This is a genomic window from Terriglobales bacterium (genome assembly GCA_035651655.1).
Classification (GTDB): domain Bacteria; phylum Acidobacteriota; class Terriglobia; order Terriglobales; family Acidobacteriaceae; genus DASRFG01.
Genome location: DASRFG010000019.1, coordinates 57,672 through 115,342, shown reverse-complemented (window position 1 = coordinate 115,342; position 57,671 = coordinate 57,672). Strand labels below are relative to the sequence as shown.

43 protein-coding genes and 2 tRNA genes (2 of these 45 cut by a window edge) are annotated in these 57,671 nt (G+C 56.1%); 19 read left to right on the top strand and 26 right to left on the bottom strand.

The window, feature by feature from the left end:
* Both VFA76_07925 and VFA76_07920 read left to right on the top strand, forming a co-directional pair.
* Positions 1-1,584 carry the 3' portion of an N-acetylmuramoyl-L-alanine amidase gene (locus tag VFA76_07925; GenBank protein HZR31765.1) on the top strand. Its footprint begins 465 nt before the window's first position, so 1,584 of the gene's 2,049 nt are visible here — the last part of the coding sequence; the start codon falls outside the window, past its left edge; it ends in the stop codon at positions 1,582-1,584.
* A 76-nt stretch (positions 1,585-1,660) separates the two neighbouring features.
* Complete coding sequence (locus VFA76_07920) at positions 1,661-2,758, top strand: DUF6599 family protein (protein HZR31764.1); 1,098 nt, start codon at positions 1,661-1,663, stop codon at positions 2,756-2,758.
* A gap of 318 nt (positions 2,759-3,076) precedes the next feature.
* Here VFA76_07920 and pqqE read toward each other — a convergent pair whose 3' ends face one another.
* From pqqE to pqqB, 4 genes are read right to left on the bottom strand one after another with little or no spacing between them, the layout of a single operon-like run.
* On the bottom strand, positions 3,077-4,216 hold the full coding sequence (pqqE, locus tag VFA76_07915; protein ID HZR31763.1) for a pyrroloquinoline quinone biosynthesis protein PqqE: 1,140 nt from the start codon (positions 4,214-4,216) through the stop codon (positions 3,077-3,079).
* The gene (gene pqqD / locus VFA76_07910) at positions 4,209-4,490 is read right to left on the bottom strand and encodes a pyrroloquinoline quinone biosynthesis peptide chaperone PqqD (GenBank protein HZR31762.1); all 282 of its coding nucleotides are present in this window, start codon (positions 4,488-4,490) and stop codon (positions 4,209-4,211) included. The genes pqqE and pqqD overlap by 8 nt, the downstream gene beginning before the upstream one ends.
* Entirely contained in the window at positions 4,487-5,209 is a 723-nt protein-coding gene (pqqC, locus tag VFA76_07905; GenBank protein ID HZR31761.1) for a pyrroloquinoline-quinone synthase PqqC, read from the bottom strand. Before pqqC ends, pqqD begins: the two co-directional genes overlap by 4 nt.
* 23 nt (positions 5,210-5,232) lie before the next feature.
* Positions 5,233-6,177 (bottom strand): pyrroloquinoline quinone biosynthesis protein PqqB, encoded by a 945-nt coding sequence (gene pqqB / locus VFA76_07900; protein ID HZR31760.1) that lies wholly within the window; start codon positions 6,175-6,177, stop codon positions 5,233-5,235.
* A 288-nt stretch (positions 6,178-6,465) separates the two neighbouring features.
* On the opposite strand from pqqB, the gene VFA76_07895 reads away from it, so the two are divergent.
* On the top strand, positions 6,466-7,245 hold the full coding sequence (locus VFA76_07895) for a ferredoxin--NADP reductase (protein HZR31759.1): 780 nt from the start codon (positions 6,466-6,468) through the stop codon (positions 7,243-7,245).
* Between the two features lie 31 nt (positions 7,246-7,276).
* Here VFA76_07895 and VFA76_07890 read toward each other — a convergent pair whose 3' ends face one another.
* Positions 7,277-7,666: a DoxX family protein gene (locus VFA76_07890; protein HZR31758.1), complete on the bottom strand. Its 390-nt coding sequence runs from the start codon at positions 7,664-7,666 to the stop codon at positions 7,277-7,279.
* Between the two features lie 239 nt (positions 7,667-7,905).
* Between VFA76_07890 and VFA76_07885 the strand changes: the two genes are divergently transcribed.
* Entirely contained in the window at positions 7,906-9,585 is a 1,680-nt protein-coding gene (locus VFA76_07885; protein ID HZR31757.1) for a GGDEF domain-containing protein, read from the top strand.
* Between the two features lie 13 nt (positions 9,586-9,598).
* On the opposite strand, the gene VFA76_07880 is transcribed toward VFA76_07885, so the two are convergent.
* From VFA76_07880 to VFA76_07860, 5 genes are all read right to left on the bottom strand, one after another.
* Entirely contained in the window at positions 9,599-10,108 is a 510-nt protein-coding gene (locus VFA76_07880; GenBank protein HZR31756.1) for a DoxX family protein, read from the bottom strand.
* Complete coding sequence (locus tag VFA76_07875; GenBank protein HZR31755.1) at positions 10,108-11,082, bottom strand: PilZ domain-containing protein; 975 nt, start codon at positions 11,080-11,082, stop codon at positions 10,108-10,110. Before VFA76_07875 ends, VFA76_07880 begins: the two co-directional genes overlap by 1 nt.
* A 101-nt stretch (positions 11,083-11,183) precedes the next feature.
* Positions 11,184-13,277 (bottom strand): EAL domain-containing protein, encoded by a 2,094-nt coding sequence (locus VFA76_07870; protein ID HZR31754.1) that lies wholly within the window; start codon positions 13,275-13,277, stop codon positions 11,184-11,186.
* A 239-nt stretch (positions 13,278-13,516) separates the two neighbouring features.
* Positions 13,517-15,727 (bottom strand): discoidin domain-containing protein, encoded by a 2,211-nt coding sequence (locus VFA76_07865; GenBank protein ID HZR31753.1) that lies wholly within the window; start codon positions 15,725-15,727, stop codon positions 13,517-13,519.
* A 31-nt stretch (positions 15,728-15,758) separates the two neighbouring features.
* On the bottom strand, positions 15,759-19,322 hold the full coding sequence (locus tag VFA76_07860; GenBank protein ID HZR31752.1) for a TonB-dependent receptor: 3,564 nt from the start codon (positions 19,320-19,322) through the stop codon (positions 15,759-15,761).
* A gap of 130 nt (positions 19,323-19,452) precedes the next feature.
* Between VFA76_07860 and VFA76_07855 the strand changes: the two genes are divergently transcribed.
* The 10 genes from VFA76_07855 to VFA76_07810 all read left to right on the top strand — a co-directional run bounded on the left by VFA76_07855 (position 19,453) and on the right by VFA76_07810 (position 32,248).
* Positions 19,453-21,078, top strand: coding sequence for a tetratricopeptide repeat protein (locus VFA76_07855; protein ID HZR31751.1), 1,626 nt, complete (start codon positions 19,453-19,455; stop codon positions 21,076-21,078).
* Positions 21,079-21,114: 36 nt separating this feature from the next.
* Positions 21,115-22,872 carry a CRTAC1 family protein gene (locus VFA76_07850; GenBank protein HZR31750.1) on the top strand — a complete coding sequence of 586 codons (1,758 nt, stop codon included), beginning with the start codon at positions 21,115-21,117 and terminating at the stop codon, positions 22,870-22,872.
* Positions 22,873-23,170: 298 nt separating this feature from the next.
* Positions 23,171-24,052, top strand: a complete 882-nt coding sequence (locus VFA76_07845) for a hypothetical protein (protein ID HZR31749.1) — start codon at positions 23,171-23,173, stop codon at positions 24,050-24,052.
* 428 nt (positions 24,053-24,480) lie between these two features.
* Complete coding sequence (locus VFA76_07840) at positions 24,481-24,645, top strand: hypothetical protein (GenBank protein ID HZR31748.1); 165 nt, start codon at positions 24,481-24,483, stop codon at positions 24,643-24,645.
* 15 nt (positions 24,646-24,660) lie between these two features.
* Positions 24,661-25,995, top strand: a complete 1,335-nt coding sequence (locus tag VFA76_07835; GenBank protein HZR31747.1) for an SPFH domain-containing protein — start codon at positions 24,661-24,663, stop codon at positions 25,993-25,995.
* Between the two features lie 91 nt (positions 25,996-26,086).
* The gene (locus VFA76_07830; protein HZR31746.1) at positions 26,087-27,334 is read left to right on the top strand and encodes a hypothetical protein; all 1,248 of its coding nucleotides are present in this window, start codon (positions 26,087-26,089) and stop codon (positions 27,332-27,334) included.
* Positions 27,297-28,670 carry an ABC transporter substrate-binding protein gene (locus VFA76_07825; GenBank protein HZR31745.1) on the top strand — a complete coding sequence of 458 codons (1,374 nt, stop codon included), beginning with the start codon at positions 27,297-27,299 and terminating at the stop codon, positions 28,668-28,670. The genes VFA76_07830 and VFA76_07825 overlap by 38 nt, the downstream gene beginning before the upstream one ends.
* On the top strand, positions 28,667-30,487 hold the full coding sequence (locus tag VFA76_07820; GenBank protein HZR31744.1) for an ATP-binding protein: 1,821 nt from the start codon (positions 28,667-28,669) through the stop codon (positions 30,485-30,487). The genes VFA76_07825 and VFA76_07820 overlap by 4 nt, the downstream gene beginning before the upstream one ends.
* Before the next feature lie 4 nt (positions 30,488-30,491).
* The gene (locus tag VFA76_07815; protein ID HZR31743.1) at positions 30,492-31,880 is read left to right on the top strand and encodes a sigma-54 dependent transcriptional regulator; all 1,389 of its coding nucleotides are present in this window, start codon (positions 30,492-30,494) and stop codon (positions 31,878-31,880) included.
* Positions 31,881-32,062: 182 nt separating this feature from the next.
* Positions 32,063-32,248 carry a hypothetical protein gene (locus tag VFA76_07810; protein HZR31742.1) on the top strand — a complete coding sequence of 62 codons (186 nt, stop codon included), beginning with the start codon at positions 32,063-32,065 and terminating at the stop codon, positions 32,246-32,248.
* Positions 32,249-32,401: 153 nt separating this feature from the next.
* Here the strand turns inward: VFA76_07810 and VFA76_07805 are convergent, their stop codons facing one another.
* From VFA76_07805 to VFA76_07785, 5 genes are all read right to left on the bottom strand, one after another.
* Positions 32,402-32,593, bottom strand: a complete 192-nt coding sequence (locus VFA76_07805) for a hypothetical protein (GenBank protein ID HZR31741.1) — start codon at positions 32,591-32,593, stop codon at positions 32,402-32,404.
* 119 nt (positions 32,594-32,712) lie between these two features.
* A complete protein-coding gene (locus VFA76_07800; protein HZR31740.1) occupies positions 32,713-33,369 on the bottom strand; it encodes a PhoU domain-containing protein in 657 nt (218 codons plus the stop codon).
* Between the two features lie 166 nt (positions 33,370-33,535).
* Positions 33,536-34,621, bottom strand: coding sequence for a hypothetical protein (locus tag VFA76_07795; protein ID HZR31739.1), 1,086 nt, complete (start codon positions 34,619-34,621; stop codon positions 33,536-33,538).
* A gap of 684 nt (positions 34,622-35,305) precedes the next feature.
* Entirely contained in the window at positions 35,306-36,568 is a 1,263-nt protein-coding gene (locus tag VFA76_07790) for a tetratricopeptide repeat protein (protein HZR31738.1), read from the bottom strand.
* Between the two features lie 212 nt (positions 36,569-36,780).
* A tRNA-Pro gene (locus VFA76_07785) sits at positions 36,781-36,857 on the bottom strand.
* A 165-nt stretch (positions 36,858-37,022) separates the two neighbouring features.
* Between VFA76_07785 and VFA76_07780 the strand changes: the two genes are divergently transcribed.
* Together VFA76_07780 and VFA76_07775 are read left to right on the top strand one after the other, a co-directional pair.
* Positions 37,023-37,580: a 2'-5' RNA ligase family protein gene (locus VFA76_07780; protein ID HZR31737.1), complete on the top strand. Its 558-nt coding sequence runs from the start codon at positions 37,023-37,025 to the stop codon at positions 37,578-37,580.
* A gap of 202 nt (positions 37,581-37,782) precedes the next feature.
* On the top strand, positions 37,783-39,051 hold the full coding sequence (locus VFA76_07775) for a nucleotide sugar dehydrogenase (GenBank protein ID HZR31736.1): 1,269 nt from the start codon (positions 37,783-37,785) through the stop codon (positions 39,049-39,051).
* Between the two features lie 84 nt (positions 39,052-39,135).
* Here the strand turns inward: VFA76_07775 and VFA76_07770 are convergent, their stop codons facing one another.
* Both VFA76_07770 and VFA76_07765 read right to left on the bottom strand, forming a co-directional pair.
* Positions 39,136-40,833 carry a GMC family oxidoreductase gene (locus VFA76_07770; protein ID HZR31735.1) on the bottom strand — a complete coding sequence of 566 codons (1,698 nt, stop codon included), beginning with the start codon at positions 40,831-40,833 and terminating at the stop codon, positions 39,136-39,138.
* Between the two features lie 12 nt (positions 40,834-40,845).
* Positions 40,846-41,553, bottom strand: coding sequence for a gluconate 2-dehydrogenase subunit 3 family protein (locus VFA76_07765; protein HZR31734.1), 708 nt, complete (start codon positions 41,551-41,553; stop codon positions 40,846-40,848).
* Positions 41,554-41,706: 153 nt separating this feature from the next.
* Between VFA76_07765 and VFA76_07760 the strand changes: the two genes are divergently transcribed.
* Positions 41,707-42,390: a DUF1080 domain-containing protein gene (locus VFA76_07760; GenBank protein ID HZR31733.1), complete on the top strand. Its 684-nt coding sequence runs from the start codon at positions 41,707-41,709 to the stop codon at positions 42,388-42,390.
* Between the two features lie 24 nt (positions 42,391-42,414).
* On the opposite strand, the gene VFA76_07755 is transcribed toward VFA76_07760, so the two are convergent.
* Positions 42,415-44,655 carry a glycoside hydrolase family 2 TIM barrel-domain containing protein gene (locus VFA76_07755; GenBank protein HZR31732.1) on the bottom strand — a complete coding sequence of 747 codons (2,241 nt, stop codon included), beginning with the start codon at positions 44,653-44,655 and terminating at the stop codon, positions 42,415-42,417.
* Between the two features lie 165 nt (positions 44,656-44,820).
* On the bottom strand, positions 44,821-47,031 hold the full coding sequence (locus tag VFA76_07750) for a hypothetical protein (protein ID HZR31731.1): 2,211 nt from the start codon (positions 47,029-47,031) through the stop codon (positions 44,821-44,823).
* A 531-nt stretch (positions 47,032-47,562) separates the two neighbouring features.
* Here VFA76_07750 and VFA76_07745 point away from each other — a divergent pair.
* Complete coding sequence (locus VFA76_07745; GenBank protein HZR31730.1) at positions 47,563-48,699, top strand: hypothetical protein; 1,137 nt, start codon at positions 47,563-47,565, stop codon at positions 48,697-48,699.
* Positions 48,700-49,025: 326 nt separating this feature from the next.
* Here the strand turns inward: VFA76_07745 and VFA76_07740 are convergent.
* A tRNA-Glu gene (locus VFA76_07740) sits at positions 49,026-49,103 on the bottom strand.
* A gap of 195 nt (positions 49,104-49,298) precedes the next feature.
* Here VFA76_07740 and VFA76_07735 point away from each other — a divergent pair.
* On the top strand, positions 49,299-49,892 hold the full coding sequence (locus VFA76_07735) for a hypothetical protein (GenBank protein ID HZR31729.1): 594 nt from the start codon (positions 49,299-49,301) through the stop codon (positions 49,890-49,892).
* Positions 49,893-50,166: 274 nt separating this feature from the next.
* On the opposite strand, the gene ppdK is transcribed toward VFA76_07735, so the two are convergent.
* From ppdK to VFA76_07705, 6 genes are all read right to left on the bottom strand, one after another.
* Positions 50,167-52,908 (bottom strand): pyruvate, phosphate dikinase, encoded by a 2,742-nt coding sequence (gene ppdK / locus VFA76_07730; protein HZR31728.1) that lies wholly within the window; start codon positions 52,906-52,908, stop codon positions 50,167-50,169.
* A 17-nt stretch (positions 52,909-52,925) separates the two neighbouring features.
* Positions 52,926-55,070 carry a glycine--tRNA ligase subunit beta gene (gene glyS / locus VFA76_07725; GenBank protein HZR31727.1) on the bottom strand — a complete coding sequence of 715 codons (2,145 nt, stop codon included), beginning with the start codon at positions 55,068-55,070 and terminating at the stop codon, positions 52,926-52,928.
* The gene (locus VFA76_07720) at positions 55,063-56,106 is read right to left on the bottom strand and encodes a glycine--tRNA ligase subunit alpha (GenBank protein ID HZR31726.1); all 1,044 of its coding nucleotides are present in this window, start codon (positions 56,104-56,106) and stop codon (positions 55,063-55,065) included. The genes glyS and VFA76_07720 overlap by 8 nt, the downstream gene beginning before the upstream one ends.
* Positions 56,107-56,127: 21 nt before the next feature.
* Entirely contained in the window at positions 56,128-56,865 is a 738-nt protein-coding gene (recO, locus tag VFA76_07715; GenBank protein HZR31725.1) for a DNA repair protein RecO, read from the bottom strand.
* A gap of 214 nt (positions 56,866-57,079) precedes the next feature.
* Positions 57,080-57,349, bottom strand: a complete 270-nt coding sequence (locus tag VFA76_07710; protein HZR31724.1) for a ferredoxin family protein — start codon at positions 57,347-57,349, stop codon at positions 57,080-57,082.
* 187 nt (positions 57,350-57,536) lie between these two features.
* Positions 57,537-57,671, bottom strand: partial view of an aconitase family protein gene (locus VFA76_07705; protein HZR31723.1) — the final stretch only. Its footprint extends 1,899 nt past the window's final position; only the last 135 of its 2,034 coding nucleotides appear in the window; its start codon lies off the right edge, out of view — the gene reads right to left on this strand; it ends in the stop codon at positions 57,537-57,539.

The window sequence follows — 57,671 nt, the reverse complement described above, 5'->3', positions numbered from 1 at the left end:
CAGCGGTATCCCCGCCATCGCCTGGCAGAGCAGGCCCGTAAAGCTGTATCGCAGATCACCGTAGCAGAACGCGAAACTCAGAGTCCGAAAGTAGACGTTCCCGAAAAAGAGACCACGAAAACTGACGTGGCCGAGACCCCTGGTGCACACCAGGACCTGCCTCGCATTACTGGCATCCGCCAATGGTCAACTCCGGATTACATCCGCGTCGCCGTGGACCTGGAAAAGGACCTTAGTTACACGACTGAGCGGCTGCATCACCCCAATCGAATTGTCTTCAATCTCAAGAACAGCCAACTTGCTGCCGTGCTCGTGGGCAAGAGCTTTGATGTGGGGGACGGCTTGCTCAAAAAGATTCGGGTCGCCGAGTACCAGCCCGGGGTATCGCGCATTGTCCTTGAAGTGGATGATGTCGCGAAGTACTCTGCGTTCCTTATCCCGAATCCTGATCGCCTGATTATTGATATTCATGGACAGCCGTCTTCCGTCGAACACCAGAAATCCGCTCGCAAGCCGCAGACCTCCGGAACCTTGGTGGCGAGCAACCCCAACTCCTACGATCCGCACGATGCCGAAGACGACGATGTATCCGTTACGCTAACCACGCCTGTCCTCCAGCCGGTAGCCAAGGAATCAAGCGAGCCGATTGGGAAGGCCCCTCCGGCGCTGAGCCGGCCCGCAAAGATCATCTCTGATGAGGACCAAGAGCCCGCTACAGGGACGGGGAGGGGCTACACTGGCGGTCCGCGTAGCGCGAAACGCTCCACCAGCCAGATCGATGCTCGCGAGGCCCGTCCCACCGCCAACGGCGACCGTTCGCTCATACGCGCCCTCGGTTTGAAGATCGGAAGGATCGTGATTGACCCCGGGCACGGCGGGCATGACACCGGCACCATCGGACCCAGCGGTCTGCGCGAAAAGGACCTGGTGCTCGATGTCGCCCAACGCCTTGGCAAGCTACTGGAGACGCGGCTGGGCGCCGACGTGGTATATACCCGCGAGGACGATACTTTTGTTCCTCTGGAAACCCGCACCGCGGTGGCGAACCGCGAGCAGGCTGACCTGTTCGTTTCCGTGCACGCGAATTCCAGTCGCGATCCCGACGCTCGCGGAGTCGAAACTTATTACCTGAATTTCACCTCTTCGGCAGATGCCCTCGAGGTGGCCGCGCGCGAAAATGCCGTCTCCGAGAAGTCGGTTCACGAGCTGCAGGATCTGGTAAAAAAGATTGCGCTCAAGGAAAAGATCGAAGAATCGCGCGAATTCGCCTTCGACGTACAACACGCCCTCTACTCTGGATTAGTGAGCAAAAGTCCGAATCTGCGCAATCGCGGCGTAAAGAAGGCCCCATTTGTGGTGCTCATCGGTGCCAACATGCCTTCCATCCTGGCAGAGGTTTCCTTTGTCAGTAACCCGAGCGACGAGCACAAGCTCCAGGCCGGTAGCTATCGCCAGAAGATTGCCGAGTCGCTCTACCGTGGAATTGCCCAATATGCCGGAGGGCTGAGTGGCATCAAGGTGGCCAGCACCAGGGAGAAGCCCAACCCTGCGGTCGCCCCCACGGTCACCAAAGACACGCCTTAACCTTCCCAGTAGAAACTTTCTTAGGCCACAGGTAGTCTAAAAGGTAGTGGGTTCGTCACTGGCCCCTTTCGCACTCATGTCTTCCAGGTTGCCAAAATGGTTCTTCGGAGTGGCGCTCTGCGCCGCCTTGCTGGTCTCTGTGCGCCTGGCCCAAGCCGCGCCGAATCGCGCCCCCGCAAGGTCATTTCTGCCCAATGAGTTTTCTGGCTGGCAGCTTACGGGTGCGCCGCGCCTTAGTACTGATCCGGCCGAAGCAGACCCCGCGTTCTCGTCGCTACTCGGCGAATACGGTTTCACCGACTTCGAATCTGCCAAGTACATTCGCGATGATCACTCCATCCGCGTGAAGGCCGCCCGTTTCAATGACGCTACCGGCGCCTATGGCGCCTTTACTTTTTATCGTCAGCCGGAAATGCTGAACGAAACCATCGGCGACAAAGCAGCCTCGGCTAATTTGCGTGTGCTGTTCTGCCGCGGAAACATTTTGGTCGATGCCGTTCTGGATCACATGACTGCCATGTCGGCTGCCGAACTGCGGGAACTGGCGGGCTCCCTTCCCATACCAGTTGGAGGCGCTCGCAATTTGCCCGTGCTGGTGAACTATCTGCCACGGCAATCTCTTCTGCAGAACTCCGCCAAATACATCGTGGGACCGATCGGCTTTAACGCCATCTCCGCGCCCATCAGCGCGAACCTGGTGGACTTCAGCAAAGGGGCCGAGGTGGTTCTGGGAAAATACTCCACCTCTGATGGCGTTGCGACGCTGATGATCATCTCTTATCCGACGCCGCAGATTGCGGCCGAGCGCTTGCGCGCCATAGAAGCTTCCTCGCCAGGGACTTCCCATGAGAGCCAGCCGCGCATCAAGCGCAGCGGTCCCATCGTGGTGCTGACCACCGGACAAATTTCCGCCGGCGATGCCAGGTCCTTGCTGGCTTCGGTGAATTACGACGCGAACGTCACCTGGAATGAAAATACCTTCCTGAGCAAACGCGACAACGTTGGAAACCTGATTATCGGAATATTTATTCTGATCGCCATGCTGGTCGGATTCTCTCTAGTGGCTGGGATCTTCTTCGGAGGCTTCCGGCTGCTCATGAAGCGTCTGTTCCCAGATCGAATCTTTGACCGGTCCAAAGACGTAGAAATTATCAGCCTGAGGCTGGGAAAGTGAGCCGAGTAGCTGACCAACTGTATGATTCAGTGGGCTTTAGCTCGTCTTTATCAGGCCGGAACTCGCCTCTGTGGGAATTTGGCGGTCGCTAGTGAGTATTAGGGAGCAAGCCGTAAGTTACTGAAAACAGAGCGATTATTCTCGAAAAAAATCTTGACACCCTGCTTTAGCGGCCCATAAGATTTCGCCAGAAAGTTTTGACGGTCTTAAAGCCTCCGTTAGAACTATTCTCCCTTGAACAAAAGGCCGTCCGGGCTGCCCGGGTGGCCTTTTGGTTTTGTATCTCCTTTTACTGGCTTCTGCGAAACAGCGCCCGTGCTAACGGGGATTCGAGCGATAAGTCCACTCACCCCTCCCGACCGAACTTGCAATATCGCTTCTATCCTTCGAGTGCGCCTCTGCAACGGCAGCAACTACGATCTCGTGTGCGGGTGCAAGCGAGCACGTGGGATCAGTTGCACTTGCATCTCCCGTCAGAAGAAACGCCTGGCAACGGCATCCCCCGAAGTCCAGTTCGCGGCGATCACAACTGCGACACGGTTCCGGCATCCAACCCTGTCCGCGGAATTGACGAAAAGCTGCTGATTCTTCCCATATCTCGCGCAACGATTTGTCTTGCACGTTTTCGAAATGTATCCCGGGAATCACGGCCGCGGCGTGGCATGGCAGCGCATCCCCCGAGGGGTTGATCAATATCATTTTCCGTCCCCATCCGCCCATGCAGGGCTTGGGATAGCGGGCGTAGTAATCGGGAGTCACGAATTCAATCCGCATTCGCCCTTGCAGACGCTGCTGCGCAGCTCTCACTGTGAGCTGAGAAGCTTCCAACTGCGCTTCGGTCGGCAATAATTCGGCACGGTTCTTCAGCGCCCAGCCGTAATACTGCACATTGGCGATCTCCAGGCGGTCCGGACGCAGCTCTTCCGCGAAGCCAATGATCTCCTCCAGGCGGTCCAGATTCTTCCGGTGCACAACAACATTGATCGTGAATCCCACACTCGCCTCGCGAATACGTCCTGCGATTTCAACTTTGTGTTTGTGGGTCTTTGCTCCGGCGATGTTGTCCGCGAGGTTCTCGTCTGAATCCTGAAAGCTCAACTGGATGTGGTCCAGCCCGGCTGCTATCAGGGCATCCAAGCGCTCTGCCGTAAGTCCAATCCCCGAGGTTATGAGATTGGTGTAAAGCCGCACAGCACGCGCGGCGCCGACAAGCTCGATCAGACCCGGCCGCGCCAGGGGTTCTCCGCCTGTCAGATCAAGCTGCAGAACACCGAGTTCAGCAGCTTGCTGAAATACATTCACCCACACTGAGGTGGGCAATTCAGCGCCCCGAGCTTTCATCTCCAGGGGGTTCGAGCAATAGACGCAACTCAGCGGGCACCTGTGGGTAAGCTCCGCGATCAAGGCGAGTGGGCCCGTCATCTGACGCGCTCCGCCATCGCCGCCCAAATCACTCATAATCTACAGCTCGACGTTGGTGTAACCGATCGAGAAACGCAGCCGCATCGTCCTCGATTTTTGTGCTTTCCGGGGAGCGAAACTCGGCTTGCAGCTCACTCACAATCTGGTTGAATGTATGCTCCCCGTCACAGCGCTGCACGATCCGCAGCCCCGGCCCATTCAATCGCAATGCAGCCTCGGGCATGAGCAGCGTGGCGCCCTGGCCGGGCGCATCGCTGATCCGGCACCCGCGGGCCAATTTTGGCCGGGACGTTGGCAGCGGTCGCGTCACGCCCCATCCTTGATCACGAACGCTCCGGGCGGCGGCCATCCCGGCTGAACATAGGCAAAGTAAAGTGCATCAAGCTGCGCCCAAAGAATGTCGCATTTGGCGCGAAGCGCGCCGCACGCCAGCTCCTGTTCGGCAAAGGTATGCGCGTGACTGACCACCCATTGCAACGCGAACTCCGCATCCGCAGGGGCCTGGGTTAGGCGTGCCTCAAAATAGCTGAGCCCGTGCGCTAGCCAGGGATAGTGTTTCCGCAGGGCATCCACGCGCAGAGTGATCAGTGATCCCGAAAATAGTTCGGTCAAAGAAGAGGCCACCGCTTCCAGGAAGGACTGCTCCGTAACCCAGCGCAGGTATTCGTTCACTGCGTATCTCACCCCGGGGAGCACGCCTTCTCCCGCCGCCACCCGCGCACGATCCAGCCCGGTAGCTTCGGCCAGCCGCAGCCATTTTTCTATGCCTCCGGGGCGACCGTCGTCGCCGTCATGGTCTACGATGCGCTTGCGCCAGACGCGGCGGAACCCAGCATCGTTGCTGCGCGCCAGGATAATCGCGTCTTTGATCGGAATGTGACTTTGGTAGCAGTACCGGTTCAGCGCCCATGCCTGCAGTTGGCCGCGCGTCAGCTTTCCCTCGTGCATCAAGAGGTGAAAGGGATGTTTGTGGTGGTAGCGTTCTTCACCGATTTGCCGCAAGCGGGCCACCAGCTGGGCTTGGGACATGGGTGGCGCAGTGGCCGTAGCGCTCAAATCTGGAACTCCATTCCGTCTTCCGCAATTTCCCAGCCCGCCTCGCTCACCTGGCGATGCTCGGCACTATCCTCATCGAGAATGGGATTGGTATTGTTCACGTGAATAAATATCTTCCTGGGATGCCTAAGCGAAGCCAGCAAACGCAGGCTGCCCTCCGGCCCTGAAATCGGCAAATGACCCATTTCGCGGGCATTGGATCCCGCGCCACGAGTGCGCACCAATTCATCGTCGCTCCAAAACGTGCCATCCACGAAAATAACGTCGCAGCTCTCGAGCTTGGACAGCAATTCCGCACCGACTCCCGGAAGTGACGGAGCAAACAATATCCGCTTGGGTGGAGTTTCCGAATCCGCCGTCATTTCGTTAATCATGAGGCCGATGACCGCCTCTTCCGCAAGCAGAACGGCCTGGCGCTCCGGAGTGACATATGCGGGATATTTGCCGGTCAATCCGATCGGATGACATCGGAAACCATGCCCGGCAGCGCCTCCGGGAAGTTCAAACGGCGTGGCCGGGTGAACGTCATGCCATTTGATCTGCTCGGGGACCCGTTGCAGGAGCTTGAAGACGCTGTTGTCCTCGGTCAGGATGCGACGAATTCCTGCAGTCGCGTACAAATGCAGCGGCTGAAATTCGCGGAGTAGAAGGAGTCCAAGGACGTGGTCCAGATCGCCTCCGGTGAGCACAACCCCGGCAATGGGAGTGTGCGGCGACTCTGTTCTGGGATGCAAATCAGACGTGGACTCGATTTGGCTGCGCAGGTCAGCCGAGGCTCCCAGCAAATACCATGTACCTGTGTGATTGCTGACTGCGACCTGGGTCTGGGTACGTGCTTTGCCGTGAAAACCACCCTGCCTTAAACGGTGACAATTCGAGCAGGCGCAATTCCACTGTGGAAAGCCACCCCCGGCCGCAGAGCCGAGGACTTTGACCCGCATCCGCGGATTACAGTTCCGCGTTTACGTAAGAGTTGATTTCGCAGCTCAGGCTAACTTCTTCAAAAGCGGGCGCTTCCCATTCCATGACGACTCCCATACCGTGCATTTTAGCCCTGACGACGGGCAGCACGGGAATTATATCCTCGGATGCATTCCCGCGGCAATCGGCTGCTTGTTGGGATGTTTCCGGCTCATCTGAGGGGTGGGATCACGCTCGAATGGAGCACCGGAAGGGGGTAGCATAGACCACTTGCACTCTACCGGCGCCGGTAGTAAAAGGTCTGCAGCATGAGCCCCGCCGACGACAAATTCTACCTTCCGAGAATTACCGCGCGGGTTGATATTGCTCCTGATTTATGGAGCATCCGGATAGATCCGGCGGGTGAATTTCACTTCACTGCTGGTCAATATGCCACGCTAGGGGTAGAGAGCTCGAGTAAGCGGCTGGAGCGGGCTTACTCAATCCTCTCGTCGCCCTATGAAAATGAGCTGGAGTTCTTCTTTGAGCTGGTGCCGGAGGGCGTGCTCACGCCAAACCTTTACAAACTCCAGGTCGGCGATTCCCTGCTCATGCGAAAGGTCCCCAAAGGCAGATTTGTTCTCGACACCCAGAGCGGCCGTTCCAATCACCTGCTGGTGTGCACCGTCACCGGTGTGGCTCCGTTTGTCAGCTACATCCGGACCCTTTTTGCGGACTGGAAAGCCGGAAAATTTTCCGGTGAGCACAAATTGTTTCTGCTCAACGGCGCCAGCCGCTCTTGGGAGTTCGGCTATCGCGACGAACTGGAAAAAATCGCGGCTGAAGTTCCCTGGTTGACCTATGTACCGACGGTGAGCCGGCCGTGGGAGGACCCCGACTGGAAAGGTGAGAGAGGGCGCGTTGACGACCTCATCCGGAAGTATGCGGACTCCTGGGCTTTGTCACCTCAAAATACCGCCGCATACCTGTGCGGTCATCCTGAGATGATCTCGCATGGTAAGGGTATTCTGCAGCGCGTCGGCTTTGGGAAAGAAAGCGTAAAAGAAGAGGTTTACTGGATTCCGGCGAAGCAGGCACAGGCCTCGTAGTCGCTCCCCACACAAGCCCGCCTTGACCGTCCTATTTCACCAGAACAAATCGTCCCCCGTCGGTGAATAAAATCACGAGATTCATAACCACAAACATTAGATCGTAGTGCCACCCGGATCCCTTGTGACCCCAGAATCCGATGTGCCAAACAAACATCTTTTTATAGATCGCGCCCAGCATGACCATAATTAAACTTAGCGCGGCGAGTTGGGTTAGAAAGCCGAACGCCACTCCCAGTCCTCCCAATAACTCCACCGCTCCCAGTACCAGGGTCAAGCCTCTGCTCAGGCCGATGCTCTTACTGCGCCGTTCAGAATCTCTCAAGTGGTTCCATCCACTGCTGACGAAGACCACCGCCACCATCAATCTCAACAACAGCAGTCCGACATCTGTGAACTGAAGTAACTGAGGAAAAAGCATAAGAAACGTCTCCCCTGGTTGCGTCCGCGGGACGACACTGCGCAGCGGATTTCCGCCCTCGGCCCCAATTGTGCCATTACTTCAGTATTCACGCGCTCCCCTGGTTTTCGCCGGGTGCTCGCGCGATGAACGCCCAACAGTAACCTTGGTAACATGGGCCGCGCGGCATCTGCCCCTAAAATCAATCTGTGGGCGTCCGTCACTCTGCACGAGCGAAGTACTGCCTGTTGGGGGCATGGGTGTTGGTGTGCCTCTCGGCCGTCCTCTCATTACTCATCCCACACAGCTACCGCCTGACCGCGTTAGGCGATTTTTCGCAAGTCATTCTTCTGCTCGCTGCCGTGCTGGCGATGGCTGCAAATGTAAAGTCCGGTGACCGGCAAGCTCGACTTTTTTGGGGATTGATGACGCTGGGCTGCGGTATGTGGCTCTCGGTACAAGCCCTCTGGACTTACTTTGAAGTTTTCCTGCATCGCGAAGTTCCCAATCCCTTCATTGGGGATGTGGTGCTCTTCCTGCATCTTGTACCCATGATGGGCGCATTGGCCATGCAACCGCACGTAGACCGCGAGGAACACAGCACTCGGCTGGGCGCGCTGGACTTCACCCTGCTGCTGATCTGGTGGCTTTATCTTTACTTATTTGCGGTCATTCCGTGGCAGTACGTTTCACCTAACGCCACCTTATACGGCCATAGCTTTGATGTTCTCTATCTTATGGAGCATCTAGTTTTCCTGGCCATGGCCGGTTTCGTTTGGCTGAGGAGCGTTGGCGACTCCAAAATCATCTTTGGACATCTTCTCGGAGCCGGTGCGCTTTATGCCTTCAGTTCCATTGCCGCCAGTGTGGCCATTGATTTTGGACATTACTACACGGGCAGTTTCTACGATGTGCCGCTGGTAGCTTGTATGGCATGGTTTTTCGGCCTGGGACTGGTTGGAAACCATCTCCCATTCAGGACCGCCCCTATCAAAGAAGGAGAAGGAAAGCGTGATGTCTGGGGAGCCCGCCTGGCGACAGGGGCCGTCCTTTCTCTGCCGGTTCTGGCGGGATGGTCTGAATACATGAGCCACGCCCCCGGCAGAGTGCAGAGCTTCCGCATGATGCTGACCTTGTGCGGCATGATGCTGATGGGAGGACTACTCGCCCTGAAGCAGTACCGGCTCGACAAAGAATTGGCGCACGCCAACCAGGAATTGCGTGAAGCCTCGTTGACCGATCTGCTCACCGGAGCCAAGAACCGGCGGTTCCTGACTACGACCATTGAGGGCGATGTTCGGCACGTTATTCGAGCGTATTCTCCGAACTCAGGATGCGCCAGCGTCCGCAATCGTGACCTGATTTTCTATCTTATTGATGCCGACCATTTCAAAGAAGTCAATGATCGCTACGGTCATGATCTCGGAGACGGCGTGCTGGTGCAAATTGCGCGCCGAATCAGCTCAGCCATCCGGCATTCTGACGTCCTCATCCGCTGGGGCGGCGAAGAGTTCCTTGTGGTATCCCGATATACCAATCGCGACGAGGCTGCTGCCCTTGCGGCGCGCGTCCTTAATGCTGTCGGGTCAGAAAAGTATGAGCTGCAAGGTGGACAGAAGATCGGCCGCACCTGCTCCATAGGCTGGGCTGTCTTCCCGTGGATTGTCCGCGATCCCGAGGCTGTCTCCTATGGCGACGTGCTGCGGGTCGCGGACCGGGCGTTGTATGAGGCCAAAAAAGCGGGCAGGAATCAATCAATCGGAATGTTGCCGTTGACCGAAACTCTTCCTGTGCTGCCACCCTTCGAAGAGAAGGGCCAGAGCATCATGGAAGTGTTGCCGGTTCGCACAGTAGTGACCTTGGGGCCATCGGCATCGAACCAGGAGGCCGCGGCTGCAGCAGCCCCCGCAAAGGCCATGGCCGCGACACAGGACGCCTAGAACGGGCTCTGTCCTAGCCACCGGCCGCTCGCGCCTGACCCACTGCACGGCGCTTCCTCAAGTATCCACGTAGCGAAAACGCTTCCTCAGCATTTCCCAGAGCGAATGCCGCAAAACAAAGTGCCAACACCAGGTGTTCCAAAGAAGCCCCGAAATATTGCCAGGGTGCCGCCTTCGGCCCAGGATAATTCGAGGCAAAGAGCAGCGTGAGCATATAAATGAAGGCGCAAATGCTGGCAGTCCGCACTAGGATTCCCAATACCAGTGACAACCCGATTGCCAACTCACCATACGCAACCAGGAAAGCGATCGCTCTTGCGTGTGGCAGGACAAAATCTCTCAATACCGGGACCATCCAGGGATACGCGCCATCCTGCAGGAAATGGGTTATCCAGAATTGAAATCCGCCGCCGGTCGTAAACTGCGCTCCAAAGACTTTGTATTCCCCAAAAATGAGAAACAGCACACCGACTGCAATACGCAGTCCTGCGAGCGCCTTTGCGTTTGAAGTCAGCTGTTTCATCAAGTCTTCTTTGATTGTTCCAGCAAGCGCTTAAAGCTGTCGCGGGTAAGAATATCGTTCTCGCTGAAGAACACGCGCAAGAGCGAGAGCAACTTCGCCGAGTCCGGCGCCCCTTGAGGAGAGCTTGAGCTTGGCTGGCCAGGGGTTGACGTCGGGAGGTTGCGCGTCAGCACCTCCTGTACCTTGGCTTCTCTCTCGACTGCAGGGCGCAAACTCACGTTTTCGGGTGGTTCGGCAACCGCGACAGTCGCTGGTGGCTTACTCTGTGCCGCCGCTGGCCCCAGCTTCACAGGCTGGGTACGTCCCAGCCGCGACGGACTGAGCTTCTGCAGAACTTGCTTTAACTCTTCGCGAGCGTCACCGTGAAAAGCGATAAACTCCAGTCCCATACCAAGAGACGCAACCGACATGCGTACTTCGCCGTTAAATGCCATCTCCTTATCGCCGACCCGGAGCGATATTTCCAGCACAGTACCTACGGCCACTGGAGTCGAAACCTCCACATAACAGCCGCCCAGACTGATCTCCCCCAACTTACCCCAAATGTACCGCTCCGCACCGGGGGTACGAAATCCCACATCTCCAGCTGAGCGATAGCGGACATACTGCCGCCGCTCACGTTGCGGAGTATCCGAGCTGGTAAGAACACCGATGTAGCTTTCATCTCTCTTGACCGCCCAAAGCTGCTCCGGCCAAATACATTTTTCCGGTTCCACGGGTCTTATTCCGACCTGCGATTTCGGGGAAGATTTCGAGACCCATATCACCCGAAAACGGGCCTTCTGACTTTCGTACTGCACCCAAATGGCGTCGCCGGAGGTTTTTATACAGTCAATTCCATCGAGGCGCGCGCCATGGAAACTCAATTCATTTGCCACCACATTCACATTGAACGGTTTGCCATCAGAGCCAATTCCCCATACCTTTACGGGTGCTCCCTGGTGTATGGCGGTCTGCTCAAGTTCTGGTGCCATTTGGAAGTGTAGGTGCCGGTTGAGAATGTTGAGGCTATCCCGGCTGCGCCGCGGATGCAAGAGATAACGTCAGCGTTATTTTGAGGGAAGGCGGGTACGAGCTAGCGCGGATTTCGGACCGGCAATGACGGAGCCTGAACCGTGGCGCTCGCCGCTTTCGCCGCTTTCTTCAGCCCCAGGCCATTGGCCAACAATTGCGTAGCTGCCGTCTCATCCACAGGACGCGAGAACAAGTAGCCCTGCGCAAACTCGCAACCCAGCGCAATCAGCTCGTTGACCTCCTCGATGGTCTCCGTGCCTTCGGCTACGACTTTCAGTCCGAAACTGTGTGCCAAGCCAATGATGGTGCGAACGATCGCCCGGTTGTCGGCGTCGGTATCCATGTGGGATACAAAGGCGCGGTCAATCTTCAGGATATCTACGGGGAAATGCCGCAGCCGGCTGAGCGACGAGAGTCCGGTCCCGAAATCGTCAATGCTCAATCCAACACCCAACGCCTTCGCCTGGCAAAGTATGCCCTCCGATTTGTTGGGGTCAGCCATGGCGACGGTTTCCACAATCTCCAGGTGCAAGCTGCCAGCTGAGAAGCCTGTCTCCTGTAACGCCTGAGTGATTTCCGGCAGCAAACCGCTATAGGCAAATTCTTTGGCCGTAACGTTGAGGCTCAAGCTGAGCGGCGGATCAGAGGGGAATTGCAATTGCCACTCTCGCATCTTCCGGCATGCTTCCACCCGCAACCAGCGATTCATAGGAAGAATCAGGCCGGTTTCTTCCGCCACCACGATAAATTCCGCCGGGGGAACAAGTCCGAAGTGTGGCCGTTCCCATCGTACGAGCGCTTCAAAACCGCATATTTTCTTGTCAATGAGCCGTATAATCGGTTGGTAGTGCACTCTGAATTCTTTATTTTCAAGCGCATTCCGCAGTTCCGTTTCGAGACTTAATCGTTTCACCGCGCTCGCATGCATGGCGGTGTCGTAAACCTCGCATCTCGCCTTGCCCAGCGATTTCGCGCGGTACATTGCCAGGTCAGAGTCCCGCAACAGCTCTTCTGCGGTGTTATGAGGACTGGTACTCAGGGCGATGCCTACGCTGGCTGAGGCGAACACGCCTTGGCCGTCAATGACGACCGGCGCGTCCGACAAGCACTTCTGGATTCGAGTTGCCACTCGGATGGCATCGCTGGCATCGTGAATGTCTTCGATGAGGATGGTAAACTCGTCGCCGCCCAGCCGTGCCAGGCTGCCGCTGACCGGACCATCATCGGCAGGTTCAGTCTTGGAACGGGCAACCGTGTCGTCCTTGCGTAGAGAGAGGGTTAGCCTTCGCGCAATTTCGATGAGCAGATTGTCTCCTGCTGTGTGACCCAGGCTGTCATTTACTTTCTTGAAGTCATCCAGGTCCACAAACAGGACAGCAAATTTGTAGTTATCGTGCCGGCTGGCGCGGCTGAAGGCGCGTCGCAACCTGTCCAGGAACAAGGCGCGATTGGGTAAATCGGTTAGCGCGTCGTGAAACGCATTATGCTGAAGCTGTTCCTCCGCGCGCTTTCGTTCCGTGATGTCGCGGTTTACGATGACCAGATTGACGGACTTCCCTTTAGGGTCACTGACCACGCTGGCTGTGGATTCGAAGATCCGCCAAGTTCCGTCTTTGTGGCGCATCTTGTACTCCACTCGGTCGCCTTGTCCTGATTTACGTGCCTGTTCGGCAGCGCGCGCCACTCGCGCACGGTCATCAGGATGGATTTGTTCCATTGCCGACGTGCTTTGCAGGTCTTCAGCGGTATATCCGAGCACGTGCTGATAAGAGGGACTGTTGTAAACTCTTTTGCCATTACCATCAACCACCGCTATCAGATCGGCGGCGTTCTCGCTGATCACGCGAAATAACTCGTCACGCGACAACAACTGGCGGCGCACTGAATGGATCTGGAACTGCTGATAAAGGGAGTAGACATCAAATAGCAGTATCAGGCCCAGCAGTCCCCAAACTCCTTCCCGTACGTATTCCGAGTAGGCGACGTCCGTTTCAGTGTTGAGAAACGGCACGGCAAAGGACGCAATGCCGCCAGTCAAGAGCAGGGTAATGACCACCGCAAACGACCACAACCACCACTCCCGGCGCTCCACCTGCTTCATGCGTGAGCCTGCCGTGGTCACAATCTCAGGCTGTGATCGGGTATTTTTTTTCAAGAACCACATGTGATGGCAGCGAGAATCGCGCAGTTACGCAAACCTGCGGATGAGCTTCGCATTTCGCATCTTAGCGGCCCTCATGAAGTGGCGGTAAGGTGCCTTTGGTAATGGCTGACACGTAGCCGGCTGGATGTACGACAGCCTGCGCTGTGTAACCTGAGGTTCGCCGTGGGCGGGCATGGACAAACGTGACGTTACACGAGGCCGATGTTGGGCGCTGAAATTGCGTTTTGAAACTAGTGGGCCTGCGAGATAGGTTCAATTCGTCCGCGGAGAATCGTAATGGATGCGGGTGGCAAGCTGTAAAGAGTATCCCCAGTCACAGTTTTCGTGGTCTGCAGTGGCGGATTATCGGGGTCCGCAAACCCCTTCTTCCTGGCAGCGTGCCATTGATATTGCGCTTTGCCAAAGTTGAGCATCGTAATCTCACCAGCAAACCGCTGCTCGATGCCTGTATCGCCATCGTGGAACACGGCGCGAACCGCGTGCGGGTTGTCATAATCCTTATTGATGATCATCAGGGACCACTGTTGGTCCGGGCGCAAGACAGCGTATGCAGTCACCAGGACATGTCCTTCTGAGTCTTTGACGTCGCTAGCGGCTGCAAAAAGCCGGTGCTCGGCATCTTTTGGCTCTACCCACTCCTGGGTAATTAGACGGGCAGCATAATACTGAGAAGTAGGCTGCTGGATCTGGTAGTTCTGATCTACGGTGAACATGTGATACGTTCCCCAACTGTTGGCGCAGGCGGGATGGGGCGGAGAGTACGGCAGCGCATGATAATAGTAGGTCGCTTTCCCACCCGCAGTCAGAAAGCCAGCAAACGTGTCAGCCAGCCATAGCGCTCCGAAAATATCCACGGCGGCTTCCCCGCCGTGCGCATTGGTTTCGGTATCGAACATCGGGACACCGGGCGGCAGTCCGTCGTCTTTCCATACCTGCATGATGTGAGTCAGCAATTTTGGTTCCTGATAAAGGTTCTTCCACGGCGTCTCACAACCGTCGTACGGATAGTGCTCAAAAGACATGAATGCCAGGTCCCCGAGCCTCCCATGCGCTTTCAGGTACTCGATAAAGCGGCCGAACCAAGAGTTGCTGCCGCTGCCATCCGTCCAAACCTTAATGTCTTCCGTCACGCCTTGGAACACCGGGCCTCCGAGTTTCAGGGTTGGATCCACGCGGTGCAAGGCTGTCGCCCACTGCAGATACAAGGCCCCATAATCCTCGGGCAACATGTATTGGCCATCGGGTTCTTCGCCCATTTCGATATACGAAATGGGGTACCTGCGCCTTTGGATGTACGTGATCTGCGCGGCGGCATCTTCGGGCGTGCTGTAAAGCATTCCTACCGGCATCATGGCGGCCAGGCCACGCGTGATGCCGCTCGTATAGAAAAGGTCCATGCCGGGCTGGTCTCCGGATTCCATTCGATCAGGTGCAACGTAGAGATCCGAAGGTTGGTGCCATGGGTCCACTGACGAGCAGTAAGTGAGCGACTGGCGCTGGTCAGGGGAGTGACGCACCAAGTCGTGCAACTCGCCTTTTTCGTCGAGCGTGCCCAAATAAAGTTCCTTGATCGCATAGCCCAGGCAGTTACGCCGATCGTCCGAGCCATGGGCGTCGCAAGTGCCCGAAGAGTGACTCATGAGAATACGCACGAACTTGGTTAGAACCATCGTCGGAGCAAGCCGCAGTGTTGCCGTTCCACCTTTTCCATCTTCAACCGTGCCGCGTTGAAAGTCCTTCCACTCTCCACGGCCCTGGTCGTCCATGGCGTCATCGCCAGTCCAGTATTCAACTCGGTAAACAATTGCATAGGGTTCAGCCCACGCAATGCGGATCGCATTCACGTCTTGCTTGCTGCCCAAATCAACCACCACCCATTGCGGATGACGTGAGTCATCTTCCCCGGTGAATGGCTGTGCTAAATAAGGATTGCTTTTCCAATAGGTTTTCGGGTTCCCGTCATCCAGACGGGAGAAGCCGTCAAACTCTGTTCCGCCATTGCGAGTGAAGCCCCGGTGGGGCAAGGAATAACCATAGGAGTGGCGAATCATCTCCCGAGGGGTCGAATCGCCTACAAAATAACCTTGTCCGGAAGGGTCGCTCCACTTCCCTTTGGGATTCCAGTGCCATGCCTGCACGAATAGCTCAGGGTTATGCCTGTAGCTGATGGTCCCCCAACCTGCGGACAAGATCTGCTTAAGCTGGTCGGGGCGGAAAAAAGTGTCCGTAGCGTTGCTGGGGACCCGATCTACGGTCGTACCCAACGCGTACGGCGGGCTGAATACATTGGCAACGTGGCTGGGAGTTGTATCAATACGGATGGTTTGGGCGCGGATCTCGGACGCAAAGACCGCAATTACGGCAAAAAGAGTAATGGTGGTTGAAGACCGCGCGATCCCAGGTCTGACTCGCCCTTTGCAGGCTCTTTTTCTATTCAGCAAGGCGTGTAAGTCCGCGGCATCTTTTCGCGATTTAGAAAGACAACTTCAACGCTATCTGCCCAATTCGACCATCACGCGCCCCGGTTACTTGGCCGAAGTTGCTGGAAGCAATATCACCAGAAGAACTCGAGAACGTGAATTGGGCATGGTTGAAGACGTTGAAAAACTCCGCTCGGAACTCGAGCGCCGTCCTCTCAGTGATGGCGGTGTTTTTGTGCAAGGCCAGGTCCCAGTTGTTGATTCCGGGGCCATGGAAGAAGCGCCGCCGCGAATTGCCTGCAACCCCGATATTTTCCGGAGTAAACGGGCTTGTGGAAAAGAACTGGTGGCTGGCTGATGCGCGAGGGTCCTGGAAGTGGATCGACTGCCCGTTGTAGTTGGGTACGTCAGCACCGCCGCAGCCGCAAAGCGAGTTGTCGTCACCTTCACTTAGGGTGACTGGGAAGCCAGTGGTGAAGCGCGTAATCCCAGAAAGCATCCACCCGGAAAGTGCTTTCCCACGGAATCCATGCGTTGACCTCGTGAAAGGCAAGTCATAACTGTAGCTGATGACAAAGTTATGACTTACGTCGAAGGTGGAGAGTGCACGGCTCGCACTTGGAAAGAACGGGTTGATGGTATCGAAAAAGCCCGATGAGTTATCAAGGGACTTCGACCAGGTGTAGGCGCCAAGCAACCGCAGGTTACCCAATCGCTTCTCCAAGCTGGCTTGTAGAGCGTTGTAGCTGGAGTTAGCGACCGTCGCCTCATAGTTATTGCTCTGAAAATCGAGCTGGCCATTAGCAAGTCCGCGGCCCGACGTAACTGAAAATGGCCGAGTGCCGTTTACATGCTGGCCGCTCGGCAGTACGTAAATGGTATCTTCCCCGAAAGGTCCGCAACCTTGGCCGGTAGGCATCACGGCAGCGACCTGCAAGCAGGTAGCGGGATTACCCGGATTGGACTCAATGGTGGACAGCAGGTGTCGGCCGACGGATCCCACGTACCCCACTGTAAGAACTGCAGACCGTGCCACCTCCCGTTGGATTGTCAGATTGAAGTGTCCGGCGTACGGAAGCTTGTTTGTAGTTTTGAACGTAGGCGCAGTTGCGATGGGCAAGTACTTGCCCCAAATTCCCGTGGCTCCAGGTGCCGGAATAGTAAAGGGAAAGCGTTGCCCGGGATCCTGTGACGTGCGAGCCTTGTAGGGCTCCTCCAAATAAACCGGCACCGGGCTGATGTAAAACAGCCCGAAGGGAGGATCGCCGACTTCATTAAAGAGCGTTAGGTCTTCGATTGCGGTGTAGTAGAGGCCACCACCGACACGAATGCTGGTCTTTCCCGGGCCACCAAAAATCTTGCCCAGCAAACCCTCACTAGCCGATGGCGAGTAGGCAATACCTACACGTGGAGCAAACCTGGTGTACTGAGTAGGCGCGAGCGTGCTCGGGACCCCGGCGTCACCTGGAAAAACAAACCCCTTCGGCGCATCTGGATAAACCGTGGATTGTTGGCCCGGGACGAAGGTCTGAATTCGGTTCTTAGTGTCGTAGTAGGGTTGGCTCACGTCCCAACGTAAACCGTAGTTGAGTGTCAGGTCTGACCTCACCTTGAAGGTGTCCTGCGCGTAGAGCCCAAAATACTTGGTGCGGGAATCCAGGAATTGGCGGCTGCTTTGATTGAAGAAATCAGGCGCCCCCAAAAGGAAATCGGCGAAGTCGTTGCCAGTTTCGCTTCCGGAAAAACTGAACCAGCCGTTCGAGGTGTAGGTGTTGCGCTCGTTAATTTGCAGGTAGCGCACATCGCCGCCGAACTTCAGCGTATGGTTCCCCATCACCTTGGAGAAGTTGTCGCTGATCTGGTAGGTGTTGTTGTACTGCCCGGTCGTGCCATCTGGCAGGCCGAAAGAAAGACCTAACTGGTTAAAGCTTATGGGGGCCACGCCTTCAGTCGCTGGGTTCGACGGAATAACCCCCAAACCACCTTCGACATATCCAAAGTCTGTGACCTTGCCCAGTCCGCCCACTGGCTTGTTCTTTAGAAAAGCAAAGCGGGTGTAGTTGAGGCGCAATTCATTCACCGTGTTCGGATTGATTATGAAGGTGTTGCCCACCGCAATCTGTTGCGCGCGCGAGACTGTGGCAGCAGCAAACCCCGGCACATTGGAGGTGAACGCCGGATACGGGCTCAGATAGTTTGCATCATCAAAGTGGTAGTAATACGACCAGTTGCCGAAATGCGCGGTATTCAGATCAACTTTCAATCCCCACTTATCGTCCCTCAAGTTCGACTTCTCAGCCGCGCTAGAGAAGAACGGTTGTCCGCCCTGGCTGCCCGTCGGGGTGGGAATGAACTTCAGCGTCGCCTTGGCGACCGGAGACCAGGCGGCTTCCGGGATTATTGGTCCTGCAGCTCCGGGAAATACGCATTGAATAGTCGTGGTACAGCCGGGGAACCAATAGGGCTCACCGGAATGCACGCTGTAACCCAAACGTTTGCCGAGGACAATAGGAAAGTTAGTTTGGTTTGTATCGCTGCCACGAACTACGCACGGATTATTAGGATCCGCATCTGTAGGACAAACGAACTGTGAAAAACCAGTAGTCCCGAGATCGGAGAAATTTCCGGTCCTCTCCAGTTGCGAAGGAACCACGATCAACCCTGACGACACTCCGCGCGCCTCGCGGCTGCCTTGGTAATCGCCGAACACGAACAGTTTGTTCTTTAGGATGGGACCACCCAGGGTACCGCCGAATTGATTGCGCCGGAGAACGCCGCGCTCCGGATCAAAGAAACTCCGCGCGTCCAGTTTGTCATTGCGCAGGAATTCATAGCCAGAGCCGTGAATTTCGTTGGTGCCACTCTTGGTCAAAACGTTAACAATGGCGCCCGAAAACCGTCCATACTCGGCGTTGAACGAGCTGGTGAGCAGGCGGAATTCCTGAATCGAGTCTAGGGTAGGAATAATGGAAGCGCCGTTGTTAACGCCCTCCTCCACGTCGCCGCCATTTACCAGAAACGAATTGGCAGCTTCTCGTTGTCCATTGACGGAAACGTTGCCGGAACTCAAATTGCCGGAAACCAGCCGATCATTACTCGTCGCGTCAGAAGAAATAGGAACTACGCCCGCCTGCAGCCCCAGCAGGTCAATGTAGCTGCGGCCATTCAGCGGCAGGGTAGTCATCTTTTTATCTTCAATCACGTCTCCAAGCTGCGTGTTGGTGGTGTCCACCTGGGTCGCAGAGCCAGTCACTTCGACACTTTGGGTTACGGCGCCGATTGCAAGCTTGAAGTCAGCCTTATACGTCTGGTTCACGACGAGTTTGATTCCGGTTTGAACTTTGCGGCCGAAGCCCGGCGCCTCGACTTCAAGACTGTATCTTTCACCTACTGGAACAGAGATGAACTCGTAATTGCCGCTCGAGTTCGTGATCGCCCGACGTTCGAGTCCGGTGGCCGCATTCTTCAGGACGACCGTCGCATTGGGAACGGCAGCGCCGCTCGGATCCACGACGGTACCCACCACTCCAGCGGTAACATCAGCGAAAAGAAGTTGTCCGCCGAAGATCACAATCGCGAAAAGGAACATCAGAACTCTGCGGAACGGGTTGCTCAAAAAGCACCTCCAGCGGGCATCTCGGACGACGAGCCAGAAACAGCTCAAGAAGCACACAAAATACCGAGAAGGATATGGGGAGTCAAGACGTAATCTGCCAGGTGATATCCTGAGCTAGTCGAAGGCGAATATGAGTTTCGGGATTCGATCGCGGATTGCGCCATCTGGCAAGCGTTTCCGAGGCTGGCCGCTGGTGATGGGACTCATGGTGTTGCCATTAGAATCTGCGGCATTTCAGCTCTCTGTCCCAACCCGCATTTCATCCTGTGAAAACGTTCGCTCGCTACTTCAAAGCGCTCAACAGATGTTGGGCCGTGGTGATTTCGCGACTGCTCTTCAAACTCTCAATCGGGTTGTCGCCGCGAATCCGAATTGCGCAGACGCTTACCTTCTATTAGGACTCACTGAATTTCAGCAAGGTAAGACCACAAGCTCCATTCAGAATTACAAACGAGCCCTCAAGCTTGACCCCCGTTCCTACTCGACTCACTACAACCTGGCTCTCGCGTATTTGCGTGGGCATAGAATTCCGGAGGCGCGCGTCGAGTTGGAGCAGGCAGTGAAATTGGATCCGCGCCAATCGGATGCTGCCTATGACCTTGGCGTCGTTCTTCTGGAACTTGGGAAACCCTCCGCGGCGCTGCTGCACTTGCGTCGAGCAAAGGCGCTAAATTCCCAGCGGCCCGATGTCGCCTTTAATATTGTTCGTGCGGAACTGCAAGCCGGGCACACGCCCGAAGCTGCGGCAGAGGCGCAATCTTCAGCACAACGTCTTGCCACCGATTTTCAGTGGAACGCCGCCATCGGACAACTCTTCGCCAAAAATGCGCAGTTTAAATATGCCGCCATCTACCTGGGGCAGGCGAACCGCATCCGGCCCGAGGACGCCGACATCCGTCATCAGCTCGCGGTGGCGTACCTGGAGTCCCGCCAGCCGGACCAGGTGCTGAGCACCATCCCGGAACCGACAACTGGCGATGACTTTTACCTCCGCGCCAGCGCCTACTATATTTCCCATCAATTCCCCGAGGCGGACCGTGAGTCTGAACAAGGGCTGGCCCTGGCGCCAGAGAACCCTCACATCCTCGTGCTGCGCACCCGACTCTTGCAGCGTGCGGGTCAACAAGAGGCTGCACTTGCTGCGGCACAGAAAGCAGCCACTCTCGCGCCGAAGTGGGACGAACCTTATTACCTTGCCGGCGTGAGTTCTTATTTCATCCGCCGCTACGATCAGGCCGCGGAAGCTCTCGCCCGGGCCATTGCGCTCAATCCCAATTCAGCCCGGGCATTCTTCTTGCAATCCATAGCTCTGGCGAATCAGAGTAAGGTCCACGAGGCCGAGCAAAGCCTTCGGCGGGCGATAGAGCTACAGCCCCAGAACGCCCGCTTTCATTGTCATCTCGGCATTCTGCTGGCGCGCCAAAATGAAGACGCGAAAGCTGAAGCCTCATTGAGACAAGCCATCCAGCTCAAGCCCGACTACGGACTTTCGCATTATGAATTGGGAAAGCTCTTAGCGCACGCGCAGCGACTTCAACCGGCCGCACTGGAGCTAACTCAGGCTGTGACGCATGACCCAACCTTGGGCGCCGCTTACTATCAGCTGAGCCGGGTGTATGCAAAACTCGGTGAAACCGAAAAATCGGACCGGGCACGCGCCGAGTTTGAGAAGCTTTACCAGCGGGAAGCGGATGACGCTCAAGCTGCAGATCGCGTGCTAAATGAAGATGCCATGAAAGAAACCGAGGCACCCTGACAGAATCATGACTCATCTCCACACCGCAGACTTTCTATGGCTCTAACCCGTCGCAGATTTATTTCTCTCTCAGGCGGAGCGCTGATAAGCGCGTGGCCGGTTTTTGGGCAACGCGCAAACCAAAACTCCAGCCCGGTACCAGCCAAAGGCAACCCAGGCCGTCCCTTCGGTGCCTACTTCGTGGATATTGCCAGAGAGGCGGGCCTCATCCAGCCGGTGATCTACGGCGAAGCCGATCACAAAGACTACATTCTGGAAACCGTGGGATGCGGATGCGCATTCCTCGATTACGACAACGATGGCTGGCTCGACATTTTTGTCCTCAACGGTACCCGACTACGTGGCGCTCCTGAAGGCACGTCGAACAGACTCTACAAGAATAACCGCGACGGGAGCTTCACCGACGTAACCGAAAAGGCTGGCCTGCACGCCACCGGATGGGCGTCCGCCGTATGTGTTGGGGACTATAACAATGACGGATTTGAGGACCTGTTCTGCACCTACTACGGTCAGAACAAACTTTATCGAAACAACGGCGACGGAACTTTTACTGACGTCACCAAAGAAGCCGGATTGCACAATGCGCGCTCCAGATGGGGCGCTGGCTGCGCCTTTTTAGACTACAACCGCGACGGCCACCTTGATCTGTTCGTTTCAAACTATGTTGATTTCGATTTGGCCAAGGTTCCCAAGCCAGGTGCAAACCTCAACTGTACCTGGAAGGGTATTCCGGTGAATTGTGGTCCACGCGGCCTGCCCCATGGCTTAAATTCGCTCTATCGAAACAACGGGGACGGCACATTCACCGACGTGAGCCAGCAAGCCGGAATCGCCGCCGCCCGCCCCAGTTACGGCATGACCGTGGTGGCCGCGGACTTCAACGAAGACGGTTGGCCCGATATCTATGTGGCCTGCGATTCCACTCCCAGTCTCCTATTCATCAACCAGCATGATGGAACATTTAAGGAAGAAGGCATTGCGCGCGGGGCAGCTCTGAGCGAAGACGGTAAAGAGCAGGCTGGCATGGGCCTGGCGGTAGGCGACTACGACCTGGACGGCCACCTGGACATCTTCAAGACAAATTTTGCGGACGATACCAACGTACTCTACGAGAATGACGGAAAGGCAAACTTCGAAGATAAGACGATCTCCGCAAGGCTGGGCGAGCAGAGCCGCTATATCAGTTGGGGCACAGCTATCGCCGACTTAGATAATGATGGCTGGCCGGACATTTTCTTTGTCTCCGGCAGCGTTTACCCTGAAGTTGAAAAGCAGCTTCCCAACTATCCCGACAAGTGCCCGCGGACTGTGTACCGGAATCTGGGTGATAGAACCTTCGCAAAGCTTGGCCAGGAGGCCGGACCCGGCATCGCCGCTAAACACTCAAGCCGTGGCTGTGCCTTCGGGGATTTTGACAACGATGGCGACATAGACATTTTGATCGTTAATCTGAACGAGCCCCCTTCCCTTCTGCGAAATGACCTGCGGGGAAATAACCACTGGCTGAAAGTAAAACTGATCGGTACAAAATCCAATCGCAGTGCAATCGGGGCGCGCGTGATCGCACGCTATGCGGGAAAAGCCCAGGCACAGGAAGTCTTGAGCCAATCCAGCTTCTACTCTTCCAATGATTCGCGATTGCATTTCGGGCTGGGTTCGGCCACCTCAGCCGAACTTGAAATTCGATGGCCGAGTGGAACCAAAGAATCCTATTCGACGGCTTGCGACCAACTGGTCACTATTCAAGAGGGAAAAGGCGTAGTCCCTGGCAAGAGCTTTGCGCCACGTTCTTAACTCCAAGCCAAAACAATTTGTTATGAGGAGTGCGCTTTCAGCAGCGGCGTATTCGTTGCGTCCGTCCCGGTTAGGTGTAGGTTCATACAACTCTTTCACCTAATTCCTGGAGGAATCATGCAATCTTCTTATAGGAAGAGTTTTGGATAAGCGTGTGCTGGAAGCTACACCGTGTCTGATCGGCCATGGTGTCTGCAGCCTTGCGCTCGCGCAAACTTAATGAAATCAACGGCTCCTGGGTTGGCGCTCGTTTTGCCTTATCACCGGCAGCTGCATTCAGCAGCAGGAGGTGATTACAATGAAGCAACTCGAGAGTTTCAATTCAGAGGTGACAGCTGTACGGCAGTTTCCGCAGGAAGTGCGGCGCATTTGGGCCAACGGTAAGCAAAGAACAGCGATCGTGGTTGGTCTGGTTGTACTCCCATTTCTCCTGGCACTCGGCGCTTGTTCCAAAGAGAAGAAGTCCGTGGCGAGTTCTGGAAATCAGAATCTGCAAAATCAGGGAACTCTCCCAGTCTCGATGCCGGAAGTTTCCCCGATAAACAACGTTCCGCAAGTTCAACCAGTCACGCCAAAAAAGACCGTTCGGAAACGGCCATCTACCCTCATCTACCGCGATCGGGATCACAGAATCTCCTTCCGCTATCCCCGCAAGTACATGCTGAAGACTGGCGATCAGGCGCAAGTGGTTGTGGCCGACTCGCAGCCGGTGGACATGAACTTCGTCCAGCCGGGTGGTACGACGCTGGCCTCAGTACTGCTGCCGTCTAATTTGTATCCGGGAACCGACTTCAGTTCGGCGTTCTTCATGGTCAGCGTGAACCAGAAGCTGAGCGAATCAGAATGCGGGCAATTCGTGTTGCCGACGCATTCAGATACAGAACCGGTCTCACCGCCCTCTTCCGTGAAAATCGGCGAGAGGGAATTCCAGCAGGTCGAAGCTGTGAGTAAGCAGGGCGACGTGAAGTACTACCACGTTTTTGAAAATGGTGGTTGCTACGAACTCGCGCTCGGCATGGGCACTTCAGGCGACCAGCCGGCGGACGGGATCACACCCGTTGACCACGAACAGGTATTTCGCAACCTGGAGAAGATCTTGACCACGGTGAAGATCAAATCCAGTGTTGTGCCTGAAGTGGCCACTGCCCCGGCTACTCCAGTCGAAGCAAGCAATCAGTAAATAGTCAGATCTGTTTGATTCGTGAACGGAAAGGCTACGCTCCCCAGCGTGGCCTTTTTGTGTCTGTAGCACCTGCCGGTTCGAGTTTCCTCTGACACACTGTATCCTCGCGCACACAGTTGCAGCCGAACTCTCCCCAGTAAGCCAAGGACTCTCAATAGTTTAGGGTTGGGCCACGACGTGCCATTTGCTTTGGCGTAAGCCGACGCTGAGGTGAGCGACCATGTGGCCCCAAAACCAGCTAATCAAAAGAGCAGCCCAGAAAGCCCTGATTCTGATTTGTATGCTCGGGTTGATGATGGTGCCAGGCAAGGCGCCGCTCGCCATTAACTCTGTGCCAGCGAACTTCTCGGCACGGATTTCAGGCCGCCGGCCGCCCAGGCACGAGCCCCGGCCAGTAAGAATTCGCAATTCATGGAGTACGCGTCATGAACAACACACTTGATACCGCAACCGCGGCGCTCATCGTAACTGCGGCACTCGCTTTCTCCTTCGCCATCGCACTTGTAGTCGAAGAGATCGTCTGCGCCGGACTGTTCCGCGTGATGTTCGCTCGTCAGGTGGACCACAACAAAACTCGGCTAAACCGCTAATTAAGGAGAACCACCATGCTATTTCTCAAGTACGTACTGATGATCGTTGGGATCGCGATGTTCGTTCTTGCCGCTGCGATCCTTGCCTATGATTTTTACCTTGTGAGGCGACTGCGGCGCGGCGTGGGTGGCGAAACGGGCAGCGTTCCAGCCAGCGCCGCACCGGAACCACCGATCCGCTGGCGATCAAGCGTGGCCCTGGTCCTGCTCGCCTGGGCCCCGCTGCTGCTGGCCTTAAGTATTGTCGTCGTACCCGAAGGCATGGCGGGTGTCCGCGTCAGCCAGACCTCAGGCACGCTGACCGGCACCCTCTATCCTGGCGTGCATTTCGTTCGGCCCATGCTGGACAAAGTGGTCCTCTTCGACACTCGTGACCAGTTGTTCACCAGCGGCATGCCCGAGGATCATGCCAATAAAGGAGAAGCATCGCAACCCGAACCGCTGAAGGTTCAGGCCCGCGAAGGACTCTCCCTCGGACTCGCCATCACGGTTCGCTACCGACTTGATCCGCGCCGCCTTGATTATCTTTTGGACAATCTGCCCCAACCCGTGCAGAAGGAACTGGTGCCCCCAATCGTGGCCAGCGCCTGGCGTGAATTGGTTCCCAACTACACGGTACGCGAGGTATTTGCGGTCAAACGTGAAGAGGTCCGCCGGCGTGCCGCTGACACTATCACCCGCAAACTCTCTGCGGACGGGATCATTGTGAAGGAAGTTATGCTGCGCGACATTCAACTGCCGCCAGAATACGCCAAAGGATTGGAAAGTTTGCTGCTTAAGGAACAGGAAAACGACCGCATGGGAGTTGAAACCGAGATCCAGCAGAAGCAAGTGAGGATCACCGAGTTGGAGGCCGAAGGCGCCAAAGCCCAACAGGTGAAGCAAGCCGAAGGCCAGGCCCAGGTCCGCGTGCTGCAAGCTAAGGGCGAGGCCGATGCCATGAAATACCTGTTGCCGCTGAAAAAGGAACAGATCGAACAGTCGAAGCTGGAGGCGCAGGCGCGCAAAGAAGCGACCGTGCAAAACGCAGATGCCGAAGCCCAGGCCAAAGTCATTGACAGCAAAGCGGAAATGGAACGCCGCAAACTCCTCGCCCAAGCGGAAGCGGAGCGCATTCGTGTTACCGCCGCTGCCGATGCTGAGCGCATGAAGAGCGAAGGCCAGATCCTGAAGCAAAATCCATTGCTGATTAACAAAATTGTCGCCGAGCGCCTTTCGGACAAGCTGCAGATCATGATGGTGCCCTCCGACGGCAAATTCTTTTTCGCTAATGACGTGTTGCGGAGCATGAACATGTCCAATCGCGCCAGCCAGGCCGAGGAGGCGGGCGTTGATCCTCCCAAGCAGTAATTCCGATGAACTGCAGCAGCATGAGCGACGGTGAGGAATTAATCCACTGGAGAAGCAAGATGTTAAACCGTAATTGCGAGGAGCCATGTCAGTGACGGTTTATAATTCGCGCATTCCACTCATCACATTGCCGAGGACGCGCTTTGCCGGTTTCATGCTCGGCCTGTGGGCGCTATTGCAGGCCTCGGCTCTTGCGGTCGCCGCTAACAACTGGAACGATCCGGCACAACAGCTGGCGCAACGAATCTCTGCGGTAACCGGCCCCGGAGCGGTTTCGCTCGATCTGAACAATCGCTCCTCGTTAAGCTCTAGCGAGGCCGACCAGGTACGGCGCGTGCTCATCACTTCTTTGGAAGCCAGGGGTGTTCGGATCGTGGACGCCCCTCAGGCGGCAGCTTCCATTCACGTTACCTTGTCCGAAAGTCAGCAGAATTACCTCTGGGTCGCTCAGGTGCGGCAAGGAACCGCTGAGGAAAAGGTGGTCATGGTGGCCTTGCCAGATCTGCGACCACGGGCGGCAAAATCTTCAGCCACCGCAACGATTCATCGCACTCCTTTATGGTCACAGGAAGCACGCATTCTCGATGTGGCGCTTCTCTACAAGGCTAACCCCGGGCACATGCTGGTGCTTGAGCCAGACCAAGTGGTTCTGTACCGCTGGAATACCGGACATTGGGAAACGGAACAGGCGTTTCCGATCATCCACCAGCAACCCTGGCCGCGTGATGTACGCGGAAGGTTGATGATTAGTCAAGAGCACTTATTCGATGCTTACCTGCCGGGCGTCGTCTGCTCTGCCGTCCTCAGTTCGCCTCTGAGCATGGCCTGTCACGAAGCCGACGACCCTTGGCCGCTCGCAAATCCGTCGTTCAACCTGCGTGCATTCTTTTCACCGGCGCGCAATTTCTTTACCGGCGCGATTACGCCGCCTCTCGGTCAACAGAACACTGCGCCTTTCTATTCCGCTGCCCCTCTTCCGCGGGAGAACTATGTGCTTTGGGTAATGGCAGGAGTGGACGGGGCAGTTCACTTCGCGGACGGGATGAACGATCGCATCAGCCCTGGAATCGCTTGGGGCAGCGATCTAGTAAGCCTGAAAACCTCGTGCGGCAGCGGATGGCAAGTGCTCGCCTCGAGAATGGGTGATGGATCCGATTCATTGCGCGCATATGAGATCGCCGATCGCGAACCCACGGCGCTCAGCGAGTCTTCGGAATTCGGCGGTCCGATAACAGCGCTCTGGACCAAAGATGACGGCAGCACAGCTGTGGCCATCGCGCACAATTTGGAAACGGGGATGTATGAGGCGTTCGGTATATATATTTCTTGCGGCCATTAGCGCCCTGTTACTTGCGCTCGCAAGTCCGGCCGCTACCCGCGCGCATTACGGCGGGACGCTGCATCTTGCGATGCGGGCAGCACCAGCATCGCTCGATCCCGTCAATCCGGACATGGCCGGCCCCGAGGGCAGCTCACGCCTGGTTCCACTGATCTTTGACCGGCTCACCACGTTCGACGACAAAGGTCGTTTGCAGCCCCAGCTCTCAACCAAGTGGCAGGGCGGCACGGGCAATCGCCGCTGGGAATTCTGGTTGCGCCGCGGTGTCAAATTTAGTGATGGCTCGCCGCTGACTCCCGAGTCCGTCGCCGCTTCGTTGCGGCTGGCAAATCGCGATTGGAAGGTGAGCGCCTTGTCAGATTCCGTGGTCGTCGAACTCGAGAATCCGTCCCTCACAATACCGGCGGAAATGGCCCTCTCACGCAACGCCATTGCATACCGCAACGGCGATAATGTGCTCGGTAGCGGCCCCTTCCAGGTGACCGAGTGGCAGCCGGGCAAACGGCTCGTCCTGAAGACGCAAGACACTTATTGGGGCGGACGGCCCTTTCTCGACTCCGTTCAAATTGACCTCGGACAGGATTTTCGTCAGCAAACTATAGCAATGGGATTAGGAAGAGCTGACCTGATCGAGATTGCTCCCGAGCAGGCAGGCCGCACTGGGAGTATTGGCCGCCACCTGGTGGAGTCTCAACCTGCCACTTTGATCGCGCTTGTATTTCCACGGGAACCGCGGTCAGCGGAAGAGGCCCGTATCCGCGATGCGCTTGCGCTCAGTATTGACCGAAACTCCATGCTGCGGGTACTGCTGCAAGGAAAAGGGACGGCAACAGCCAGCATTTTGCCGAATTGGATGACTGGTTACGGCTTCCTGTTTCCACTAGACCGCGATCTCGCCCGCGCGCAGGAGATACGGTCAGAGATACACCAGTTGGGCGCACTAGTACTCGCCTATGACGCCAGTGATCCGGTGAATCAATTGCTGGCCGAACGCGTCGCGCTGAATGCACGTGAAGCCGGAATCACGATCCAGCTTGTTCGCTCCGCCTCCTCGCCCGACCTGCGACTAATGAGGATTCGTTTGCAGTCGCCCGATCCGGCAGTCGCGCTAACGCGCATCGCCGAAGATCTCGGGTCAGGGGCGCCAAAGTTCGCCGACAGTTCAGCGGACGAACTCTATCAAAGAGAGCGCGACCTGCTGCACTCGAGCCGCATTATTCCTCTGTTGCAAGTGCCCGATGTGTTCGCACTCGCTCCCAATGTCAACGGTGCACAGCCGGATGAACTGGGAGAGTGGCGGCTGGAAGATATTTGGCTGGGAGCAGGCAAGCCGTGAGCTTTCGCCGGAAGTTGTTGGCCACTTTTGCGCTGACCGTTTTCTTCGCCGTGGCCGGGGTGGCTATAGCCGTTTCGGTCCTCACACGGCGCGCCTTTGAGAAATCAGAATCGGAGCGGACGAGCGCTTTGATCACGCAGTTCCAGCGCGAATTTGCGAAGCACGGTGAGGACGTTGTCCGGCGTATTGAAACCATCGCTGCTACCGATTCCGTGGCTCACATCGCGCTGGATGCAAACCGGGCTGCGCCAGATTTAAGTGCCTACGTAAATGAGGCAAAGCCGTTGGCTGACAGCGAACAACTCGACTTCCTGGAATTAGTGACCGGCGATGGCGCGATCATTTCTTCCGCGCAGTCGCCGGCGAAGTTCGGTTACAAAGAGTCCTTGGTGACAAATCTGCCGGCTGCAGCGACGACCGCATTTCTAAAACGCGAGGAGCTTTCTGACGGCACAGCCGTCTTCGGTGTTTTCTCCCTGCGCGCGCTCCGCGTTGGTGACAAACCTGTCTATGTCATCGGCGGCCAACGTCTCGACAGCAACTTTCTCGCAACTTTGCCGCTTACGCCAGGCGCGCGAGTGATGCTCTACCCAAACCTCGCGTCAGATTACTCGCCCAAACTATTGGTTGATGCTTCTGGGCCGGTTGCTCAGGCCGAAATGCTAAGGCCTCTTCTTCGAAAAGTGCAACAGACCGGGGTCGAACAGGACGGCGTGGTGCGTTGGTCAGCCGACGCAGCCGACGTCGAAGATGTCCATGCCATGCCGCTCAAAGGACAGAAGGGGGAATTGCTGGGTGTTTTGCTGATAGGCAATTCGCGTCGCAGTCTAGTCGAACTCGAACGTCGTATCCGCTCCGCCGCGTTGCTGATAGGCAGTCTGGGACTGGTGCTCGCCATGCTAGTGAGCAGCTGGGCCGCCACCAGGGTGACTCGACCGGTGGAGCAACTCGCCGCCGCAGCACGCCAGGTTGCCGACGGAAACTGGGATGCAAAGGTTGAACTCGTCTCTGACAACGAGCTCGGACATCTGGCAGAAGCTTTCAACCGCATGACGCGCGAACTGATCGACCAGCGCGAACGTTTAATACAGTCCGAACGAGTGGCAGCGTGGCGCGAGTTGGCCCGCCGGTTGGCCCACGAATTGAAGAACCCTTTGTTCCCGCTACAGATCACGGTGGAGAATTTGCTCAAAGCCCACGAGAGTGATCCTGATCAGTTTGAGGAGGTGTTCCGCGAGAGCACCGGCACCCTGTTGGCGGAAATTGCGAACTTGAAGACCATCACCGGACGATTCAGCGACTTTTCGAGGATGCCGCAGCCACGGCTTCAGCCGGTAAAACTAAATGAAATTGTGCGCAGTGTGCTGCAGCTTTATCAAAATCAACTTAACCAGCGAGGCCAGGCAATCGTGTGCAATCTCAATTTGGATGAGAGCGTCGGGAACATCACTGCTGACCCGGACCTGCTCCACCGTGCGCTCTCCAATCTGGTCGTCAACGCGATTGACGCCATGCCGGGAGGCGGCACGCTCTCCATCCGTACACAGCAAAAGAACGACGAGGTCCACATTGAAGTTTCCGATACCGGTGAAGGACTCAGCCCAGAAGAATGCAAACGTTTGTTCACTCCCTATTACACTACCAAGGAGCACGGGACAGGACTTGGTCTAGCAATTGTCCAGTCGGTGGTGAGCGATCACCATGGACGTATCACCGTTTCCAGCACCCCCGGCCGTGGCACAACTTTTTTAGTCGCGTTGCCCAGCGGATCTGCGCTCGCTGGACAAGCGGCCTTATCGAAAGCGGAGCCGACCTAAAGTTATGCGGCAGAAGGCACAGTTGTTGATCGTAGATGACGAAGCTAACACTCTGGCTTCTCTGGCACGGGCCTTTCGCCTGGCCGGACATGAAGCCGTCGTCTGCGATAACGCTGCCAAGGCGCTGGAGCTTGCCAAGTCGCAGTCCTTCGACTTGATTCTTTCCGATGTCGTTATGCCGGGCAAGAATGGTCTGGCTCTGCTCGAGGAACTAAAGGCCCAGGGAATCACTACGCCGGTGGTCATGATGTCCGGGCAGGCGCATATTGAGATGGCGGTCCGCGCCACGAAGCTCGGGGCGCTCGATTTTCTGGAGAAGCCTATCTCGTCCGATAAGTTAATGCTTACCGTTGAAAACGCGCTCAAGCTGCAGCAACTGGAAACGGAAAACCGGCAACTCCGGCAACGGTTGGGTAAGCACGAGATGGTGTGGTCTGGTGATGCGATGCGGCGCGTAATGGCGCAGGTGGATCGCGTGGCGGCGAGTGAGACTCGGGTCTGCATTCTGGGCGAAACCGGCACCGGCAAAGAACTAGTGGCCCGCACGCTGCACGAGCGCAGTCCGCGCGCCTCCGGTCCTTTTATTACGCTCAATTGCGCCGCCATTCCGGCGGAGCTGATCGAGTCCGAGCTTTTCGGTCATGAGAAAGGTTCGTTTACCGGGGCTGCCACCCGCCACATCGGCAAGTTCGAGCAGGCACAGCACGGCACCCTTTTCCTGGATGAAATCGGGGACATGCCGCTTGCCATGCAGGCCAAACTACTGCGCGTCTTGGAAGAAAATGAAGTGGAGCGGATTGGTGGCGACAAACCAATCACGGTAGATGTCCGAGTCATCGTCGCCACTCACCGCAACCTCGAAACCCTGGTCAGAGAAGGAAAGTTCCGTCAGGACCTTTTTCATCGTATCTACGTGTTCCCGCTCGTCCTGCCCCCGCTGCGCGAGCGACCGGACGATATCGCCCCACTGATCGAGCATTTTGCCCACCAGGTGAGCCAACAAAACGGCTGGAAACCTCTTCCCTTCACTACTGATGCTATCCAAGCGCTTCGAAACTACACCTGGCCGGGTAACGTCCGCGAGTTGCGTAACGTGGTCGAGCGGCTCCTGCTGCTGGCCAGCAGCGACTCTGTGGATCGCAGCACCGTTGAGCAAGCTTTGCCTCAGAACAACGCTTTGGGTGCTGTTTCAGGCAGTTCCGCCGGGGGCCTCGCCGAACGTGTCAACAGCTTCGAGCGCGATACCATTCTCTCTGAACTCAAGCGTAACCAGTTCCACATCACGAATACCGCCAAAGCGTTGGGCCTCGAGCGCAGCCACCTCTACAAAAAAGCTGAACACCTGGGAATCGATTTGCAGGCAATCCGCAAGAGTTCGGCAGCGGAAGATTAAAACCGATCTGTTTTGCGAATCGTTATCACCTGCAGAAAAGAAAAAGGTACACTCTGAGAAAGAAGCCAATGCCGCTCGGAAATTTGGTTTAGGACAGCGACCTTGGTGACCTTTGTTGCACAACTGACACTCGGGCAGAATTTATCTTCTGACGTAGTGGTTTCCGGCTCAAGGCGTCAAAGATGATTGTCCCAATCATATTGATCGGAGTGGTTACCGCCCTGGCAGTCTTCGCGATTTTGGTGAAAACCTGTGCCGGCGATCCCAACCAGGGCGCAGAACGGAACAAGGGAGACGTTCTCAAGTTGTTGCTGGCCAAATCGGAACGTGAACTCAACCAGAACCGAATAGAAGGACAACGAAACTGATCATTTCTGCGACGGTTCACTGCATACCGGTGTTCAATTCCCAGGCTTGAGCTGCTTTAGTCTTGGCGGCACATTGGATCGTGAAAATTGAAGCAAGCGATAGCAGAAGAAATCGTTTTTTTCATTGGCCTCTCTCGCCAACGTATCCTGCTCTCAGGCCGCGTTCCGTGGATAGTCGCGTACCACAATGAAGTCGAATTTCTTAAGCGTTTCCATATTGCGGGCTTCGGCCAGAAGCATTAACTCCTGAATTAACGCTTCCACTTGGGTGGGGGACATCTCGCGAGTTGCGGCCCAGAACTTCGGGGGATTGAGCCAGATCGGAGATCTTTCAGTTGCCGTCATCGAGAGCTCCTATTCAAATAGATGGCTGGTTAAAAAACGGAGTTGTCGTGCAGCAATCAGCAATTACGCCTGCGAGTTTCATTCTACCACTCCTGAGCTTTCCAAGGGATGGGGCCGGGTCATGATTCGGCTTTCATCTTTGGTTGATGACGGACGGTGTGGCCTTCGATCAAATGGAGCACCTCTTCAGCGAGATTCTGGGTGTGGTCTCCCGCACGTTCCAGAGCACCGCCAATCAGCAAGACGTTGGTCTTCAAACGCCAATCCTGCTTTGTGTCCGCTTCGAAATGACGCCGCACCAGCGAATGGTAAAGTCGGTTGAGGTCGCGATCGGCCCTGAGCACGGCGCCGGCAATTTCCGCATTCCTGTCCACAAATGCATGGTGAACCTTCACCAGCATGTCTTTGAGAGTGGCAGCCATTTCTACCAAAACGCTGCGGTCCCCCCCGCGCGGGATGCCTGACGCCACCCGCAATCTTTGCGCCGAGCCCATCAGCAGATCACCGATCCGCTCCAGGTCGGTAATAAAGCGGATGCAAGCGAGTAGCTCGCGCGCTTTCTGTTCTGACACTCGAGTGATGGCTGCCGGCATGTCCTCGTCAATCTGCCGCTCCAGTTGGTCGAGCTCTCTCTCGCAGTCCTTGATGGCGAGGAATGCCATTGACTCGGAGTTCTGAAACAGGTCAACCAGATTGGCGGCAGCATCCGCCGCGATCAAGAAGGCCTGCCGGCTCGATTGCAGCACCCGTTCCCTGAGTTTCTGAGCGTTAGGCAATCTCGGGCGCGGCATAGTCTTGGAATGATTGTAATGCTAGTTTAGGGAATACATTCGGGGGAGGCCCGGGTTGAGATCGTGAGATTCCTCACTCCCTCAGGAATGACACTGTCACTCCGAGCCGGCTTCAGCCGCGAGGCCAGCATCCGCCACTGTTCGAGGTGAATCAGCGAGGCATCACTTGCGACCGCAATACTTGCCACCATTTGGGTAGTCGTTCTCCGCAGCTTACGGGCGGACCGAATCCTGCTGGGCTAACCACTGCTGGGCCGATGAACTGTGAACTGAACGTGGTGGGGCTGCCACAAACTCCTATCGTGTCCACGACTGTGTTGGTGGCAGTATCGATTACCACAACCGCATTAGATGCGAGCGTTAAGAAAGCCCGTGCTCCGTCTGATCTCACCGCGATGGCGCCAGCGTCGCTATTTACTCTTATCGTTGCAATAATGGAATTCGTGGTGGTGTCTATTACTTCAACCTGATTAGCATTAAATCCTTCACCAACGTAAAGTCTCGACGCGTCTGGGCTGAGGGCCAAGATTCCGGGACGTCCATTCAGACTGATCTCACCTATAATGGTATTGCTCGACGTATCGAGAACATGAACCTGACTGCCGTCGGAACCACCTATGTAAGCCAGGGTTCCGGAAGGATTCACCACGATAGTAGAGGCGCCAGCCGTGGCATTCAACCCAACGGTGGCTATGACGGCATTGCTACCGGTATCAATTACAGAGAGCGTGCTATCACTATTCTCGACGTAGAGGCGGGTTTCTGCAGGGTTCACTGCCAGCCCCGTAGGTTGCCGGCCAACGGTAATTGTGGCGATAACGGCGTTTGAAGACGCATCGATAACCGTGACCGAATTATGCGGATCTTCGTTACCCCCGTTTTGTCCCACATAAACCCGCGTCCCCGACCGATTCACTGTTACCACGTAAGGAGTGGCTACTGCCACGTTTGTGACGCTGCCTGTAGTTGTATCTATGATAGAGACGTTATTGTCATTCGGATTTGTGACATACACTCGGCTGCCAGTCGCATTCACTGCCACGCAGAACGGATTGTTCCCCGCCGGAATTGTGCCCAATACTCTGTTCGTTGAGGTGTCAATTACGGACACAGTTCCAGCCTTAAAATTAGCCACATAAGCGAACGGCCCTTTTCTGACCCAGGCGGGCGGAGCTGAGAGCAAAACCAGTGGCAGCAAAAGAGATGAAAATAGAAGGCAGAGCACTCGCTGGGTCATTGCGTCTCTCCAGGGGACATGGGGGCTATGTCCGTTTCCTTGGGGGAACAGGGCTCGACATCTTGGATTCCCTGTTCTAGTTCGCTCCCAAGATAGGGTTCTATTCGCCTCTGGGAGTATGCACTTGCTCTGCGAGGGAACTGCTCTTCGGAGAGGCGACCTGGCGCGCATTCTGCGCCGGGGCTCTCCTTATGTCAACTTAAAACATTTCTCCGCGTCGCCAACTACGATCATTTGTCCCGTCTGGTGCTGAACTCAACCTCAGTCGCTCGCCCGATCGTGGTGGCCGCAGAACGCGTGATTTCCCGTATGGAAGGCCAAGCATTGCATGAGTCTAATCTCTTCTGTCATTGTTGATAACATCCCTTTTGACCAGTTGAGCTGGGCAAAACTTCTAAAGTGGTGGATAGGTTAACTTCTGAGTTTCTGAAAAGACAACTGGATCAAGTTTGGTCGGCCTTAGCGGACGATTTTAGAACTTTTCTGATATCTGGAACTGAGCCCTCGGAGGCACACGTCATTTAGCCGGTGAAATGGGGATTTCTCAGAAGTTGTCGAGAAGGGCGGCATCGCCTCGGCCATTTAGTTGTTCAAGTAGCTGACCCGCTAGCTTCGGTTCGCCGGGAAGATTTGAGCTTTTTGAGTCGTCTAGCAGATTGGGATCCTTGCCGATCCATTCCAGGGTCAGCTCTGCTGCCGTGCAAAGCTCTCCATTTCATTCTTCGCAATGGTCGTAAGCAAAACGTGTGCCTGTTCCTCCGCTTGTAGGATGGCGGATTTACCGACCTTGCTCTGGACCGATTTTATTGCTATGTCGATCTGCTCCCGGTCCTCAGGTGCAAGGTTGCTCTCTTGTGTTTGCAGAACGAGAAGCCATGCATAGGAGCAGATTAGGTCTTCCTTCACGCCATCACCCTCTCTCAGCCGGCGAGCAACTTCAAACTGTGCACCCGTTTCTCCCCGTTTTGCGGCCTCCAGAAACCAGCGATAAGCTTCTTCGGCATTGGCTCTGACGCCCTGCCCGGTGGCATACATCCAGCCGAGATTGTGCAGAGCTTCGCGGTCGCCGTTCTCGGCTGCTTTCTTGTACCACTGGAGCGCCGCAGCCAAATCAATCGGCACACCACGACCGACGCGATAACTATGGCCTAACTTATATTGGGCATCCACGTGACCTTGATGAGCTGCTTTGTCGTACCATTTGTTGGCTGTGGAGAAGCTCTGGTCTTCGCCAAGTCCGGCCTCATAGCAGTAGCCGAGCCGGTACTGGGAAGCTGCATAGCCTTCCAACGCAGCTCGCCGGAATAATTCACATGCCTGCCGTTCAGATTCAGGCTTCCCAGTCAGCAGAAGTCGGAGTCCCTCCGTATCCCAAGCGACGATTCTTTCCGGCGTGTTGGAGATACGGTTTTTCCAGTGTTCGGCGGGTGATCTCCCGCTCACCGCAGCCCAGACATCCGGGTCTCGCTTCAACAGGACGAGCGCTGGTATGTCCTCCGCTGCAAACGATAAATCGTGAATGCCCAACGGCCTGACCCGGGGGTGTGGGCTGTCGATGTCTTCAACGAGAAAGACATTGGTCCTCGACAAGCTGTATTTTGATCCCTGAACCTCGACGTCGCCATTATTCGGCCAGTACTTTAGGAGGATTTCTTCTCCCCCAAGGGACATCTGGATTTTGGCAGTGTTTCCATTCAGCTCCCATTTAAAATCTGTGCGCTGACTGTTCCAGCCGGCACGTCCTTCGAAGTAGACCAGCATCGTAATCAGTTTCTGGTTGTCGTCCGCTCGATGTGCAAACCACGCAGAAGCGTGCGTGAAAGAGATTGGGAATGCTCCAGCGCCCATCGGACGCGGCCATGATTGGGCTGATTGGGCGAGAGCCGCTGGAACCAGAAAACACGCCAAAGCTACAATTACCGACATTGCAATCTTTACCGTTCGCATCTGCAGTCCTTCAGGAGTGGATAAGGCAAAAACACACCGGAACCTCCAATTCACTGCTAGGGCAGCACTTTACGCCGAAGGGACGTTGAGTTCCAGAGGGCTCCCGCCATACCTTTTGAGAACAGCCTTTCTCATCAGTCAGCCAGGGCAAAAGCTCTGAAGTGACGGATAGGTTAACTTCTGAGTTTCTGAAAAGACAACTGGATCAAGTTTGGTCGGGGCGACAGGATTTGAACCTGTGACCCCCTGCGCCCAAGGCAGGTGCGCTACCAGGCTGCGCTACGCCCCGACTAAATAAAGGAAGGTCGCGCCGAGCAGATGAACAAGAAATGAAAATCCCCGTCCAACTCGGCCCGCTCTTCGATTATAACCGACCCCTTCGTCTGCTCCCTGCTCGTGCCGCCCTCGTCAATAGACCCCGTCCCCATCGCCAGAGGTATAATGCGATGCAGTCATGCAGCCCTTGCAATATGCCCTTGTGGCTTATGTAAAGGCTCCCGTCGGGCAATTCGTGGAGCGCTTGCGCCGGGAACTCCGTTCCACTCTGCCCCATTTACCCGCTCACATTACGATTTTGCCGCCCCGTGTCCTTCAGGGTTCAGAAGAACAAGCCCGCGAGATCGTGGAACAAGTCTGCAGCCAAGCCAGTCCTTTTGAAGTGGTCATGGGAGAAGTGGAGACGTTCGTACCGCAAACTGCCACTGTGTTTATCCGCGTTGCTCATGGCGCCTATCGGATGCGCGAACTTCACGACCAGCTAAACCACGGTCCTTTGCAGTTTCAGGAGCAATTCCCCTACATGCCTCACCTCACCATCGCCAAGTTGAGCAGTGCGACAGAGGCGAAAAGCGCACTACAGCTTGCCCAGGATCGCTGGTCTGAATACAGCGGCAACCGCCGCATTCTCATTGAAGAGCTTACCTTCGTCCGCGAAGGCCAGGGCAGCACATGGGACGACCTGGCGCCCGTCCCTCTCGGCGGTAACCTGGTAGCCAAACCGACGTCATACTGACCTTTTCCTGCCACTCGCAACTACTAGGAATCGCTTGCCCGAAAGCGAACCGCTCCCATTCATGGAAGCTGCCAGAGGTACATGTCCCATTTCCGTGTTGCGGAGAAAGGCCAACCCGATAAAACATTAAGGTCTGGGGGCAGCCAGACGAGCCTGGCCCTTGCCGGTGAGCGGCCCCTGAGCGCACACGACAGGACTGGAAATGCTGCCCTTTGGAGTCTACGGTTCGGGATTTTTGGCAACGGTAATTTCCGCTGGCCTGTCTGATTTCGGCACGCCCGTTTTCTGCTCCCACGATGATGCTGACCGCCTGCTGGGCATGGCCAAAGGCGCCATCCCGTTTCACGAAAAGAACCTGGAAGAAGTAATCCGCAGGAACGTGCGCTGTGGACGCCTGGTTTATTCCAGCGAAATCGAAAAACTCGCGGCACGATCGCAGATTATCTTTCTTGCCGAGGACAGCGCCAAAGGTATCGAGGAAACCGCGTTGCACGTGGCCCGGCTCATGCCCCGAGACACGATCATGGCGGTGGTCACGCCCGTCCCCGTCGGCACCGCAGCCGCTATTGAGAAGCGCTTCAAGGAAGCCGGCCTTTCGGTCACCGTGGTCTCACTGCCGATCTTCCTCACGGATGGCTGCGCCGTCGAAGATTTCAACTGCCCTGACCGCATCATCCTGGGCACTGAATCGCAAGCGGCAGTCAAGGCCCTGAAGCAGATTTTTCGTCCTCTGGTCATGCGCGGTGTTCCAGTGCTGGTTACCAATCATGAGACGGCTGAGCTGGCTCGCCAGGCAGATACGGCATTCCTGGCTACCAAGCTATCTTTTATTAACGAGCTTGCCGCTTTATGTGAGCATGTGGGAGCGGATGCGGTTGATCTGGGCCTGGCGCTGGGTTTGGACAAGCGGATCGGTCCACGCTGTTTGCAAGCCGGATCCGGCATCGGCGGCCCATTCGCAGAAACTGACATGTACTCCCTGAGCCAGTTGGCCGGAGAGCATCACGTTCCCTTGAAGGTGCTGGCAGCGGCGCGCGACGTCAACAGCTCGTTTTCTGACCAGATGGCCAAGAAGATTTGTGACACCTTGGAGAACATCACCGATAAGCAAGTAGCTATGATCGGCCTCGCCTTCAAGCCCAACACCAATTCCGTCGCGGGCTCTTCCTCCATTCGGCTGATCCGGAGTCTCATTGCTAGAGGCGCAAACGTACGCGCCTATGATCCGGTCGCTATGCCCGGCGCAAAAACTGAATTGGACGGCCAGATCAAATATTGCGATTCCGTGTACTCCGCGGTTGAGGGCGCGCACGCCCTGGTGGTGGGGACGGGATGGCCCGAATTTCGCAACCTTGATTTTCAGCGCATCCGGGGCCTGCTCAAGAGGCAGGTAATCGTAGATACCAAAAACCTGCTCGACGGCGCCAAACTGCGCGGCATGGGATTTCGCTACGTCGGCGTCGGCCGCTGAGGGCCGCTTTACCTCGGTTCGAATGCCTGTGGCCGGATACTATCGGGACCACTGCCCACAAGATCAAGAATTGCTTGCATGTTTTCAGGCGCGATTGTGAACGCCCTTTTTGAAGTTGTCGAGCATGTGATCGCAATTGCGCATAGTGAAGGCGACGATTGGCATAGTGGTGGTTTTGTCAGTGCAGCTTGGAAAAATACTTGCGTCGCAGATATAAAGGTTCGGAACGTCGTGGGTCTGTGCCCATTTGTTCGTGACCGCGGTTTTTGGATCATTTCCAAACCTGCAGACTCCGGTTTCGTGCAAACTGGTTCCGGGCCGGTTCGGCTGCTCGTCAGCGCCCCACATCTCTGCGCCCATCGCTTTAAAGAGATCGAGCATTAGCTGCTTTGAGTGTTCCCACATGAGGAGTTCGTTCTGACCCCATTGAAAATGAAACCGAAGCTGGGGAATGCCGAATATGTCTTTCTTCTCCGGATCAATGTCAACATAGTTCGTCGGGCTCGGAAGGGTAGGCGCCTGAATAAGAGAGCCGATCCCAGTAGGGTAGTAACGTTTAATGTCGCGCTTGAATGACGAGCCAAAGCCTTCGATCTGCCCGTAATATCCCGGGAACTCTCCGCAACCGCCTCCGATGTAAACCGAGTAGCCGCGGATAAATTTCTCTTCCCGCGGATTTTTCAAATTCTGCCAACGCGGCATCCAGGCCACGGTGGAATCGGCGATGTTGTCGGGAGTGGCCGGTTGGCCCAACAGGCGCGGCAGGTAGCCATATCCCGGGCTACCGTACAAGTGTTCGCAGAGATTGCGGCCAAGTTGTCCGCTGGAATTTGCAAGTCCTGTGGGCCAATGGCGAGACTTCGAATTTAACATGATGTGTGCCGTCTCAACGCACGAAGCCGCCAGCACGACTACTTTGGCATAGACCTCAACTTCTTTTCGGCTGAGACGATCAATATAGGCGACACCTTTTGCCATGCCGTTCTGGTCTACGATGACTTCGCGCACCAGGGCATGAGTCAGGAGCGTGAGGTTCTTTGTAGCTTCCGCCTCGGGGATTGTGAACCATGTGGGCGAAAAGAAAGCTCCGACGTCGCATCCACGACTGCAGTTCCCGCAGTAATGGCAGGGAGGATGATCATTGTGGGCGACGGTCAATTGGGCGCAGCGATCGGGCAGATAAGGTAACCCGAGTTTTTCAGCGCCCTTCTGAATAATGTAATCAATACAGCGCCAGGGCATCGGCGGCAGATACTCGCCATCAGGATTGCTTGGCCGATTCTGGATGGTGCTGGCCACGCCCATGTATCGTTCGGCTTTTGTGAACCAGGGTGCAATCTCTGCGTAATCCACCGGCCAGTTTTCACCGAATCCATCGAGTTCCGCGGCCTTGAAATCAATGTCACCAAAGCGGGCCGACGAGCGGCCCCAAAAATTGGCCTTGCCGCCGGTTGCCTTGCAGCGCTTCCAGTACCAATCCGTGCCTGGGGCATTGGAATACGCTACATCATGTTCAAACAGGTCTCTGCCATCGCTGTATTCTGACTCCTCCACCGAATAGGGCTCCTGGTGCGCTTTTCCCTTCAGGCGCAAGGGATCGCCGTATCCCCGATACTTCAAGTCGTAAACCTGCCGGTGGTTGCGATAGTCCACTTGTGGGTCGGTGCGCCGACCCGAGTTAACAGCACAGACCTTGAGTCCTGCTTCGCATAGGATCTTCATGGCGGTGCCGCCGCCAGCGCCGGTTCCCACCACAATCACGTCATACATATTGGCGGCCAATAGAAAATCCTCTCAGTGCTTGTTGGTTTGACCGGACGCGGCAGGGATGGAAGGTGGCGGAAGATGTGCATGTTCCGGATCGTCGGGATGGGAACAACCCGGCATCTTACCCCATACTGTCCGAAGCCCCGGATAGCCGAGACTTTGCAATCCAATTTTGGTGGTGTAGTAGCCGACAACCGTGTAGTCGCGCATCATCTGGAAAAAAGCGCGTCCCGCCTCTGTAGTGGGTTTGAATTTCGCTTTGTAAGCAAGCTCCTCCATCAGGCTGTTCTGCTGCTGCGGGGTAATGTCCATGAACTGTCCCCCGAACTCGGATTGGCTTCGGGCGTTTATCCAATCGAGACCAGCAATGAATTTGCTCTGCGCCTCATTGCCTATTTGAATCGCATCATCCGTGGAGCGAATGTCGCGTGAAGCACTCACGGGGACGCGATTGGCCACCATGAAATCAATGAACTCGGCAACCCCCGCTTTTTTGGCGCCGGGATGATCGTCTTCCGGAATAATCATCTCCGCGATATGGTCGATCATCCGGTAGTACTGCGGTGAAAAAAACAGCAGCCGGTACGGAGCTGGAGGCGGCGGTGAAGTTTGCGTGTGAGTATGACCCTCAGGGCAAGCGAATACCCACTTATTAAAGCCAGGGAATGTGGCCGCGACCGCGGCGATCCCGATGTACCGGAGAATCTCCCGGCGTTCCACTCCTTGGCCGCCCAAATTTCCTCACCCGTGAAAACCGTCTTCTGATCGCGGTTTCGTAGGCGGCTTTTTTACATCGCTCCGAATACAGTGTCAAGGCGTAAAATGCGGGCGGCGTTGCTAACCCACACGCATCCAATTTGATGCGGACCGCGAAACATTTCTAAGTACATGAACCTCTACCTCGGCACTTTCGGCCTCGAGCGACGGCCAAGATTCTTCCCGGCGATGATATCCGTAATGGTGCTGGCGTTCGTCGGCACAGCACCTGCGCAGACTTCAAGACGTCTCCTATTCAACGCAAAGAATCTTGACGGGTGGCAACAAGTTGGTCCCGGCTCTTTCATAGTAAAGGACGGCATCATGAAGACCGAGGGTGGAATGGGTATGCTGTGGTACACAAGAGAGAAGATTGCAAATGCCACCCTCCGCGTGGTTTTCAAACTCACCGCTAAGGAATCGGACTCCGGAGTCTTTATCAGGATACCGGAGAAGCCCACTGAGCCATGGATGGCAATCAACCGAGGGTACGAGGTTGAAATTGGCGACTGGCCGGACGACTACTCCTGTACCGGAGTTCTCTACACATTTACAAAAGCACTGGCGCGCTCCATCAACTCTATCGGCAAGTGGAACACGATGGACATAACGCTCGATGGACCGCGTACCGTCGTATATCTCAACGGCGCCAAAGTCACGGATTTCGCTGAGGGACAACCTGTGCCAGCGAAAGCTGCTGGCTCTCATGATCCTGATCGAGGACCGCGACCCGACTCGGGCTTTATCGGAGTACAGAATCATCCCGGACCCGAGGTTTACTTCAAGGAGATTTCGCTCACACCACTGTCGCAGTAATCTACTGAGGCCAGGTTCACTTACTCACTGTTCTAGGTGCGTCCCACCACCATCTCCTTGTCTTTCAGGTTCTACCAGCTTAAGGTAGCGTCGGCTTTGAGTGGACAAGTTGGCGCCGTTCTCCCGATAATCGATAATCGCTCGCAGAAGGAAATCACCGGTGGTGTCCGGGAATTTGAAATCGTTATAAATCGTTTCCTGCCCCAGCGCCGCGATTTTGAACTTTGCCGTTTGACTTGCTACGCGACTGCCACCCTTCGTCTCGAGGTCCAGAGTGAGTGTGCCCTCAATCTGCCGGTCCTTGTCGTTGACCAGCATCACGGGTAGCGTGCGTTGGCTTCGAGCCTCAATTTTTGGTTGCCAAAAGCTTAGGTACACCCCCAAGGGTGCAAATGCATTGCTCATGTAATCGCGGAACTCCGGATGAAGTTCCAGATTTTTTATATCGCGAAAATGGTCTGAAGTGTAACCGGCGGGATCGCTACTGGTGAGATACACAAAATGGAGGACTCCGGCGTATTGGCGGTAGGCGCGCCAGTACTCGGTAAGGCCGGCCAGCAGGTAGGCATTCAGAGCGAGCCTTTGTTCCGCAGACGAGTCCCTTCCGAGAAGGGCCGGGTAAAGATTTTTTGTAAGCTCGGTGGGCGCACCGTCGCGGTTCAACCAAAGCCAGCCGTATTCATTCAGTATGAGAGCATGTCCCGTCTGTGCGCCAGGAGAGATCCCACCCGGACTTTCAAGCGCTGTCATGCTGAACTCAGGACCGCCGCTTGCCATCGTCTGAAATTCGTATGGATGGTCCTCAACCGGATCGTCAGCGCCCTGCGGAGGGTTGTAACTGTTTTCCCAAGGCCGGCTTGAAAGGTCGAGGCCACGAACCGCCGGAATGATCTTCTCTCCGAAGTCCGGGTCCCAGGTTTCATTGTTTGCATCCCAAACCACAACGCTGGGATGATTCCAGTTATCGCGCAGCCATTCGCTGTACTCTGGGATCATCTCTTCAGTGTTGAAATGCACTTGGTTCTCGGGGCCATGCCAATCATGCCCAGTCCACACGAAGTATTCGTTCTGGATGAGTAGTCCTGCTTCGTCAGCGATGTCGAGCCATTGATCGGGGACGGGGCCAATGCAGAACCGAAAACTGTTCCAGTGCATCTGGCGCGGAATTTCGACAAGCAGTTTCCGCACCCAGGCCTCGTCCCACGGCAGCGTGCCTGATAGAGGGTCTTCGAAGAATCGGTGAAGAGTAATGTTTGATCCGCGCATGAAATAGGGGCGGCCGTTGAGATATGCCCTTTTAGTGGCTGTGTCGAAGCGAAACTCACGCATGCCGAAACGGGTGGTTGCACTATCGCCTCCGGTACCCGTTTCAAGCACATACAAGTTGGGCGATTCCGGGGACCACAGGCGTGCTCCGGGTAACCGCATGGTCTGAAGAACTATTTTGCTTTCGCCAGGAGCGAGAGTAATGTGCTTCGGGCTGGAACTCGCCACCGTGGTGCTTATCTTCCAGGCATGCACGCGCTGTGTCAGATCAAACGACGTCGGATGCTTTGCCAAGTTGTGCAGAGATGTCTGTACAACGATTGAGCTGTCTGCAACCTTCGGCGCCACCTGGACGTTTTCAATGGATGGATTGTCGTTAAGCGCTAGAAAAACGATGTCGTAGATGCCCGGAGTCCAGCGGATCTTTTCAAAGTCAGTGCCGGCGGAAACTGTGGGGGGCAGGACCCCAGGATGTGCTCCAACGCGAACTATTAATTCGTTACTACCGCGACGGATCGCCCTGCTGACGTCCAACGTTGCCCTCGTGAAGCAAGGTAGGTGATCGCCAATCTTGATGCCATTGAGCCAAATCGCAGTTCCGAACTGCGCCTTGTTAATGTGGAGAATGGCCACGCTTCGGATTGCGGAGAGTTCAAAGGTGCGGCGATACCAAAACCAGTTGCGTTCCTGTCGGGATACGCCGGCATTAGTGACGATGGCGCTCTCAGGAAGTTTGCCATTGCTGACCCGGTTCTGAATCAGCAACCGGCTGTCGAACTGGTCCACCTTTGGGAAGCCAGGCTGCGCAGAATGTGCGAGTCCCGGCACCGGCGCCTGGTGATTCCATAGGGACGGAATCGCATCAGCTTCTTTCGAATCCGCAATATCCCAAGTGCCGTCGAGTGAAATTGTAGTTCTCTCGGCGGCGCTCAAGCAGACTGGCATCGCGGCCGAGACCGCCAGCACAACCATCCACTTGAGAACGCGACCGGGGTGCATCCCTCGAGCCACAGGGTTTGAACCTGGAGAATCAGGCGTTGGCATTGCCGGGGGAGCACGAGGGGCGCGGCCTGGGCGCCCCTCGAAATTTATTCGCATTTCCACAACCGCATTTTGATTCTGCCACTATCGTCCGACTTCGCCTCCAAGAAAGAACAATGGCCCTCACTGCAAAGTGACAAGCACTCGAATGACTCCGGTTCCTGAGCGCAACGGGTCGAGGGCCTTTCCGACCGTCGCACCGGTCATGTGTTTCCGGTTGCTTCCTCTCATGGCGTAGCCGGGAAGAGGAGAGGTCACTAATAGATCCCCAACTAAGATCGAGCCATTCTGGGCTGTCACCTTGGTGGGCACGATGCCCGTAATCGCAACCGGCACATCGTCTGGATCTACGCGAGTTACACCTCCCTTTTCGGCGCCTAACACCGCGGGTCGGGTGGAGTAGACACCGATGATGCGGCGCGAATACTTCTCGTTGGTCTTCTCCACGCCCGTGCCGTCATTGGTCATGACGAGCACATCGCCCGGCTCGTACAATTTACGGGCGCCACGCGCGGGCAGTGCCTCCGCGAAGTCCGAACCGCTATGGAAGGTCCCGTTACTGTCGATGTGACACTTTTGCGTCAAGTCGGGACGGTGGCATTTCAAGAAGTCCGCCGTTGATGTGCTTGGTAGTACAAGCTTCACCACAGGATTAGTGTTGGTGTTGACAGTGTGTCCCAACCAAGCGACTTCGCCGTTAGCCCCGGAATTATGGACCTCGAGCGCGGCTAGCGTTGATGAAGACGCCGGTAAGGCATCTTTGATGAAAACGGCGGCGTTGTTGGCGCCGGTGGTGTTGGTCTGGAGCTTGCCGTTGGCTGCGACGCTGAAGGTTTCAACCGGAGTATTTAGGGAATCGTGAGTTCTCCCGCTTAAGAGCTTGCCTGCCAGGACGCCGTTGTTTTCGAATACTCCCGCCACAGCACCGCCACTCCCGCTACTTCGCGCATACATCCCGATGCCGTTCGGACTGTGGGTCGAGTCCGCCAGTACTGCAGTTGGGGCAGCTGGAAAGCTTGGGCCGAAGAAGCCTATCATTCCGAGAACGCCGATGCCGCCACTGGTGAGGTTGGAGCAGCAGCCCCCAAGGCCTACGACACCGATGCCAGTGGTGTTCGTGTCCGTTCCTTGGACACCCACACCGCCGCTCGCAGCGTTATTTGATCCATAGACTCCAAATCCACCCGGAACCGATGCCAACCCTTGTACCCCAAAAGTGCTACCGTTTGACGTGGTGCTGGTCGCTTGCCCGAATACTCCGCTGCCAGAGTCAGTCATGCCTGATACTCCGGTAGAAGCCCCGGTGCCCTGCAAGGTTCCACCGGTGAGATTCCCACCGCCGTCCACGGTAAGCTTCTCGACACCGTTGTTCCGCAGGCTAAGAATTTTGCCACCCGCCAGATTGTCGAATCGCCCGGCCGTGCCGTTTGCGCTGAAAACCGTCCCGTACACCCCAGTCGGCGTGCCCGTGGTCGAACGGCCTTCTCCTAAGAGCGCAACCCCGCTGGCACCAAAGGCGCTCCCATGGATACCCACCCCTGCGCTTCCCGTCGCCACTCCCCGAATGCCGCGGCCGTTCGGCCCCACGGCGTCCCCCCTGAGCCCGTAGCTCAGCCCAGCGCTGGTGGAGGTGGCTTTCCCATATACTCCGATCCCGGTGGCGCTGCCGGTCTGGCTGACGATGCCATTGTTCGCAGGAGCGCTGGCGCTGATCGCCACCCCGGTGCCCAGTTGTGTGACAGAAACGACTTGGTCGGCCGTAGTCGCCGAGAAGTCGGTCGCGCCCGCTGGGGTTGCGGCGGTTGGAGAAGAAGACTTTGTGGGTGATTTCGTGCCACTGGCCTGCTTCATCTGGGCACGCACCTGAGTCCGCACCTGCTCGTTGAGCTGTTTGGACAACACAAATTCGGAGACCGACTTCCCAGCCAGCTTCTCGGCTTCATGGGCTTTCAATGCATAGGGCACGCTGACCAGCAATACTCTGGGCTGCTCCGGCTGCCCTTCCACCTGCACCCCCAACCAGCGAGCTTCACCCGAGGTAAACAGATCCAGCGGGAGTCCCTCCAGCTTGCTGGCGCCCAGCATCACGCTGTAGTGGCCGCCAGGACCTAAACGTGCATTCTGCGTTTCCATCCACAGTGCTGCTCCGCCCTGCTGCTGCTTGTATAGAGAAAAAGTAATTCCGACAACTCCTTTGTCAGCGCTATCAATCACCGCCCCGGAATACCTCATTAGCCGAGGAACGCTGACCACGATTGCTTTTGGTGGTTGCTGAGCGAGGACTGATGTGGTGCAGCACAGAAGTAGGGACAGGCAGATGGTGATACGCGTCACGTGACACCTCCTCAGGTGCTGTGAAAAATGAATCTCAGGTCTACAAGACGAAACTGGCAGGATCTTCAACCAGCGCGAACCAGCGCGGGCCTCAGGACCCCGATAGTGCGCGGCATTCTGCGTAGTTCGGAACGCCTTGTCAAGATGCAAGTTTTTGCAACTTCAATGAAGGAATATCGCCTGCGGAAACTTGAGCGGAATTAACGTGCGAGCATCCTCGTGGGGAGGGGAAGAAAATATGGCAACAATGCTAAGGCCTGATCGTCCGGTGTCTAATAGGGTAGTCTCAACAATATGCTTCGATACGCAGCATTGATTCTTGCAGTTATCGTTGCTGTTTCTGGTCCAGCATTTCCCAGCGATTCTGGCATCCGTCAGATTGAAATCAAATCTTCTTGGGGCGGCTTGGGCAGACCGCAGAATACAGAGTTGGTGGTCCGTCACGACAACGGCGAGTACCGCCTCGGGAGTAGGAGAATTGACCGGGCTAACGTGGAATCGTTGTTAGCCTCGGTCCGGCAGCCACCGCAGATGAAGCCTGCGCTCCAAAATCTCGGAATGACTGACGAATGGTTGACGAACGCCGCAGACAAGCTGGAAAAAGATGCCGAGCGTAACGATGGCGGCGACTCAGCGCTTTACAAGTTGGGTCACGGGAGCGCTGACCAAAAAGGATTGTTTCGACGCTCCTATACCGATCCGAATTTCATGGCCAAGGTTCTGCCGCAGATATTCCGCTGTTGTCACACTGACGATTACCCGGGTGTGAGGGTCACCATCCTCTATGACGATGGGAGCCGGACGGTCATTTCCTCGCACTCTCAGAGCGAGTTCATGTTGCCTTGGAAAGTGGAAGACGGAGACGCGACTGTAGAAACATTCAACAAGAACATCTCGGTGGCTCTAGCCGCAATCATGCCCAAGAAAGCGACCAATCGTGTGCGTATCTCCGGCCAAGGGTTGGACCTCGCGCTCGCGTGGGTCGTCATGGATGCCATTGAGGGTGATTGGAACCTTTCTAACGTCAAAGCGCACGCGAACAAAGCACTTGTGAAGATCGGTAATGTCTACAAAATCCTCAGCGCAGACATCAACCCATACCACGATGTGACGTTTGGCATTTACGTTAAGGACGGTAAAGGCGAAGGAGAGGAAGACCTCCACCTCGAACTGAGGCGATCTGACTTTCCACAGGAGTTTGCAGTTACAGCGCTACTCCTCTACAGAGACGGGACAGTATTGGGGGTTGATGAGTTCTTGCAGGATGCATCCCGGTATGAGGACCTAGCATTGTCGGTTCCGTGGCTTTCAAAGTTGCGGGAAAAATATCCGAAGTGGGGAACGTCGCTGCTTTGGGTTCACGACAAATCTCTCAGCGATAAGGCACTTCAAAACTTTGCTGCTGACATGCACTCACTTGGGAAGGATGCGCTGGTAAACGAAGTACGGCAGGTGCAATCGCAGGTGGCAGTTCTGAATGTCAGTTACGGCGATTGGTGGTTGGTCCTGCCAGATCGGCGCATGATTCTGTGGCGCTACGAGTCAGTCATGGGCCTCCTAGGATGGAAGAAGTCCGATTTCTCTGCTCACGAGTGCACCGACTACCAAGCCAACAACGGCGGATGCGTGGGGGCGCTCATCTCACCCGATGGTGACCTTGTTAAGTGAGGCGAACTGATCCACTCACGCGATAGTTAGTGAAAAACCACGATTAAAATCGGGGAATCAAGGCCTAGCGCATTGCAGGGAACTCATTTCACCTAGGTAGCCTTCTTTATCTGGGGTTCCAAAGTAGCGATAAACGAAACCCTTATTGAAGACGCCAACGACACGCGACGGGCTTTGACCAAGCATCACGCGCCAAACTATAGCTCGCACTTTCGGTCCTGTTCTCTGACGGTTTGCTCTACTCCAAAAACTCCGGTTTTTTGAACACCACTAAACCATCACTATTCACCGTCTTACAGGAACTCGGCACTGAAAATGGATTTTGTTGGCGTCCCCGACGGGATTTGAACCCGTGTTACCGCCGTGAAAGGGCGATGTCCTAGGCCGGGCTAGACGACGGGGACGAGCAGGGCGGGACCGTTCTACTGGAACCTTCCGATGGTAACAGCGCCCCAAATGGAGTGTCAAAACTGTCTCCTAAAGCGCACGGCATGATCATCTCTCGACTGCGGCCCGCAACCGCCCAGAAGAGTTTAGAATTGGAGAGTTGTTCGGCTTTTTTGCGCCGTGAAAGTGCAGTGGCACAAAAGAGAATGGCCGTGGCAGACACCCTCAATCTCAATCTCTGGTACCCGAGCTTCTCGCTCGAGGAGATGATGCCGCGCGCTCTCTCCGTTATGCGGCAATTCCATTTCTCGGCCGAGCGTCCCGGAATCACTTACTTGTCTGTTCATCCTTTCTCCTGGAACGAGCCGACGATTCTCGAGCAACGGTTTTCGCCCGGTGTAGATCCGCAAGCGGCAGTTGAGCTTGCATCCGATCTGCTGCATGACGATTACGCCTACATGTTTGAGGCGTTTTGGGATTTGTGGTTGCTCGACGAAACCACGCAGGATTGGACAGTGAAACCGCAGCAAGTGAAATTCATCGTGCACGGCTCCGAGTTTGAAGAGGGGACGTACAAAGATGACGGGCACATACAAGTAGATTTCGGGATTGATTCGCCCTTTTTACAAGAAGACGTCAAGCTGACGCCGTTCAACGAAGCTCGCGTCCGCGCCAACGTTCAGAAGCTGGTGGAATTCACCAACAAAATCGAGAAGAACGCCGGGATCAGCGGTCGCGTGCTTTGGTCAGAGTCAGAAGAGAATTTGGCGCAGAAGCTGGTCGCTCGCCTGCAGAAAGTGCAATAACCAACTGCAATCAACCACAGAGAGCACAGAGGAACACAGAGATCTTCAAATTACTTAGTGGAGCTCTCATTCTCAGACTAGAAAGTCCTTCACCGTGACCTCTGTCCTCTGTGGACAGAAAGGCTCACGAAGTTCTTGTGCCCTTTGCGGTGCGTTCTTAAACCACAGAGAGCACAGAGGAACACAGAGATTTTTACATTGCTTAGTGGAGCTCTCATTCTCAGAGTAGAAAGTCCTTCTCCGTGACCTCTGTGTCCTCTGTGGTTAAAATGAGCTATTTAGTCCTTCCCGCTTCCCCCTTCAACTGCTCACCCGCAGCCGCTTGCGCCGCCGCCAAACGCGCCGTCAGCACGCGAAAAGGTGAACACGAAACATAGTTGAGCCCCACCTGATGACAGAACTCCACCGAAGAAGGGTCCCCGCCATGTTCGCCGCAGATGCCGACTTTCAGGTTGGGACGCCCCTTGCGCCCGCGCTCCGTTCCCATGCGGACCAGCTGTCCCACGCCTTCGCGGTCGAGTGCGGCAAACGGATCCTGCTTGAGAATCCCCTCCGCCAGATACGCAGGCAGGAATTTGTTGATGTCATCACGTGAGAAGCCGAAGGTTGTCTGCGTGAGATCGTTGGTGCCGAACGAGAAAAACTGCGCTTCTTTCGCGATCTCTTCCGCAACCAGCGCCGCGCGCGGCAGTTCGATCATAGTGCCGACCAGGTATTCGACCCGCCTTTCTTTTTCCGCGAACACCTCTTCGGCCACCCGCACCACGATCTCCTTTTGGTTTGCCATTTCTTTGAGCGTGCCAACTAGCGGAATCATGACCTCTGGATAAACCTTCACGCCCTCCTTCGATACAGCGACTGCGGCCTCGAAGATGGCGCGGGCCTGCATCTCCGTGATTTCCGGATAAGTAATTCCCAATCTGCATCCCCGATGCCCTAGCATGGGATTGAACTCGTGCAACTCCTCCACCCGGCGCAGCATAGTGCGAAGTTCGCGCAGCTTGGAGGAACGAGGCTTGGTCGCCTCCAGCACCGCAATTTCCACCATCAGGTCTTCGCGCCGCGGCAGAAACTCGTGGAGCGGCGGATCGAGCGTACGGATGGTCACCGGAAATCCATCCATGGCGCGAAAGACGCCGATAAAGTCAGAACGCTGCATGGGCAGCAGCTTTCGCAAGGCCATGCGGCGGTCTTTTTCGTTGTTCGCCATGATCATGGCCCGGATGTGGGGAATGCGGTCCTCGGCGAAGAACATGTGCTCGGTGCGGCACAGCCCAATTCCTTCAGCGCCGAAGGCCCGCGCCTGGATGGCGTCGCGCGGAATGTCCGCGTTCGCGCGTACGCCCAGCTTGCGGAACGGTTCCGCCCAGCCCATCAGCTTCATCAGCTCGGGATCATCGGGCTTGGCCTCCACCGTATTCAGCTTGCCCTTGATAACCCGTCCGGTAGTGCCGTCGAGAGAGATCCAGTCGCCATCTTTCAGCACTTGGCCTTTCACCCGCATCTCGTGCGCTTTCTCGTCCACTTCGATATCGCCCGCGCCAGCCACGCAGCACTTGCCCATGCCTCGAGTGACCACCGCAGCGTGGCTAGTCATGCCACCGCGCGAGGTTAGAATCCCGGCGGCCACTTCCATGCCGTGAATATCTTCCGGAGTGGTTTCAGCGCGCACCAGGATCACCGGCGTCTTCTTGTCCTTGCTGGTTTTTTCTACGGCTTCATCGGCCGTGAACACAATCTGACCTACAGCCGCACCCGGCGACGCCGGCAGGCCCGTAGCCAATACTTCGATCTTTACATTCTTCTCATCCAAACGCGGTACCAGAAAATCGTAAAGTTGGTTGGGCTCCACGCGGAAAATCGCTTCTTCCTTGCTGATCAACCCCTCTTCCACCATCTGTATGGCCACGCGGACCGCTGCCCGTCCGGTGCGCTTTCCGTTGCGGGTTTGCAGCATGTACAGGCGGCCTTCCTGGATCGTAAACTCGAAATCCTGCAGGTCGCGATAGTGCTTCTCCAGCCGTGTAGTGATGTCGCGGAGTTGGCTGTACACATTCGGCATGACCTTGTTCAGTTCGGAAATGGGGACGGGTGTGCGTATGCCAGCCACTACGTCCTCACCCTGCGCATTCATCAGGAACTCACCGTAGAATTCCTTGACTCCGGTTGCCGGATTGCGGGTGAAGCCCACGCCCGTACCGCTGGTCTCGCCCAGGTTGCCGAACACCATCGCCTGAACGTTTACCGCCGTCCCCAGATCATCGGAAATATTGTTAATGCGACGGTAGTGCTTGGCGCGATCGTTGTTCCAGGAGCGGAATACGGCATCGCGCGCCGCCACTAGCTGCTCATGTGGGTCCTGCGGAAAGTCGCGCTTGGCGTGTTTCTTCACCACATTCTTGTAGTCTTCAATCACTTCCTGCAATGCGCGCGCATCCAGATCGGTATCGAGCTTGGCTTTCTTTTGCTTCTTTTTTGCGTCGAAAACCTCATCGAATGCGGGCTTGGGAATCTCCAGTACCACGTTGCCGAACATCTGAATCAGCCGGCGATACGAATCGTACGCAAAACGGGGATTATTGCTGCGCCGCGCCAAGGCTTCCACACTCTCATCGTTCAGGCCGAGGTTCAGGATGGTATCCATCATCCCTGGCATGGAAAACTTTGCGCCCGAGCGAACGCTTACCAGCAGCGGGTTTTCACCCGTTCCCAGCTTCTGGCCCTGTAGCTTCTCCAGACGCGCAAGGGCCTCTTGCATCTGTCTCTCGATTTCGGCAGACACTTTCGCTGTTCGCATGTATTCCCGGCAAGCTTCAGTCTGGATAGTGAAACCCGGGGGGACCGGCAGCCCGGCATTGGTCATCTCCGCTAATCCGGCGCCCTTGCCGCCGAGGTCGTCCTTCATTTTCCCATTGCCGTCAGCTTTGCCACCTCCAAAGAAATACACGTACTTGGTGGCTGGTGCCTTCATCTCCATTACGCCCTTATCTAATTCGGTAATTGTCTGAGTGCTCATATTTTCCTTTTCTCAAGTTAAGAACTTTTGCTCTCGGTCACGATCTCTGAAAAATCAGCGATTGTTGAAAATTCCTTTAGAAGGGTCTGCAGTAGCGCGAGACGATTGGCGCGGAGGCGCTCGTCTTCTACCATCACCATGACCTTATCGAAAAACGTATCTACCGCGGGCCTGAGTCGGGAAATCTCGATCAGCGCCTGCGCATAGTTCCCCTCGGCACGCAATTTGCGGACCGATTCGGCCGTTCGCGGCAGCAACTCGGCCAGATTGACCTCTGCCGGTTCCTGTAGTGACCCGGCGTGGAAACTCCCAGCCGGTGCGCTGCCGGCCTCGTGGGCCTGCCGAAGAATATTCTTCATTCGCTTAAAGGCCACGGAAATGGACGCGAAATCGGGTGAGGACCTCACGACGGTGACTGCTTCCGCGCGTGCCACCGCATCTACCACGTCGTCGAAGCCGGCCGCCAGCACGGCATTCACCACGTCGTACGCAAAGCCTCGGGCGTCGCGCATATAGAACTCCAGGCGTTCGCGAAAGAAACCTCGTACTGAGCCGGCGAAATCGGCGTTCGTGAATTTCTTCTCCGCTGGCCCCTGGCTATACCCTGCCCGGGCATCTGCCATTAAATCGCTCAGGCTCATGGCAAGTTTCTTCTCGGCAATGGTCTTTACGATTCCATTGGCCTGACGTCTTAGCGCGAAGGGATCTTTCGAGCCCGTCGGTTGCAACCCCAGTGCAAACATTCCGGCAATGCTGTCGGCTTTGTCTGCAATCGAGAGTACCGCTCCCTCAAGAGTCCGCGGGACCGAGTCTTCCATCGAAACCGGTTTGTAATGTTCGTAGATGGCATCGGCGATTAACTGACGGACGTCCTCTGCCATGTCGTGATCGAGAGTCTGCACTCGCGCGTACAGTCCTCCGACAATACCTTGCAGTTCGGTGAACTCTTTCACTAGTTCGGTAGTGAGATCGGCCTTGGCCAGCAATGCAGCTTTATGGAGAACTCCGGGACGAATTGGAACTCCCGCATCCTTGAGCACTCCTGAAACGTGGCTCGCCAGGCGCTGCGTTCGAATGGTTTTGTCGTAGTAACTGCCCAGGTCCTTCTGGAAAGTCACCTGTTTGAGCATGGGAACGCGCTCGCGCAACGGAATTTTCTGATCAGTCTGCCAGAAGAAGCGGGCATCATTGAAGCGGGCGCGCAGCACGCGCTCGTGCCCATGCCGAATGACGTCGGCTGACTCGGCGCCGGTATTCAGGACGGCCAGGAAATGCGGCAGGAGCCTGACGCTGGAATCTTCCACTGCAAAGTATTTCTGGTGGTCGCGCATCACCGTGACCAGCACTTCCTCAGGCAAGTCCAGAAATTCTGGATCAAATCCGCCCACAATCACTGAAGGCCACTCGGTAAGATTGACCACCGTATCGAGTAAATCTTTGTCCTCCCGCCAACGGGCGCCGGTAACGGTGCGTGTCGCGGCGTCCAGAGCCTTGCGAATGCGGTGCTCTCGAGTCTCACGCTTGGCCACAACTGCGACGTTTTCGAGGGACGGCTCATAGTCCGCCGGCCTGCGTATGCGCACGGCCTTGCCCAGCGTTCTATGCCCGCGAGATTCCGATCCCGCACGGATTCCAGCGAATTCGAGCGGCACCACCTGCTCGTCAAGCATCGCGACCAGCCATCGCACCGGCCGGATGAATCGCTCGCCCTTGGAGCGCCAGTACATGCTCTTGGGCCAATAAATCGAGCTGATCTCTTTCGGCAGAAGTTCGGCCAAAATCTCGTCAGCCCGGCGGCCTTTCTTGCGGACAACGGCCGTGAGGTACTCGCCTTTCGGTGTATTGACCCGGTCGATTTTCGAAAGATCCAGATCAACTTTTTTGGCAAAGGCGTGTGCCGCGGGAGTTGGCTGTCCGTTGTTAAAGGCAACTTTCACCGCTGGCCCGGTGACCTGCTCTTCGGTGTCGGGCTGCTGACTGGGTATCCCCGGGGCTAGTATCGCAAGCCGCCGCGGAGTATCAAAACTCACGATAGCGCCACCAGATTGAAGCTGCTCCCGCTGAAGCAGCTTTTGCACACGCTCGCGCAGCTCCAGCGACGCGGCATCAATCATCCGCGCCGGAATCTCTTCGCATCCGATCTCGAGCAGAAAATCAGGCAAATTGCTTCGCTTTCTTTCGATCAGACTTTGTCTTTTTTTCCGGCTCCGCCTCTGCCGGCACTTCAGCAGGCGTCCGCTGCTGATCGATCCACGCTTGCGCAATACCCACCGCGAGCGCTCGAATGCGCGCGATCACACCCACCCGCTCGGTCACCGAAATTGCTCCTCGCGCGTCGAGAACATTAAACAAATGCGAACACTTCAGACACAATTCATATGCCGGCAGCACCGGAAAACGCGTGTGGTCCTTTTTCTCATCTTCATCCCCTGCACGTTTTCCGTCGGAACCCTTGTCTACTTCCGCTTTGAAGTCAGCATACGCGTCCAGCAGCGCGCGACATTCAGCTTCATCGAGGCGCAGGTGTTGCCAGGTTTTCTCCACATCGGCCAACTCAAAGTTGTAGACCGAGAATTGCACTTCTTCAGCCAGCCGAACATCGCCATAGGTCACTACACCACCGCTCTGCTCTCGTGCCCACACGATGTCATAAACGCTGTCCACATCCTGAAGGAAGGCGGCAAGGCGTTCCAGCCCATAGGTTAATTCGGCAGAAATGGGCTCTAAGTCCACTCCCCCACACTGTTGAAAATAGGTGAACTGCGTGACTTCCAAGCCGTCGAGCATTACCTGCCAGCCGATCCCCCACGCTCCCAGGGTCGGCGATTCCCAATTGTCCTCTTCGAACTTGATGTCATGCTGTCGCAAATCAATCCCGATTGCCGCCAGCGATTCCAAATAAAGGTCCTGCACATTTTCCGGAGGCGGCTTCAAGATGACTTGCAACTGCGTGTGCTTGTACAGCCGATTGGGATTCTCACCATAGCGCCCATCCGCCGGCCTTCGCGAGGGCTGCACATAGGCAACTCTGTAGGGTTGTGGCCCGAGCACCCGCAGGAAAGTTTCCGGCGCCATGGTGCCTGCGCCCACTTCCAGATCGTACGGCTGCTGCAGCACGCATCCGCGCTCGGCCCAGAAGCTCTGCAGCCGCAGGATCAATTCCTGATACGTCGGCGGATTCTTAGCCGTTGCGCTCATGACTGTCAGGGATATAACTATTTAGATCTTGTGCAGCATTCCAGCCGTTACCAGCTTCTTCTCGATGTGCCGCTCGAGCGTCTGCACCAGAAATCTACGCAGGTCTGCTGCACGTGCCTTGGGCCACTCCAGAGCGGCAAAACGATCAAGGGGCGCGTGAAACATCTCACCCGCAAGCGCCCGGGACTCGGCCGAAATCTCCGACGACGCCAGTCGCTTATCAGAGGCACACATTAGACCGTCGGTCAGCGCATGAAAGTACGCGCGGCCACCATTCAGCGCCGAGCCACAAACCATACACTCGCCTAACTCTGGCAAAAAGCCCACCAGCCGCGCAATCCACAGCTCAAAATAGGTCAGTGGCATCCAGATGCGGTCATTACGCAACTGCTCCAATGCCGCCAAAGCCAGCCTGAAAATCGCGTCATTGGCTTCGCGGTCGGGCAAGAGTTCGTCCAGTAACTCGGCCACGTGCGCCAAAGCCACCGCGCGCGCATAGCTCACCTGATCTGCCAGGGGAGACTGCAATACTTCGCATGAATCAATACGCGCCAGCTCCTGGCGCTCCCGGTCCTCGTAATAAACCCGTACCCAGGTGAGCGGCTCCAGTGCTCCACCAAACCGCCGCTTCGACTTCTTGGCAGATCGGGCGACCCCCCGAACCTTACCTTCCGCCCGGGTGAAAAACGTCACCAGCAGGTCCGCTTCTCGCAGCGGGTACGTGCGTAGAACAATGGCCTCGGAGTCCTTCAGCGGCATGGAAAAGTACCGCTCCCGGCGCGTTTCCTGGCGCCCGTATGCTGACGCTGTGTAATGACCTGAAATTTCATTCTAACTGGAGCGATGGTGGATGGGAAGGCATGAAGGTCGAATTCACGACCCTGGTTGTCATTCGGCAGAACCAGAAAAAACGACGGCGCACACCCGCGCTTTAATAAGCACGAAATGTGCGCCGAATCTGGTTTGCGCAGGACTAAGCTGGCGTGCGGCCGTAGTATGCGGCGTTGCGCTCCGTGAACGCTTTCCACTTTTCCGGCAGGTCATCCAAGGCGAAGATCGCCGACACCGGGCACACTGGAACACAGGCGCCGCAATCAATGCACTCCACCGGGTCAATGTAGAGCATCTCCTCGCTCGCGTACGCCGGTTCATCCTTTTTCGGATGGATGCAGTCCACGGGGCAAGCGTCCACGCAAGCGGTGTCCTTGGTTCCGATGCACGGTTCTGCGATTACATAGGCCATGAGCTTTGTGTCTCCCTTTAGGACGGTGCAATAGGGCTCGCTAAACCCCTTATTTTAGCAAGAATGCCACGCCTGATGTATAGCGAAAAGGCTATTCTGCGGCCCCATGCAGCGCATGGCTAAATTTCTGCGTTCAGCAGCAATGGGGGTCGCGTTAGCACGCGTTCTTGCGCCTGGGTGACAGGGCCTACGCCGGCACCAACTCCCGCTGCTCGCTGGGCTGATATTCCGTAATAAAACCGGCCACCGCGCTCGCTGCGACCGTCAGAGGGCTCGCGAGATACATCTGCCCCGGGCCGCTGCGCCCCGGGAAGTTCCGGTT

What these genes read in the sequence shown, in the direction of transcription:
- VFA76_07920 (HZR31764.1), top strand. Translation starts at nt 1,661, where the DNA reads ATGTCTTCCAGGTTGCCAAAATGGTTCTTCGGAGTGGCGCTCTGCGCC.
- pqqE (HZR31763.1), bottom strand. Translation starts at nt 4,216, where the DNA reads ATGAGTGATTTGGGCGGCGATGGCGGAGCGCGTCAGATGACGGGCCCA.
- pqqC (HZR31761.1), bottom strand. Translation starts at nt 5,209, where the DNA reads ATGTCCCAAGCCCAGCTGGTGGCCCGCTTGCGGCAAATCGGTGAAGAA.
- pqqB (HZR31760.1), bottom strand. Translation starts at nt 6,177, where the DNA reads ATGCGGGTCAAAGTCCTCGGCTCTGCGGCCGGGGGTGGCTTTCCACAG.
- VFA76_07895 (HZR31759.1), top strand. Translation starts at nt 6,466, where the DNA reads ATGAGCCCCGCCGACGACAAATTCTACCTTCCGAGAATTACCGCGCGG.
- VFA76_07890 (HZR31758.1), bottom strand. Translation starts at nt 7,666, where the DNA reads ATGCTTTTTCCTCAGTTACTTCAGTTCACAGATGTCGGACTGCTGTTG.
- VFA76_07880 (HZR31756.1), bottom strand. Translation starts at nt 10,108, where the DNA reads ATGAAACAGCTGACTTCAAACGCAAAGGCGCTCGCAGGACTGCGTATT.
- VFA76_07875 (HZR31755.1), bottom strand. Translation starts at nt 11,082, where the DNA reads ATGGCACCAGAACTTGAGCAGACCGCCATACACCAGGGAGCACCCGTA.
- VFA76_07855 (HZR31751.1), top strand. Translation starts at nt 19,453, where the DNA reads ATGAGTTTCGGGATTCGATCGCGGATTGCGCCATCTGGCAAGCGTTTC.
- VFA76_07850 (HZR31750.1), top strand. Translation starts at nt 21,115, where the DNA reads ATGGCTCTAACCCGTCGCAGATTTATTTCTCTCTCAGGCGGAGCGCTG.
- VFA76_07845 (HZR31749.1), top strand. Translation starts at nt 23,171, where the DNA reads ATGAAGCAACTCGAGAGTTTCAATTCAGAGGTGACAGCTGTACGGCAG.
- VFA76_07840 (HZR31748.1), top strand. Translation starts at nt 24,481, where the DNA reads ATGAACAACACACTTGATACCGCAACCGCGGCGCTCATCGTAACTGCG.
- VFA76_07835 (HZR31747.1), top strand. Translation starts at nt 24,661, where the DNA reads ATGCTATTTCTCAAGTACGTACTGATGATCGTTGGGATCGCGATGTTC.
- VFA76_07825 (HZR31745.1), top strand. Translation starts at nt 27,297, where the DNA reads ATGAGGCGTTCGGTATATATATTTCTTGCGGCCATTAGCGCCCTGTTA.
- VFA76_07815 (HZR31743.1), top strand. Translation starts at nt 30,492, where the DNA reads ATGCGGCAGAAGGCACAGTTGTTGATCGTAGATGACGAAGCTAACACT.
- VFA76_07810 (HZR31742.1), top strand. Translation starts at nt 32,063, where the DNA reads ATGATTGTCCCAATCATATTGATCGGAGTGGTTACCGCCCTGGCAGTC.
- VFA76_07805 (HZR31741.1), bottom strand. Translation starts at nt 32,593, where the DNA reads ATGACGGCAACTGAAAGATCTCCGATCTGGCTCAATCCCCCGAAGTTC.
- VFA76_07795 (HZR31739.1), bottom strand. Translation starts at nt 34,621, where the DNA reads ATGACCCAGCGAGTGCTCTGCCTTCTATTTTCATCTCTTTTGCTGCCA.
- VFA76_07790 (HZR31738.1), bottom strand. Translation starts at nt 36,568, where the DNA reads ATGCGAACGGTAAAGATTGCAATGTCGGTAATTGTAGCTTTGGCGTGT.
- VFA76_07780 (HZR31737.1), top strand. Translation starts at nt 37,023, where the DNA reads ATGCAGCCCTTGCAATATGCCCTTGTGGCTTATGTAAAGGCTCCCGTC.
- VFA76_07775 (HZR31736.1), top strand. Translation starts at nt 37,783, where the DNA reads ATGCTGCCCTTTGGAGTCTACGGTTCGGGATTTTTGGCAACGGTAATT.
- VFA76_07760 (HZR31733.1), top strand. Translation starts at nt 41,707, where the DNA reads ATGAACCTCTACCTCGGCACTTTCGGCCTCGAGCGACGGCCAAGATTC.
- VFA76_07755 (HZR31732.1), bottom strand. Translation starts at nt 44,655, where the DNA reads ATGCACCCCGGTCGCGTTCTCAAGTGGATGGTTGTGCTGGCGGTCTCG.
- VFA76_07745 (HZR31730.1), top strand. Translation starts at nt 47,563, where the DNA reads ATGAAGCCTGCGCTCCAAAATCTCGGAATGACTGACGAATGGTTGACG.
- ppdK (HZR31728.1), bottom strand. Translation starts at nt 52,908, where the DNA reads ATGAGCACTCAGACAATTACCGAATTAGATAAGGGCGTAATGGAGATG.
- VFA76_07720 (HZR31726.1), bottom strand. Translation starts at nt 56,106, where the DNA reads ATGAGCGCAACGGCTAAGAATCCGCCGACGTATCAGGAATTGATCCTG.
- recO (HZR31725.1), bottom strand. Translation starts at nt 56,865, where the DNA reads ATGCCGCTGAAGGACTCCGAGGCCATTGTTCTACGCACGTACCCGCTG.
- VFA76_07710 (HZR31724.1), bottom strand. Translation starts at nt 57,349, where the DNA reads ATGGCCTATGTAATCGCAGAACCGTGCATCGGAACCAAGGACACCGCT.